Annotated in this window: 50 protein-coding genes and 3 tRNA genes (2 of these 53 cut by a window edge); 18 read left to right on the top strand and 35 right to left on the bottom strand. The window is 68.2% G+C overall.

Annotation, left to right across the window (positions count from 1 at the left end; translation table 11 throughout):
• The 3 genes from DACI_RS27550 to DACI_RS27540 all read left to right on the top strand — a co-directional run.
• Positions 1-772, top strand: the 3' portion of a protein-coding gene (locus DACI_RS27550; protein ID WP_043783694.1) for an alpha/beta hydrolase. Its footprint begins 71 nt before the window's first position; only the last 772 of its 843 coding nucleotides appear in the window; its start codon lies beyond the left edge, outside the window; its stop codon occupies positions 770-772.
• Between the two features lie 58 nt (positions 773-830).
• Entirely contained in the window at positions 831-1,856 is a 1,026-nt protein-coding gene (locus tag DACI_RS27545; protein WP_012207242.1) for an AraC family transcriptional regulator, read from the top strand.
• A gap of 142 nt (positions 1,857-1,998) precedes the next feature.
• Positions 1,999-3,012 (top strand): Bug family tripartite tricarboxylate transporter substrate binding protein, encoded by a 1,014-nt coding sequence (locus DACI_RS27540; RefSeq protein ID WP_012207241.1) that lies wholly within the window; start codon positions 1,999-2,001, stop codon positions 3,010-3,012.
• On the opposite strand, the gene DACI_RS27535 is transcribed toward DACI_RS27540, so the two are convergent.
• The 6 genes from DACI_RS27535 to DACI_RS27510 all read right to left on the bottom strand — a co-directional run bounded on the left by DACI_RS27535 (position 2,999) and on the right by DACI_RS27510 (position 10,008).
• Positions 2,999-4,480, bottom strand: a complete 1,482-nt coding sequence (locus DACI_RS27535; protein WP_012207240.1) for an amidase — start codon at positions 4,478-4,480, stop codon at positions 2,999-3,001. The two genes, DACI_RS27540 and DACI_RS27535, sit on opposite strands and share 14 nt — an antisense overlap.
• 100 nt (positions 4,481-4,580) lie before the next feature.
• Positions 4,581-6,074: an ABC transporter substrate-binding protein gene (locus DACI_RS27530; RefSeq protein WP_012207239.1), complete on the bottom strand. Its 1,494-nt coding sequence runs from the start codon at positions 6,072-6,074 to the stop codon at positions 4,581-4,583.
• A gap of 129 nt (positions 6,075-6,203) precedes the next feature.
• Complete coding sequence (locus DACI_RS27525) at positions 6,204-7,061, bottom strand: ATP-binding cassette domain-containing protein (RefSeq protein ID WP_012207238.1); 858 nt, start codon at positions 7,059-7,061, stop codon at positions 6,204-6,206.
• Positions 7,058-8,110, bottom strand: a complete 1,053-nt coding sequence (locus tag DACI_RS27520; protein WP_012207237.1) for an ABC transporter ATP-binding protein — start codon at positions 8,108-8,110, stop codon at positions 7,058-7,060. The genes DACI_RS27525 and DACI_RS27520 overlap by 4 nt, the downstream gene beginning before the upstream one ends.
• Before the next feature lie 15 nt (positions 8,111-8,125).
• On the bottom strand, positions 8,126-9,049 hold the full coding sequence (locus DACI_RS27515) for an ABC transporter permease (RefSeq protein ID WP_012207236.1): 924 nt from the start codon (positions 9,047-9,049) through the stop codon (positions 8,126-8,128).
• On the bottom strand, positions 9,046-10,008 hold the full coding sequence (locus tag DACI_RS27510) for an ABC transporter permease (RefSeq protein WP_043782808.1): 963 nt from the start codon (positions 10,006-10,008) through the stop codon (positions 9,046-9,048). Before DACI_RS27510 ends, DACI_RS27515 begins: the two co-directional genes overlap by 4 nt.
• Before the next feature lie 308 nt (positions 10,009-10,316).
• Here DACI_RS27510 and DACI_RS27505 point away from each other — a divergent pair, with 308 nt between their 5' ends.
• Complete coding sequence (locus tag DACI_RS27505) at positions 10,317-10,580, top strand: YfhL family 4Fe-4S dicluster ferredoxin (RefSeq protein ID WP_012207234.1); 264 nt, start codon at positions 10,317-10,319, stop codon at positions 10,578-10,580.
• Between the two features lie 4 nt (positions 10,581-10,584).
• On the opposite strand, the gene pth is transcribed toward DACI_RS27505, so the two are convergent.
• The 7 genes from pth to DACI_RS27470 all read right to left on the bottom strand — a co-directional run bounded on the left by pth (position 10,585) and on the right by DACI_RS27470 (position 16,514).
• Entirely contained in the window at positions 10,585-11,208 is a 624-nt protein-coding gene (pth, locus tag DACI_RS27500) for an aminoacyl-tRNA hydrolase (RefSeq protein ID WP_012207233.1), read from the bottom strand.
• A gap of 126 nt (positions 11,209-11,334) precedes the next feature.
• Positions 11,335-11,964: a 50S ribosomal protein L25/general stress protein Ctc gene (locus DACI_RS27495; protein ID WP_012207232.1), complete on the bottom strand. Its 630-nt coding sequence runs from the start codon at positions 11,962-11,964 to the stop codon at positions 11,335-11,337.
• 173 nt (positions 11,965-12,137) lie between these two features.
• Positions 12,138-13,097, bottom strand: a complete 960-nt coding sequence (locus DACI_RS27490) for a ribose-phosphate pyrophosphokinase (RefSeq protein WP_012207231.1) — start codon at positions 13,095-13,097, stop codon at positions 12,138-12,140.
• A 44-nt stretch (positions 13,098-13,141) separates the two neighbouring features.
• A tRNA-Gln gene (locus DACI_RS27485) sits at positions 13,142-13,218 on the bottom strand.
• A 29-nt stretch (positions 13,219-13,247) separates the two neighbouring features.
• The gene (gene ispE, locus DACI_RS27480) at positions 13,248-14,111 is read right to left on the bottom strand and encodes a 4-(cytidine 5'-diphospho)-2-C-methyl-D-erythritol kinase (protein WP_012207230.1); all 864 of its coding nucleotides are present in this window, start codon (positions 14,109-14,111) and stop codon (positions 13,248-13,250) included.
• Positions 14,112-14,181: 70 nt separating this feature from the next.
• Complete coding sequence (locus DACI_RS27475; protein ID WP_012207229.1) at positions 14,182-14,730, bottom strand: outer membrane lipoprotein LolB; 549 nt, start codon at positions 14,728-14,730, stop codon at positions 14,182-14,184.
• Positions 14,727-16,514, bottom strand: coding sequence for a tetratricopeptide repeat protein (locus tag DACI_RS27470; protein ID WP_012207228.1), 1,788 nt, complete (start codon positions 16,512-16,514; stop codon positions 14,727-14,729). The genes DACI_RS27475 and DACI_RS27470 overlap by 4 nt, the downstream gene beginning before the upstream one ends.
• Positions 16,515-16,575: 61 nt before the next feature.
• On the opposite strand from DACI_RS27470, the gene mutM reads away from it, so the two are divergent.
• The 3 genes from mutM (at position 16,576) to mutY (ending at position 20,815) form a co-directional block, all read left to right on the top strand.
• Positions 16,576-17,406 (top strand): bifunctional DNA-formamidopyrimidine glycosylase/DNA-(apurinic or apyrimidinic site) lyase, encoded by an 831-nt coding sequence (gene mutM, locus DACI_RS27465; RefSeq protein WP_012207227.1) that lies wholly within the window; start codon positions 16,576-16,578, stop codon positions 17,404-17,406.
• Positions 17,407-17,742: 336 nt separating this feature from the next.
• Positions 17,743-19,740 (top strand): dynamin family protein, encoded by a 1,998-nt coding sequence (locus DACI_RS27460; RefSeq protein ID WP_043782806.1) that lies wholly within the window; start codon positions 17,743-17,745, stop codon positions 19,738-19,740.
• A 4-nt stretch (positions 19,741-19,744) separates the two neighbouring features.
• Complete coding sequence (gene mutY / locus DACI_RS27455) at positions 19,745-20,815, top strand: A/G-specific adenine glycosylase (RefSeq protein ID WP_012207225.1); 1,071 nt, start codon at positions 19,745-19,747, stop codon at positions 20,813-20,815.
• 21 nt (positions 20,816-20,836) lie between these two features.
• On the opposite strand, the gene DACI_RS27450 is transcribed toward mutY, so the two are convergent.
• From DACI_RS27450 to DACI_RS27420, 7 genes are all read right to left on the bottom strand, one after another.
• Positions 20,837-21,079, bottom strand: coding sequence for a hypothetical protein (locus DACI_RS27450; protein WP_012207224.1), 243 nt, complete (start codon positions 21,077-21,079; stop codon positions 20,837-20,839).
• Positions 21,076-22,509: a cell envelope integrity protein CreD gene (creD, locus tag DACI_RS27445; protein WP_012207223.1), complete on the bottom strand. Its 1,434-nt coding sequence runs from the start codon at positions 22,507-22,509 to the stop codon at positions 21,076-21,078. The genes DACI_RS27450 and creD overlap by 4 nt, the downstream gene beginning before the upstream one ends.
• Positions 22,510-22,620: 111 nt before the next feature.
• Positions 22,621-24,081: a two-component system sensor histidine kinase CreC gene (gene creC, locus DACI_RS27440; protein ID WP_012207222.1), complete on the bottom strand. Its 1,461-nt coding sequence runs from the start codon at positions 24,079-24,081 to the stop codon at positions 22,621-22,623.
• A 16-nt stretch (positions 24,082-24,097) separates the two neighbouring features.
• The gene (gene creB / locus DACI_RS27435; RefSeq protein ID WP_012207221.1) at positions 24,098-24,817 is read right to left on the bottom strand and encodes a two-component system response regulator CreB; all 720 of its coding nucleotides are present in this window, start codon (positions 24,815-24,817) and stop codon (positions 24,098-24,100) included.
• A 29-nt stretch (positions 24,818-24,846) separates the two neighbouring features.
• Positions 24,847-25,749 (bottom strand): RNase adapter RapZ, encoded by a 903-nt coding sequence (rapZ, locus tag DACI_RS27430; RefSeq protein ID WP_012207220.1) that lies wholly within the window; start codon positions 25,747-25,749, stop codon positions 24,847-24,849.
• A gap of 4 nt (positions 25,750-25,753) precedes the next feature.
• Positions 25,754-27,529, bottom strand: a complete 1,776-nt coding sequence (recN, locus tag DACI_RS27425) for a DNA repair protein RecN (protein WP_012207219.1) — start codon at positions 27,527-27,529, stop codon at positions 25,754-25,756.
• Positions 27,530-27,531: 2 nt separating this feature from the next.
• Entirely contained in the window at positions 27,532-28,428 is an 897-nt protein-coding gene (locus DACI_RS27420) for an NAD kinase (protein ID WP_012207218.1), read from the bottom strand.
• Between the two features lie 30 nt (positions 28,429-28,458).
• Between DACI_RS27420 and hrcA the strand changes: the two genes are divergently transcribed.
• From hrcA to DACI_RS27405, 3 genes are all read left to right on the top strand, one after another.
• Positions 28,459-29,463 carry a heat-inducible transcriptional repressor HrcA gene (gene hrcA, locus DACI_RS27415; protein ID WP_012207217.1) on the top strand — a complete coding sequence of 335 codons (1,005 nt, stop codon included), beginning with the start codon at positions 28,459-28,461 and terminating at the stop codon, positions 29,461-29,463.
• Between the two features lie 67 nt (positions 29,464-29,530).
• Positions 29,531-29,609, top strand: a tRNA-Ile gene (locus DACI_RS27410).
• Between the two features lie 177 nt (positions 29,610-29,786).
• A tRNA-Arg gene (locus tag DACI_RS27405) sits at positions 29,787-29,863 on the top strand.
• Between the two features lie 74 nt (positions 29,864-29,937).
• Here DACI_RS27405 and DACI_RS27400 read toward each other — a convergent pair.
• The 5 genes from DACI_RS27400 to DACI_RS27380 all read right to left on the bottom strand — a co-directional run bounded on the left by DACI_RS27400 (position 29,938) and on the right by DACI_RS27380 (position 36,972).
• Complete coding sequence (locus DACI_RS27400) at positions 29,938-32,307, bottom strand: CHASE2 domain-containing protein (RefSeq protein WP_012207216.1); 2,370 nt, start codon at positions 32,305-32,307, stop codon at positions 29,938-29,940.
• A gap of 27 nt (positions 32,308-32,334) precedes the next feature.
• A complete protein-coding gene (locus tag DACI_RS27395; protein WP_043782804.1) occupies positions 32,335-34,122 on the bottom strand; it encodes a FecR family protein in 1,788 nt (595 codons plus the stop codon).
• Positions 34,119-34,832, bottom strand: coding sequence for a response regulator transcription factor (locus DACI_RS27390; protein WP_012207214.1), 714 nt, complete (start codon positions 34,830-34,832; stop codon positions 34,119-34,121). Before DACI_RS27390 ends, DACI_RS27395 begins: the two co-directional genes overlap by 4 nt.
• 94 nt (positions 34,833-34,926) lie before the next feature.
• The gene (locus DACI_RS27385) at positions 34,927-36,219 is read right to left on the bottom strand and encodes a tryptophan--tRNA ligase (RefSeq protein ID WP_012207213.1); all 1,293 of its coding nucleotides are present in this window, start codon (positions 36,217-36,219) and stop codon (positions 34,927-34,929) included.
• Between the two features lie 75 nt (positions 36,220-36,294).
• Entirely contained in the window at positions 36,295-36,972 is a 678-nt protein-coding gene (locus DACI_RS27380) for a site-2 protease family protein (protein ID WP_043782802.1), read from the bottom strand.
• Positions 36,973-37,148: 176 nt separating this feature from the next.
• Here DACI_RS27380 and DACI_RS27375 point away from each other — a divergent pair, with 176 nt between their 5' ends.
• Positions 37,149-38,501, top strand: coding sequence for a methyl-accepting chemotaxis protein (locus tag DACI_RS27375; protein WP_043782800.1), 1,353 nt, complete (start codon positions 37,149-37,151; stop codon positions 38,499-38,501).
• 105 nt (positions 38,502-38,606) lie between these two features.
• Here DACI_RS27375 and DACI_RS27370 read toward each other — a convergent pair whose 3' ends face one another.
• Positions 38,607-39,251, bottom strand: coding sequence for an L-threonylcarbamoyladenylate synthase (locus DACI_RS27370; RefSeq protein WP_012207210.1), 645 nt, complete (start codon positions 39,249-39,251; stop codon positions 38,607-38,609).
• 25 nt (positions 39,252-39,276) lie between these two features.
• Positions 39,277-40,140, bottom strand: a complete 864-nt coding sequence (locus DACI_RS27365) for a 3',5'-nucleoside bisphosphate phosphatase (RefSeq protein WP_012207209.1) — start codon at positions 40,138-40,140, stop codon at positions 39,277-39,279.
• Positions 40,141-40,352: 212 nt separating this feature from the next.
• Between DACI_RS27365 and DACI_RS27360 the strand changes: the two genes are divergently transcribed.
• Positions 40,353-42,140, top strand: coding sequence for a methyl-accepting chemotaxis protein (locus DACI_RS27360; RefSeq protein WP_043782797.1), 1,788 nt, complete (start codon positions 40,353-40,355; stop codon positions 42,138-42,140).
• A 58-nt stretch (positions 42,141-42,198) separates the two neighbouring features.
• Here the strand turns inward: DACI_RS27360 and DACI_RS27355 are convergent, their stop codons facing one another.
• The 7 genes from DACI_RS27355 to DACI_RS27325 form a co-directional block, all read right to left on the bottom strand.
• Positions 42,199-42,861 (bottom strand): DUF799 domain-containing protein, encoded by a 663-nt coding sequence (locus DACI_RS27355; RefSeq protein ID WP_012207207.1) that lies wholly within the window; start codon positions 42,859-42,861, stop codon positions 42,199-42,201.
• 1 nt (position 42,862) lies between these two features.
• Entirely contained in the window at positions 42,863-43,237 is a 375-nt protein-coding gene (locus tag DACI_RS27350) for a DUF4810 domain-containing protein (RefSeq protein ID WP_012207206.1), read from the bottom strand.
• Positions 43,234-43,914, bottom strand: a complete 681-nt coding sequence (locus tag DACI_RS27345; RefSeq protein WP_012207205.1) for a CsgG/HfaB family protein — start codon at positions 43,912-43,914, stop codon at positions 43,234-43,236. The genes DACI_RS27350 and DACI_RS27345 overlap by 4 nt, the downstream gene beginning before the upstream one ends.
• A 97-nt stretch (positions 43,915-44,011) precedes the next feature.
• Positions 44,012-45,730, bottom strand: coding sequence for a single-stranded-DNA-specific exonuclease RecJ (recJ, locus tag DACI_RS27340; RefSeq protein WP_012207204.1), 1,719 nt, complete (start codon positions 45,728-45,730; stop codon positions 44,012-44,014).
• Positions 45,731-45,740: 10 nt separating this feature from the next.
• On the bottom strand, positions 45,741-46,739 hold the full coding sequence (locus tag DACI_RS27335) for a hypothetical protein (protein WP_012207203.1): 999 nt from the start codon (positions 46,737-46,739) through the stop codon (positions 45,741-45,743).
• 66 nt (positions 46,740-46,805) lie between these two features.
• The gene (locus tag DACI_RS27330; RefSeq protein ID WP_043782794.1) at positions 46,806-48,131 is read right to left on the bottom strand and encodes a sulfatase family protein; all 1,326 of its coding nucleotides are present in this window, start codon (positions 48,129-48,131) and stop codon (positions 46,806-46,808) included.
• 44 nt (positions 48,132-48,175) lie between these two features.
• Positions 48,176-49,198, bottom strand: a complete 1,023-nt coding sequence (locus tag DACI_RS27325) for a tripartite tricarboxylate transporter substrate binding protein (protein ID WP_012207201.1) — start codon at positions 49,196-49,198, stop codon at positions 48,176-48,178.
• A 179-nt stretch (positions 49,199-49,377) separates the two neighbouring features.
• On the opposite strand from DACI_RS27325, the gene DACI_RS27320 reads away from it, so the two are divergent.
• From DACI_RS27320 to lolD, 3 genes are all read left to right on the top strand, one after another.
• Entirely contained in the window at positions 49,378-49,848 is a 471-nt protein-coding gene (locus DACI_RS27320) for a MarR family winged helix-turn-helix transcriptional regulator (RefSeq protein WP_034396824.1), read from the top strand.
• Between the two features lie 61 nt (positions 49,849-49,909).
• Positions 49,910-51,163 carry a lipoprotein-releasing ABC transporter permease subunit gene (locus tag DACI_RS27315; RefSeq protein WP_026062761.1) on the top strand — a complete coding sequence of 418 codons (1,254 nt, stop codon included), beginning with the start codon at positions 49,910-49,912 and terminating at the stop codon, positions 51,161-51,163.
• Positions 51,156-51,872: a lipoprotein-releasing ABC transporter ATP-binding protein LolD gene (lolD, locus tag DACI_RS27310; RefSeq protein WP_012207198.1), complete on the top strand. Its 717-nt coding sequence runs from the start codon at positions 51,156-51,158 to the stop codon at positions 51,870-51,872. Before DACI_RS27315 ends, lolD begins: the two co-directional genes overlap by 8 nt.
• Before the next feature lie 21 nt (positions 51,873-51,893).
• On the opposite strand, the gene DACI_RS27305 is transcribed toward lolD, so the two are convergent.
• On the bottom strand, positions 51,894-53,360 hold the full coding sequence (locus tag DACI_RS27305; RefSeq protein ID WP_012207197.1) for a methyl-accepting chemotaxis protein: 1,467 nt from the start codon (positions 53,358-53,360) through the stop codon (positions 51,894-51,896).
• Positions 53,361-53,574: 214 nt separating this feature from the next.
• Here DACI_RS27305 and DACI_RS27300 point away from each other — a divergent pair, with 214 nt between their 5' ends.
• From DACI_RS27300 to DACI_RS27290, 3 genes are all read left to right on the top strand, one after another.
• Entirely contained in the window at positions 53,575-54,396 is an 822-nt protein-coding gene (locus tag DACI_RS27300) for a TatD family hydrolase (RefSeq protein ID WP_043782790.1), read from the top strand.
• 75 nt (positions 54,397-54,471) lie between these two features.
• Positions 54,472-55,017, top strand: a complete 546-nt coding sequence (locus DACI_RS27295) for a DNA-deoxyinosine glycosylase (protein WP_012207195.1) — start codon at positions 54,472-54,474, stop codon at positions 55,015-55,017.
• 19 nt (positions 55,018-55,036) lie between these two features.
• Positions 55,037-55,801: the 5' portion of a class I SAM-dependent methyltransferase gene (locus DACI_RS27290; protein ID WP_043782785.1), read on the top strand. 45 nt of this gene lie beyond the right edge of the window; only the first 765 of its 810 coding nucleotides appear in the window; it begins with the start codon at positions 55,037-55,039; its stop codon lies off the right edge, out of view.

The following is a 55,801-nucleotide window of genomic DNA, read 5'->3' as shown; positions in this document are numbered from 1 at the left end:
GGACCACCAGCCTGTCGGCGCGCCGCCCGCGGACTGGCCGGTCCAGACGCTGCAGTTGCCCACCGACGAGGGCGGGCAGGTCCGGGGCTGGTTCGCCAAGGGGCAGCCGGGCCATGGTGCCGTGCTGCTGCTGCACGGCGTGTACGCAGACCGGCTGGCCATGCTGGCGCGTGCGCGCATGCTCCATCGGCAGGGGTACTCCGTCTGCCTGATCGACCTGCCCGCGCACGGCGAAAGCAGTGGCGAGCGCATCAGCTTCGGCATGGTTGAAGGCGCAGGCGTGCGTGCCGCCATGGCCTATGTGCGGCAGCAGCTGCCGGGCGAGAAGGTGGCGGTGATCGGCACATCGCTGGGCGGTGCGGCCCTGCTTTTGTCCCATGTGGCGCCGGGGCCGGATGCTGTGGTGCTGGAGTCCGTGTTCCCCGACATCCGGCAGGCCATAGACAACCGCGTGCGCGCGCACATCGGCTGGCTGGCGGACGTGGTCACGCCCTTGCTGGCGTGGCAGCTGCCGCTGCGCCTGCATCTGGAGCTGGCGCAACTGCGTCCCATCGACCATGTGAGGGCGCTGGGTGCTCCCGTGCTGATCGCTGCCGGCCTGCAGGACCGGCACACCACGCCCGCAGAAACCCGCGAGCTGTTCGATGCGGCGCGTGAACCCAAGGCGCTGTGGATGGTGGAAGGCGCCGCGCATGTGGACCTGTACGACTACGCGCCCAAGCCCTACGAGCAGCGGGTTCTGGGATTCCTGGATCGATATCTGGGCCATTGATGGAGACAATGGCGGGCAGGCCTTGACCTGCCCATCTGACGCCGTCTCCACCAAGCCCATGCCACAGACCACGGCCCACACCATTGCCATTGCCCAGGTCCTGCAGATCGTGCAGGGCGTGCAGCGCAATGGCATGGATGTGCCAGCCATCCTGCGCCGCGCCGGCATTGCGCCGGCCCTGCTGGATGCGCCGCTGTCGCGCGTCACCCAGGCGCAGTACGCGGCGCTGATCCGCGTGCTGCGCCGCGTCTGCCGCGACGAGCTGTGGGGCCTGTGCCGCCATCCGCTGCCCGTGGGCAGTTTTGCCCAGGCCTGCCGCACCATGCTGCCTTGCCGCACGCTGGGGGAGGCATTGCAGGCCGGGCTGCGTTTCTACCGCCTGGTGCTGCGCGACTTCGCTCCCCGGCTGCAGGTGGTGGATGGCGTGGCCCGCATCGCCATGGTGTCGCTGCGCGAGCGTGACGCGCCGCTGGCCTATGCCGAGCGTTCCTTTTGCTTTCTGGGCTATGGCGTCATGTCCTGGCTGGTGTCGCGCAGGATTGAGTTGACGGGCGTGTGTGCGCCGGCCGGAGCCAGCATGCCGTATGGCACGGAGGCGCAGCGCCTGTTCCTGGCGCCGCTGCAGCGGGACCGCGACTTCACGGGGCTGGAGTTCGATGCGCGCTGGCTGGAGCTGCCCGTGGTGCAGACCCCGGAGAGCCTGGCCGAATTCCTGGACCAGGCGGCCATGGGCCTGGTGATCCGCTACCGCGACCGCACGCGCCTGGGCGAGCGCATCCGCCGCCTGCTGCGCCGCGACCTGGCGGGGGAGCTGCCTTCGCTGGAGCAGGTGGGCGCCGCGCTGTCCATGACACCGCAGACGCTGCGCCGCCGCCTGCGCGACGAAGGCCTGGGCTTCCAATCCCTCAAGGACGACTTGCGCCGCGACGCCGCCATCGAATTGCTGAACCGCCCGGATCTGACCCTGGCCGACATCGCGGCCCGCGTGGGGTTTGCGGAGGCCAGCACCTTTCACCGCGCCTTCAAGGGCTGGACCGGCCTGCCGCCGGGCGCCTACCGGCAGGCCCAGCATCGCGGCCGCTGATCTTTTTTGCCAATCATTTTGAGACGATCGGCGATTGGTGGCTGAAGGCCCGGTGGCCACACTGTCCATGGACCCTGCCACTGCGGCAGGGCACACCGCCCCGCCAACGAGGGCGGAGCACCGAAGGACAAGGAGACAAGCCATGGAATCGAGCCGACGCGGCTGCCTGCGGGCAGCGCTGGCATGCGCTGCCAGCGCCTCACTGGGCGCTGCCCTGGGAACGGCATCGCCGATCGCCTTTGCACAGCCGGCAGGCGGTGCCTATCCGTCCAAGCCGCTGCGCATGGTGATTCCCTATCCGGCGGGGGGCGGCACGGACATCATCGGCCGCATCATTGCCCAGCAACTGAGCCAGGCCTGGGGCCAGCCCGTGGTGGTGGAGAACCGGCCGGGCTCCAGCGGCATCATTGGCGGCGACGTGGTGGCCAAGTCGGCGCCCGATGGCTATACGCTGCTGCTGGGGATCACGGCCATGATCCAGTCGCCGGCGCTGTACGCCAAGATGCCTTATGACGTGCTCAAGGACTTTGCCCCCGTATCTCAGGTGGCCCTGTCCTCGGACCTGTTCGTGGTGCCGCGCGACGTGCCGGCCACGACGCTGCAGGAGTTCATCGCCCTGGTCAAGGCCCATCCGGGCAAGTACAGCAACGGTAACTACGGCAACGGCACCTCCTCGCACATGCATGGCGAGCTGCTGCGTGCCCGGGCCGGGCTGGATCTGGCGCTGATTCCCTACAAGGGCGCGGCGCCGCTGGTCAACGATGTGCTGGGCGGACAGCTGTCGTCGGCTTTCATCGACGTGTCTTCGGCCAATGCGCACCTGAAGTCGGACAAGATCCGCATCCTGGCCATCACCGGCATGCAGCGCCATCCGGCGCTGCCCGAGGTGCCCACCTTTGCCGAGCTGGGGCTGGCGGGCTTCGAGGCCAATGGCTGGTTCGCCACCTTCGTGGCGGCGGGAACGCCCCGGCCCATCGTGGACAAGCTCTCGGCCGAGGTGCGACGCATCGTGGCCTCGCCCGAACTCAGCGGGCGCCTGGCGGCCATGGGGCTGCGCCCGGTGGGCGGCACGCCCGAGGAGCTGTCAGCGGCCATGGCGCGCGACCTGCCGCGCTGGGCGCGCATCGTCAAGGATGCGGGAATCAGGCTGGAGTAGCAGGCACTGCGCGTGCCCGCGCCTGTGCCCCGTCTTCGCTGTCGCCAGTGCCCTGGCCCGGCGGCAGGGGCTGTGGCCAGGCAGGCTGCGGCGGCCGCAGCTGCTCCAGCACACGGCTGAGCCGCAGCACGCCCAGGTCGTCAAAGCGCCGGCCCGCGATCTGCACGCCGATGGGCAACTGCCCGTCATGCCCGCAGGGCACGGACGCGGCGGGCTGCTCGGACATGTTGTAGGGCACGGTGAAGGCAATGTGCTCCAGCGGTCGCAGCGGGTCGTTGGTGGGGCTGGGCAGGTGGGCCGGGAAGGCCGTGATGGGCGCCACGGGGGACAGCACATAGTCGAAGGCCGCCGTGGCCCGCACCGTGGCCACGCGCAGCAGGTGCGACTGCTGGCTTGCCACGAACAGCTGGGTGGCGGTGATGGACCCGGCACTGTCGGCCCAGTCGCGGATGAAGGGCAGGACCACGCGGCGCTGGGCGTCCGGCAGCGACTGCATTTCCACATGCGAGCGCATGCGCCAGAAATGGTCGAGGCCGTCGAGCATGTCGCGGGTGAGCCAGGGCTGGATGATCTCGATATGGGCACCGGCCGTTTCCAGCCAGGCCGCAGCCTGCTCCACCACGGCACGCACGCGCGGCTGCAGGGGCAGGCCGCAGCCGGCATCCAGCAGCAGGCCTATGCGCAGGCCGCGCACCTGGGCGGGGTCCATGTCGAAGCCGCTCCAGGCAATGTCCTGGTGCGGCAGGCCCATGCTGTCGCGCGCATCGGGCAGGGACAGGGCCTGCATCATCAGCGCGGCATCGGCCACGCTGCGCGTCATGGGGCCGGCGCAGCGGCCGGTGTAGGGCGGGTCGATGGGCACGCGGCCCAGGCTGGGCTTGAGGCCGAAGATGCCGCACCAGCCTGCGGGCAGGCGGATGGAGCCGCCAATGTCCGTACCCACATGCAGCGGCCCGTAGCCGGCCGCCGCAGCGGCGCCCGCGCCTGCGCTGGAGCCGCCCGGCGTCTTGTCCGGATCCCAGGGGTTGAAGGTGTTGCCGTGCAGCGAGGACAGGCCCGAGGACAGCATGCCGTAGTCGGGCATGGTGGTCTTGGCGAAGAGGATGGCGCCCGCTTCGCGCAGCCGCGCGGCGGGCGGTGCGTCCAGCGGGGCGGCGACCTGGGGCGTGGCGGCCGTGCCCACGGGGGTGGGGTCGCCGCGCGTGGCGATGTTGTCCTTGACCGTGGCGGGGACGCCGTCGAGCAGGCCTGCCGGCTCGCCGCGCAGCCAGCGGGCCTCGCTGGCGCGTGCCTGGGCCAGTGCGGCCTCGGGGCGCAGCAGGTAGGTGGCGCCCAGGGCCGGCTCCCAGCGCTGCACATGGGCCAGCAGCTCGTGCATGACCTCGACGGGCGAGAGGCTGCGCTCCCGGTAGGCGCGCAGCAGCGCATGGGCGGGTAGGTCGTGCAGGGCCTGTGTCGTTCCAGTCATCGCGGCTTCCTCGAGGGTTGCGGTTCCAGCGGCAGATCTGCCGCAGTGTGGACCGGGGCCACCGGCGCGCCTGTCGCCTGTGGCTCAGCCGGTGCGCGGTTCAGGTGGCCCAGGACAGTGCCGAAAGATCGTTGACGAAGATGGGCATGTCCTTCCACAGTCCGCGCAGGTTCTTGTTGGCCACGGTGACCCATTGCGGCGTGTAGAGGAAGGCGTGCACGCAATCCTGGGCCAGCAGGCGCTGGGCATCGCCCAGCAGGCGCGAGCGGTCGGCGGGGCGCGAGGCGTTCTTGATCTTGTCGTACAGCTCGTTGAACTGGGACGACTGGTAGCCCCAGTAGTAATCGGGCTTGGCGAAGTTGCCCAGGTCGAAGGGCTCGACATGGGAGATCAGCGTCAGGTCGTAGTTCTTGAGGGTGTAGGTGCCCGACAGCCACTGCGCCCATTCGACGTTCTGCAGCTTGGCGCGGATGCCGATCTTGGCCAGCTGCGCGGCAATCACCTCGCCGCCCTGGCGCGCGTAGGGCGTGGGCGGCAGGGTCATGGTCAGCTCCAGCGGGGTCTTGACGCCGGCCTCGGCCAGCAGCGCCTTGGCCTTTTCCACGTCGAAGGGGTTGATGCCCGTGGTGTCCACGTAGCCGAAGGCCGTGGGCACGTAGTAGCTGCCGATGGGCAGGCCGTAGCCGTCGCCCGCGCCGTCGATCACGGCCTTGCGGTCGATGGCCGCGGCGATGGCGCGGCGCACGCGCGCGTCGCCCAGGGGCTTGCGTGCGTTGTTCATGGCCAGGATGGTCTTGGCGCGCGAGCCGCTGACCACGACCTGGAAGCGCCCGTTGGCCTTGAACTGGGCCACGCTGCGCGGCGTCACGCGCGGAAAGGCATCGACGTCGCCAGCCAGCAGCGCAGCGACCTGGGCCGCAGGGTCGGAGATGAAGCGAAAGCTGGCGCGGCGAATGCGCAGGCCGGAGGCCATGCGATGCTGCGGCCAGGCCGTGAGCGTGACCGAGGCGCCCTTGCTCCAGTTGCCCAACTGGTAGGGGCCCGTGCCCACGGGGCGCGTGGCGTTGGTGGCCGCGCTCTTGGGCTCGACGATGATGGACGTCGCCTGGCCGAGCACGAAGAGGAAGTCGGGATCGATGTCCTTGTTGATCACGACCACGGTGTGGTCGTCCACCACGCGCGTGGACAGGGAGGCGAAGGTCCGCTTGTCCTTGTTGGTGCTCTTGTCGTCGCCCGCCCGGTCGAAGGAATACTTCACGCTGTGGGCGTTGCAGGGCTCGCCGTTCTGAAAACTCACGCCCTTGCGCAGGCGGAAGGTGTAGGTCTTGAGGTCGGGCGAGACCTCCCAGCTCTCGGCCAGCAGCGGCGAGACGCTGCCGTCCGGGTTGATCTTGGTCAGCGTCTCGAACAGGTTGTAGAGCACGATCTCGCCGATGGACGATGCGGCGCCGGCCGTGGGGTCCAGCCCCGGGGGCTCCAGCGTCATCGCCAGCGTGATGCTGTCCTTGCGGCTCTGGGCCAGCGCAGGCCAGGGCATCAGCAGGGGCAGGCCGGCAGCAGCGGAGCTGGCCAGCAGGGAACGGCGGTTGAACATGAACAGGTCTCCGGAAATTCTTGCAGATGGTTCTCGGGCCGCTGTCTGCGGCCTGCAGCAGTGTTTTTACACCACGGCGCACGGGTGCGTGGCCCTGGGGGCCTGGTCCGCGCGGGCGGCCGTCAGCTTTCAGGCCCGATGCTGCAGGGCGATGCGCGGCACGGCCCGGACCAGGGCCTGCGTATACGGGTGCTGCGGGGCGTGGAACAGCTGCTGCGGCGCTCCGCGCTCGACGATGCGGCCCTCGCTGAGCACGATGGCGTCGTCGCACAGGTGCTGGACCACGGCCAGGTCGTGGCTGATGAACAGATAGGACAGGCCCAGCTGCTGCTGCAGATCGTGCAGCAGGTTCAGCACCTGGGCCTGCACCGAGACGTCCAGCGCGCTCACGGGCTCATCGGCCACGATGAGGCGGGGCCGTGTGATCAATGCCCGCGCAATGGCGATGCGCTGGCGCTGGCCGCCCGAGAACTCGTGCGGGTACTTGTCCAGATCCTGCGCGCGCAGGCCGACCTGTTCCAGCGTGGCGCGGGCCAGGTCGCGCCGGGCGGTGCGTTCGGGCGACGCAGGCTGTGCGAGCAGGGGTTCGCAGACGATGTGCTCCACCGTCATGCGCGGGTCCAGCGAGCCGTAGGGGTCCTGGAACACCATCTGGAAGTCGCGGCGTGCCGTCCGCAGTGCCTGGCGGCCCAACTGGTGCAGATCCTGGCCCAGCAGCCGCACGCTGCCGGCGCTGGGCGTGTCCAGCGCCATGACCAGGCGTGCCAGCGTGGACTTGCCCGAGCCCGACTCGCCCACCACACCCAGGCTGCGCCCCGCCGTCAGCGTGAAATCCACGCCGCGCAGCGCATGCACCTGCTCCGGCGCGCGCCACAGCGACCGGCGTGGCAACTGGTAGCTGCGGGCCAGGCCTGTCACTTGCAGCAGGGGTGTATCGGAGGCCGGTGGCGTCTGGACCGGTGGCGCCTGGAGGGGGTGCCCTGTCATGCGCATTCCTGTGCAGGCAGGCCCTGTGCAATGGCCTCGGGGCGCAGGCAGCGCACCACATGCGGCTGTGCCCAGGCCTGCAGGGATGCGGGCGTGGGCCGCTGCAGGCGCTCCAGTACCACGGGGCGCGGGCGCTCGCTGTGGCAGGCCGGCTCGGTGAAGCTGCAGCGGCCCGCGAAGGCGCAGCCGGCCGGCAGGTCCACCAGCTCGGGCACGGTGCCGGCAATGGTGGGCAGCCGGGCCGGCGGCAGGCTGCCGGGGGCGGACAGGTCCAGCTGGGGCCTGGCCGCGAACAGGCCGCGCGTATAGGGATGGGCGCGGCGCGCGAAGATGGCCTCGGTCATGCCGCTTTCGACCACGCTGCCGCCGTACATGACCAGCAACTGCTCCACGTTCTGCGCGATCACGCCCAGGTCGTGCGAGATCAGCAGCAGGGCCATGGAATGCTCGGCCACCAGTTCCTGCAGCAGGTCCAGGATTTGCTGCTGAACGGTCACGTCCAGCGCCGTCGTGGGTTCGTCGGCAATCAGCAGGTCGGGCCCGCAGGCCAGGGCCATGGCGATGGTGATGCGCTGGCGCTGGCCGCCCGAGAACTGGTGCGGATAGTCGTCATAGCGCTGGGCCGCACGGGCAATGCCCACGCGCTCCAGCAGCGCCACCGCATGCGCGCGCGCGGCCTGGCGGCCCAGGCGCAGGTGATGGCGCAGCGGCTCGGCCACCTGGCGGCCGATGCCGTGCACGGGGTTCAACGCCGTCATCGGCTCCTGGAACACCATGGCCATGCGGTTGCCGCGCAGGCGGCACAGCGCGTTCTCGTCCATGTCCAGCAGCTCCTTGCCGTTGAGCTGGATGCTGCCGTCCACCTGCGCATGCTCGGGCAGCAGGCCCATCAGCGCCAGGGCGGTCAGCGACTTGCCGCAGCCCGACTCGCCGATCAGGCCCAGCGTGGCGCCGCGCTCCAGGATGAACTCCAGGTTCTGCACGGCGCGCGCGCGGCCGCGCGGGGTCTGCAAGGTGATGGTGAGGCCGGAGACTTCGAGCAGGGGCATGGGCGCGTGCCTTCCTCAGCGCTGGCGCGACAGGCGCGGGTCGAGCAGATCGCGCAGCCCGTCGCCCAGCAGGTTGAGCCCGAGCACCGACAGCGCAATGGCCAGGCCCGGCCACACGGCCAGCAGCGGTGCCTGGAACATGAGGGTCTGCGCCTCGCTGAGCATGCGGCCCCAGGAGGCCTGGGGCGGCTGCGTGCCCAGGCCCAGATAGGACAGGGCGGCCTCGGCCAGAATGGCCAGCGCGAACTGGATGGTGGCCTGCACCACCAGCACCGGCAGGATGTTGGGCAGCACATGGCGCCAGGTGATGCTGGCGCGGCCATGGCCGCAGGCGCGTGCGGCCAGCACGTATTCGCGCGCCCACACGGCCTTGGCCGATGCCCGCGTGATGCGCGCGAAGGTGGGGATGTTGAAGATGCCGATGGCAATGATGGCGTTGACGATGCCCGCGCCGAACACGGCCGTGAGCATGATGGCCGACAGCAGCGCGGGAAAGGCAAAGCTGAAATCGGCCAGCCGCATGATGGCCTCTTCCACCCAGCCCCTGCAGGCTGCCGCGACCAGGCCCAGCGCCACGCCCATCGACAGCCCGATGCCCACGGCAATCACGCCGACCAGGATGGAGCTGCGCGCGCCCAGGAACAGCAGCGAGGCCACGTCCCGCCCATAGGCGTCGGTGCCCAGCCAGTGCAGGGCGCCCGGTGCAGCCAGCTTGGCGTCCATGTCCATGTCGTAGGCAGAGCCAGGCGTCCACCAGAAAGACAGCAGGGCCGTGAGCAGCAGCAGCGCGGTCAGCACCGCTCCCAGCAGGAAGCTGCGGTGGCCCAGCATGCGCCGGCCCGCTCCGGCGGGCGCGCCCAGGGTGACGGCCCGCGTGGGCCGGTGGCCCGCTGGCGAGGTGGAGGGCGGGGGCGAAGGAGGGCTGTGCGGCTGGCTCATACGTCGCTGGCTTCGATGCGCGGATCAATGGCCGCGTACAGCACGTCCACGATGAAGTTGATGACCACCACCATGGCTGCCAGCAGCAGCACGCAGTTGCGCACCACGATCAGGTCGCGGTTGGCGATGGACTGGAAGATCAGCCGGCCCAGGCCCGGCAGGTAGAACACGTTCTCCACCACGATGGTGCCGGCCAGCAACTGGGCGAACTGCAGGCCCATGACCGTGAGCACGGGAATCATGGCGTTGCGTAGCACATGGCCCCAGAGCACGGCACGGCGCGACAGTCCCTTTGCGCGGGCCGTGCGCACGAAGTCCTCGCGCAGCACCTCCAGCACGGCCGAGCGCGTGATGCGCGCCAGGATGGCCGCCTGCACCACGGCCAGCGAGATGGCCGGCAGCAGCAGCGCCTGCAGTGCCTGCAGCGGGCCGCCGCCGTCGGCCTCGCTCCAGCCGGGAAAGCCGCCGGCGGAAAACCATTGCAGCTTCACCGAGAACACCAGGATCAGCAGGATGGCAAACCAGAAATTGGGGATGGCGATGCCGACCTGTGCCAGGCCCATGATGCCCAGGTCGCCCCAGCGGTTGTGGCGCGATGCGGCATAGATGCCGGCGGCCAGTGCCAGCACGGTCGTGATGAGCATGGCCATCACGGCCAGCGGCGCGGTGACGGCCAGCCGCTCCAGCACCAGCTCGCTGACCGGTGTGCTGTAGGCGTAGCTCAGGCCCATGTCGCCGTGCAGCAGCCCCTGCAGCCACTGCAGGTAGCGCTGCCAGGCCGGCTGGTCCAGCCCCAGTTGCACGGCCAGCGCGTGCACCGCCTCGGGCGCGGCATCGGGACCCATCAGCGTCTGGGCGGCATTGCCGGGCAGCACCTCCAGCACGCCGAAAACCACGGCCGATGCGCCCAGCAGCGTGGCTGCCAGCATCAGCAGGCGCTTGAGCAGAAAGATGCTCATGGGCAATCGGTCTCGGCAGGGTGGGGGGCGGTCACGTCGGCGGAGTGGGTGGGTTGTTCTTGGAAGGGCCCGAATGGTACTGCGCACGGCCCATGCGCGCAGCATAGCGGCCTTTGACGCAGCAGGGCCCCGATGGACGGGGACGCGGCCATCGATTTCAGGGCGCCGGGCTTGCCCGTGCAGCCTCCATGCTTATGTGGTGGACAGGATAATGGCGGCATGACTGATGCCACCTTGCTGCAAGGCCCGTTCGGGGCGCATGGGCCCGCCCGGCCCGGAGCGTGGCTGGCACTTGCGAGGGACCTGCCATGGCTTTGATGATCACCGACGAATGCATCAACTGCGATGTCTGCGAGCCCGAGTGCCCGAACGATGCGATCTCCATGGGCGAGGAGTACTACGAGATCGAGCACAGCAAGTGCACGGAGTGCGTGGGCCATTTCGATGAGCCCCAGTGCGTGCAGATCTGCCCGGTGGCCTGCATTCCCGTGAATCCCGCCCATGTGGAAGACCGCGAGACGCTGATGCAGAAGTACCTGCGTCTGCAGTCCCAGGCTCCCGCTTCTTCCTGAACGCTCAGCCCTTGTCGCTCTCGGCCGTGGCCGGGCGTGCGGGCTTGGGGCGTGGCGGCTTGGTGGTGTGGATCAGCAAGGTTGCCTTGTCCATGTTGCCGGCCTGCAGTTCGGGCCAGGCCTTGAGGGAGTGGGCGATGCTGTCCTCGATCAGCTGGCGCTGGTCGGGCGCGGGCTTCTTGAGAACCCAGTTGGCGACTTCGGCCTTGTGGCCCGGATGGCCTATGCCTATGCGCAGCCGCCAGTAGTCGGCCGAGCCCAGCTGGGCATGGATATCGCGCAGGCCGTTGTGGCCACCGTGGCTGCCGCCGCGCTTGAGCTTGACCTGGCCGGGCTCGAAGTCCAGTTCGTCATGGACCACGAGGACCTCCTCGGGCTGGATCTTGAAGAAGCGCGCCAGCGCGCCCACCGACTTGCCCGACAGGTTCATGAAGGTCTGCGGCTGCAGCAGCCAGACGTTCTCGCCGCGCACGCTGGCACGGGCCATGAGGCCGAAGTAGCTGCGCTCGGGCACCAGCTGGACCTTGAGTTCGCGCGCCAGCGCATCAATCCACCAAAAGCCCGCGTTGTGGCGGGTGTCCTCATACTCCGGCCCGGGGTTGCCCAGGCCGACAAACAATTTGATCATCGGGCGATTATCTCCATGGCGGCCGCAGCAGGCGGGCGAGGGTGCTCCTCCATGCAAAAGGCCCACGCGAGGTGGGCCTTTTGCAGGTTTGCGGCAGCCGGGGCCACCGCAAGGGAAAGCCAAGAATTACTTCTTGCCCTTCTTGGCCGGAGCGGCCGGGGCTGCCACGGGAGCTGCCGATGCATCAGGAGCCACTTCGGGCAGCTTGATGGAGATCAGGGCGGGGTTCTTGTTGGAACCGCGCACCACGGCCTTCACGCCGTTGGGCAGCTTGAGGCCTTGCAGGCCCAGGGTGGACTTGGAAGTCAGGCCGCTCAGGTCCACGGTGATGAACTCGGGCAGTTGGGCGGGCATGCACACCACGTCCAGTTCATGGACCAGGGGAGTGATCGTGCAGTTCTCGACCTTGACGGCCTGGGACTGTTCCATGCCTTCGAAGTGCAGCGGCACCTTCAGGTGAACCTTGGTCTTGTCGTCAACGCGCTGGAAGTCCACGTGCAGGATGAGCTGCTTGTAGGGGTGGAATTGCACGTCGCGCAGCACGACCTTGGAGGTCTGGCCGTTGACTTCCATGTCCAGGATGCTGGAGTGGAACACTTCCTTCTTCAGGGCGTGCCACAGGGCGTTGTGATCGATTTCGATCAGTTGGGCTTCGGCAGCACCGCCGTAGACGATGCCAGGGGCCTTGCCCGAATTGCGCAGACGGCGGCTCGCACCCGTACCTTGCTTGGCGCGCTCAAAAGCGACGAATTGCATAACTAACTCCTAGATGGATGGACCGCGACCAGCCTCATCCGTTGATAAAAGAACGCCTGTCCGATGCGGACCAGGCTGCTCTTGCGGTGTCCCGGGGTGGTCCTGAAACCACTCCGGAACGCGCAAACCTCCCGAAGGAGGTTTGCTGGGTTCCGACCACAGGGGCCGATATTTTATTCAGAGAACAGGCTCAGCACCGAATCACCGGTGGAAATCCGCTGGATCGTCTGGGCAATCAGGGGTGCCACGGACAGTTGGCGGATCTTGCCGCAGGCCTGTGCCTCGGCGCTCAGGGGAATGGTGTTGGTCACCACGACCTCGTCCAGGGCGTTGCCGTTGCCGATGCGCTCGATGGCCGGACCCGAGAAGATCGGGTGCGTGCAGTAGGCATAGACACTCTTGGCGCCGCGCTGCTTGAGCACTTCGGCCGCCTTCACCAGCGTGCCGGCGGTGTCGATCATGTCATCCATGATCACGCAGTTGCGGCCGTCGATATCGCCGATGACATGCATGACTTCGGAGACATTCGCCTTGGGGCGGCGCTTGTCGATGATGGCCAGGTCGCAGCCGAGCTGCTTGGCCAGCGCACGTGCGCGGACCACGCCGCCGACGTCAGGGGAGACGACGATCAGGTCTTCGTAGTTCTTCTGGCGCAGATCGCCCAGCAGCACCGGCGTGGCATAGATGTTGTCCACGGGGATGTCGAAGAAGCCCTGGATCTGGTCTGCGTGCAGGTCCATGGTCAGGACGCGCTCGACGCCCACTGCCTGCAGCATGTTGGCCACGACCTTGGCCGTGATCGGCACGCGGGTGGAGCGCGGGCGGCGGTCCTGGCGGGCGTAGCCGAAGTAGGGAATCACCGCGCAGATGCGCTCGGCCGATGCACGCTTGAGCGCGTCCACCATGACCAGCAGTTCCATCAGGTTGTCGTTGGTCGGTGCGCAGGTGGATTGCACGACGAAGACGTCGCGCGTACGCACGTTCTGCTTGATCTCGACGGCGACTTCTCCATCGGAGAAACGACCCACGTCGGCTGCGCCCAGCGTGGTGCCGAGGTGCTGAACGATTTCAGTGGCCATGCCAGGATTGGCATTGCCGGTGAAGACCATGATGTCAGGATGATGTGAATGCATTGAGCGCCCCAGTACGATGGGTTTGCCTTGACGCGAAAGACGTTTGGCAGGGGAGGAAGGACTCGAACCCTCGCATGCCGGAATCAAAATCCGGTGCCTTTACCAACTTGGCGACTCCCCTACACAGGCCTTCTGCCGCAGGCAGACAGCCTATAAACTTTCATCTTTCAGCCAATCCTTGAGAGGATGGGCCTGCAGATTGCTGCAAACTCTGACATTCCAGGCGCCAGGGGCATCCTTTAAGTCAATCGTTTGCGTCAGTGGTGCAAATACTGCACTTCCTGAGCCCGTCATTCTAGCATGCAGTTTTAGTGAGTTTAGCCAATCGATGGCTTTTTTCACTTCAGGCTGCAGCCTTTCGGCGACAGGCTGCAAGTCGTTTTGGCCAAAGCCATAGTGATCTGCAGCAAAGTCTTCGATTGTAGCATGGGCATGATCGCGCTTGAGGGTTGCGTCGCGGAAGATGGACAGGGTCTCCAGCCCCGCCTCGGGCTTGACCACCACGAACCGCTGGGGCGGCAGGGCGTGGGCCTGTTCCAGCGGCGTGATGTGCTCGCCTATACCTTCCACCCAGGCGGAGTTGCCGCACAGAAAGAAGGGCACATCGGCGCCCAGGTCCAGTGCAATGCGCTGCAGCTCGCGCCGCGTCAGGTTCAACTGCCACAGGCGGTTCAGTGCGATCAGGGTCGATGCCGCATCCGACGAGCCCCCGCCCATCCCGGCCTGCGCCGGCAGGCGCTTTTCCACGCCGATGTGCACGCCCGCGCGGCAGCCGGTGGCCTGCTGCAGAGCCCGTGCGGCCCGCACGATGAGATCGTCGGCAGGAAGTGCCATGCCCGACAGGTCCTCGCGGCTGATCTGGCCGTCGCCACGCCTGTCGAAATGCAGCGTGTCATGCCAGTCCAACAGCATGAAGACCGATTGCAGAAGGTGATAGCCATCGGCGCGGCGGCCGGTGATGTGGAGGAACAGGTTGAGCTTGGCCGGAGCCGGCACGTCGTGGAGCGAGCGCATGGGCTGGAGAGGATGAGGAAAAAGAGGCAGGTGCGGCAGCTGGGGATGGAGCAGGCACGCCCGGCGGAAATCAGGGTGTGTCGAGCACGATGCGCAGCGCGGCCGGCGGCTGCGGGTCATTGCGCCGGGCGGACAGGCGGCCCTGCTCCATGCGGGAGAGGTCGACCTGCCAGCCTGCGGCTGCGGTGGCCCGGCCCTGCAGCCAGTCGAACAGGGCGGCAATGGGCAGATCGCTGCCGGTCAGCTCCTGCACCAGTGCCGGTAGCGAGTCCGAGGTCTTGCGCTCCTCGCCTTGTTGCAAGCTTGCCTGTCCCGGTTCCCAGAGCAGACGCGCCAGTGTCGAGCCCAGGGGCGTGAACAGCAGCAGCTCGCCGCGCTGGGGGGTGCCCAGCAGCTCGAAGCCTGCGCTGAAGGATTGGTTTTGCGCATCTTCCACCTGCAGCGCCAGCCGGCCCGCCCAGTGGCCTGCAGCGGTGGGGGCGGTTGCGTCGGCCTGCAGCTGGCGGGGTGGCAGGGTACAGCCGGCCAGGGCCAGCAGTGCGGCGGCGGCCGCCGTGGCGCACAGCTGCCTGCGTGCAAGGGCGGGATGCGGCAATCCGGGCACGGCGCGGTGGCTCAAAGCGAGACGCCCAGGCGGCGCAGGGTTTCGCGCAGGGTCGTGTTGTCAGGACTGGTGGCCAGGCCCTGGCGCCAGATCTTCTGCGCGCGTTCGCGATCACCCTTGGCCCAGAGCACTTCGCCCAGGTGTGCGGCGATCTCCACGTCGGGGCGTGATGCGTAGGCGCTTTCGAGCAGCCTGAGGGCTTCGTCCAGGTCGCCCCGGCGGAATTTCACCCAGGCAAGGCTGTCGGTGATGAAGGGGTCGCCAGGCGACATTTCCAGCGCCTTGCCGACGAGCTTTTCGGCTTCATCCAGATGGATGCCGCGTTCGGCGAAGGAGTAGCCCAGCGCGTTGTAGGCGTGCTGGAAATCGGGCTGGCGCGCGATGATGCCGCGCAGCAGCCGCTCCATTTCATCATGCTTGCCAATGCGCTCCGCCAGCAGGGCGGTGTCATAGGCGAGCTCGGCGTCTTCAGGGTCCTGCTTTTGCAACTCGGCCTGCAGCGCGTAGGCCTGTGCATTCTGATTGGCATCGCGCAGCAGCTGCACTTCGGCCAGGCGCTTGAGCCGCTGCTGGCTGAGGCCGCTGGCGGGCACGGCCTCGATGAGGGCGCGGGCTTCCTTGAGCTTGCCCTGGCGCGCGAGCAGGGCGGCACGGCGCGCCTGCACGCTCAACAGATTGGGCGCGTCGTCGATGCGGCGCAGCAGGGCGTCGGCCTCGGCGAACTTGCCCTGCTTTTCTGCAATCTGGGACTGCAGCAGGTAGTACTGGGACTGGCCCGCACTGCGCGCCACACCGGCGGGAATCTGCGGCACGAGCTTGCCGAAGCGCTCGGTGGACGCCTGGGCTGCATCCACGTCGTTGGACTGCAGCTGCAGCGCGGCCAGGGTGGCCCAGGCTTCGGCGTAGTCGGGGGAGTCCACGGTGATGGAGACCAGTTGCTGGCGGGCCTCGTCCAGGCGCTGCTGGCCCAGCAGCACGCGGGCATAGGCCATGCGCATCTGGGCTGAAGGGTTCTTGGCTAGGTAGCGTTTGACGATGGGCTCCGCCTCGGGCATGCCGGCTTCCAGCAGCTCCATGGACAGCAGGGCCACGGGGCCGGTGTCGGGTGTCAGCGCCTGTGCCTTTTGCACGGCCTGCATGGCGGCAGCCTTCTGCCCGGCGCCCAGGCGCATGTGGCCGATGGTGGCCCAGGCCAGCGGGCCGCTGGCGGGGTTGTCGGTCTCGCCCGCCATGGCCTGCTCGACCACATCGGCCGCCAGGGCCTTGTCGCTGGCGTTGTTGTAGAGCTGGGTGATGCCCAGGTAGGTGGCGGGCTTGGAGGGCGCAGGCGTGGCCTCGATCTCCCGCTTGAGATAGCTGCCGGTATCGGCGATGCGGTTCAGTGCCACCAGGATCTGAAGCACGAAGCGGTTGGCGTCGCGGGACTGGGGAAAGGCGTCGAGCCAGGCGCGGGCGTTGGCCAGTGCGCGCTCGCCGGAGCGCGACTGCAGCGCCAGCTCGGTGCCGCGCCGGTACAGCTGCTCGCTGCCGCTGGTGCGAGCGGCCTCCATCATCATGGCCTGGGCGTCGCCCAGCGCACCTTGGCTGGCGGCGATCTCGCCGACCAGGATCTCGTAGAACAGCTCGGCGTTGAGGGCGGCGCGATCGTCCTCCGCAGAGGCGGCGGCGGACGAGGGAGGTTCGGGGGATTCCGTCTCGATGGTGGCTGCGGTCTTGCCTGGGAGTGCCCAGGCAGTGGCGGAACCCATGGCCAGGGCTGCTGCCACGGCAAGTCCCTGAAGGCGAAGGCGATGATCCATCGAACCATAATAATCGAAGCCCAGACCACATTTCGCACAACTACAGCACAACCCGGATCGCATGCCTGAATTGCCAGAAGTAGAAGTCACGCGGCGCGCTTTTGCCGCGCAGATCGCCGGAGCGCGCATTGAATCCGTGGCCTTGGGCAAGCCCTTGCGCTGGCCGTTGGGCATTGCCCCCGAGCTGCTGGCCGGGCGCGATGTGCACGGCGTGCGCCGGCGCGGCAAGTATCTGCTGATGGAGCTGAGCGAGGGCCTGCTGATGCTGCACCTGGGCATGTCGGGCAGCCTGCGTTTCGTGGCCCCCCATGAAGCACCGCTGGGGCCAGCAGGAACGCATGACCATTTCGACCTGCAGACCAGCAAGGGCCTGCTGCGGCTGCATGATCCGCGGCGCTTTGGTGCGGTGATGTATGTGGCGGCCGAGAGCGATCCCTGGGCGCGCAGGCTGCTGGACCATCTGGGGATGGAGCCGCTGGATGACAGCTTCTCGTTCGAGACCTTCCGGGCCGGCCTGAAGGCCAGCCGCACGCCCATCAAGCAATTGCTGCTGAACGGCAGCGTGGTCGTGGGCGTGGGCAATATCTATGCGTCCGAGGTGCTGTTTATGGCGCGCATCGCGCCCACGCAGCCGGCCTGCGAGGTCGGGCCGCGCAAGGTGCGCCGGTTGTTCGAGGAGATCCGCCGCGTGCTGGCCCTGGCGGTGGAGCAGGGCGGCACGACGCTGCGCGATTTCTCCGCGCCCGACGGCATGGCTGGCCACTTCCAGCTGCAGGCCAAGGTCTATGGCCGCGAAGGCCTGCCCTGCACGCATTGCGGCTCGCCCGTGCAAATGCTGCGCCAGGGGCAGCGCAGCACCTACTTCTGCGCGCGGTGCCAGAAGGCGGGATGATCGCTTCAAAAAACGGAGCGAATTCTCAACGTCTCGTAACGCCTGTTGCGGCTGCATTGCGGGAGGTCCCGCGAAGCATTTGCAGAAAACGCCTGTTTCTTTAAATTTCAGGCACCAACCGCTGAAGATTGATGGTGAAATATTGTTTCATTTGTAAATGAACGATATTTTGCCCGTAATCCCCCCGTTCCAGGGGCCGGCCTTGGGGCGCCGCAGCAGGCAAAACGGGGCGACGGTGCTATATTTTGAAGAGAACAGGCATCACGCTTGCGGCGCAATGTCGAGGCGATCACTAGGCATCGGCAGACATTGGCGATGCAATGGCGGGGGAAACACGTGGGACCATCATTCAACGAGCAATTCGACCAGCACGGCGCATGGCGCCGCGGCTTTGCGCAGCAATTGCATGCGCTGCGCGAATGGCTGCAGTCCCAGGAGCTGCTGGATGTCGCGGTGCAGGAGCGGCTGCAGCGGCTGGAAGCCCAGGTGCGTGGTGACAAGGTCATGGTGGCCTTCGTGGCCGAATTCTCGCGCGGCAAGTCCGAATTGATCAATGCGGTCTTTTTCGCCCACTATGGCCGCCGCCTCATGCCGGCCAGCGCAGGGCGCACGACCATGTGCCCCGCCGAACTGGGCTGGGAAGCCGAGCTGCAGCCCAGCCTGCGCCTGCTGCCCATCGATACGCGCGAATCGCTGGAAAGCCTGGGCCAGTGGCGCGCCCGTCCCGAGGCCTGGCTGCAACTGCCGCTCGACGTGAACAATGCCCAGCAGATCGCCGACACGCTGGCCAAGGTGGCCGAAGTGCGCAAGGTTTCCGTGGAACTGGCGCGGACCTGGGGCTTCTGGCATGACGAGGACCAGGGCGGCAATCCCTTCGTGGATGAGCAGGGCCTGGTCGAGGTGCCCATGTGGCGCCATGCGCTGATCAACATGCCCCACCCCCTGCTCAAGCAGGGGCTGGTGATTCTGGATACGCCCGGCCTGAATGCCGTGGGCGCCGAGCCCGAGCTGACCGTCAACCTGATCCCCCAGGCCCATGCCGTGGTCTTCGTGCTGGCGGCCGATACCGGCGTGACCAAGTCCGATCTGGCCATCTGGCGCGACCATGTGCTGCCGCCCGATGTGGCTTCCGGCCAGCATGCGCTGGCCGACTCCCGCCTCGTGGTGCTCAACAAGATAGACACGCTCTGGGACAGCCTGAGTTCCGCGTCGCAGGTGCAGGCCCAGCTGCAGCGCCAGCGCCAGGAGTCGGCACAGATGCTGGGCCTGCCCATGGAGCGGGTGCTGCCCGTGTCGGCGCAAAAGGGCCTGGTGGCCAAGGTCTCCAGCAACGATGCGCTGCTGCAGGCCAGCGGACTGCCCGTTTTCGAGAACATGCTGGCCGAGGGCATCATGGGCCAGCGCCAGAAGGTGCTGCAGACGGCCGTCAGGGCCAATGTGCAGCAGTTGCAGGTCGAGGTGGAGCGCGTGCTCAACATCCGCCGCCGCGACCTGGACGACCAGATGGCCGAGCTGCGCAGCCTGCGCGGCAAGAATGCCAGCGTCATCGCATCCATGCGCCACCGCATCGAGAGCGAGCAGCAGGATTTCGATGCCAGCGCCGCCAGGATCCAGGCCGTGCGGCTGGTGCACATGCGCATGCTGCGCGACATCTTCCGCCAGCTGGGCTCCAGCGCGCTCAAGCAGGAGCTGGTCGACCTCAAGGATGCGCTGGAGCAGCGCGGCCTGAAGCTGGGCGCCCGCAAGGTCTATGCCGAAACCTTCGAGCGCCTGCGCACCGTGGCGACCCGGGCCCAGACGCAGGCCGGAGAGATCCAGTCCATGCTGGGCGCGACCTTCAAGGAGCTCAATGCCGAGTTCGGCTTCTCGCTGCAGGCTCCGGCCCAGCTGGAACTGGCCGAGTTCGGCGCCGACCTGCAGCGCATCGAGGCCAGCTACACCCAGTACCTGGGCCTGGGCCACGCGCTCAGGCGCAGCAATCCTGCGTTTGCGCAGCGCCTGATCAAGGCGCTGGCGATGCGGTTGCGCACGGTGTTCGAGTCTGCGGCCAACGACGTGGACATGTGGAGCAAATCCGCCACGGCCCAGCTCGATGCCCAATTGAAGGAGCGCAAGCGCAGCTTTGCCCGCCGCATCGAAGCGGTGGACCGCATACAGAATGCGGCCTCGGGCCTGGTGGAACGCATTGCCGAGATCGAGACCGCCGACGAACAGCTCACGGCCTTGCAGCTGCAGCTGGGGCAGGCCACCATGGAACTGCTGCAACCCCTGTCGCCCACGCCCGCCTTCCCCGGCCTGGCAAAGGCTGCACAGGAAACTTCACTGACTGCTTGATATCTTGACCTTTCCCTCGATTGCCACGCCCGTCGTGCAGTGGCAGGCGTCGCATGGACGCAATCACCTGCCCTGGCAGCAGACGCGCGATCCCTACCGCGTCTGGCTCTCCGAAATCATGCTGCAGCAGACCCAGGTGAGTACCGTGCTGGGCTACTACCAGCGCTTTCTCGATGCCTTCCCCGATGTCGCCAGCCTGGCGGCCGCACCGCAGGACGCGGTGCTGGCGCTGTGGAGCGGCCTGGGCTACTACAGCCGCGCGCGCAACCTGCACCGCTGTGCCCAGGCCGTGGTTCAGGACTGGGGTGGTGCCTTTCCACGCAGGGCCGAGGATCTGGCCACGCTGCCCGGCATAGGCCGGTCCACGGCGGGCGCCATCGCCTCCTTTTGCTTTTCCGAGCGTGTGCCCATCCTCGATGCCAACGTGCGGCGTGTGCTCACGCGCGTGCTGGCCTTCGATGCGGATCTGGCTGTTGCCAGGAATGAGCGCGAACTGTGGGACCTGGCCCAGCAGCTGTGCCCCACCGAGGATCTGCAGCAGGCCATGCCCCGCTATACCCAGGGCCTGATGGACCTGGGTGCCACCATCTGCACGCCGCGCAAGCCCAGCTGCCTGGTCTGTCCGCTGCAGCCGCAGTGCCGCGCGGCGCGCTTTGGCAATCCCGAAAATTATCCCGTGCGAACGCGCAAGCTCAAGCGCAGTTCCGAGGCCTGGTGGCTGCTGATCGCCGTGGACGGGCAAGGCCGCGTCTGGCTGGAGCGCCGTCCGCAGCAGGGCATCTGGGCGGGGCTTTATGCGCCGCCCGTGTTCAACGGGCGCGAGGCGCTGGAGCAGGCGGCGGCACAGCATTGGCCAGGAGCGGCACCCCTGGACTGGACCGATCTGCCCGCCTTCCTGCATGTGCTCACCCACCGCGATCTGCACCTGCATCCGGTGCGCGTGCGCTTGCAGGGCGTCGGCATCGATGCCGCCACGCCGGACGGCCAGGGCTGCTGGGCCGATGCCGGAGCCTGGGCCGACATGGGCCTGCCAGCCCCGGTGCGCAAGCTGCTGGATGCGCAGTTCGCGGGCTGAGGCCACGGCCGGCCCGGCTGGCTAGAACCTGCGGCGCGGCAGCAGCAGGGCGCATCGCAGCAGCATCCAGGCCAGCCACTGCTCCCGCGCGCCGGGCGTGCGCCTGGCGCGTGCGGTGGCGTCGGCAATGTGCAGGCGCAGTGAGCCAAGGGCATGGCGGTCCCCGCTTTGCACGGCCTGTTGCCAGGCCTGCTCGCAGCGCTGGCGCTCCAGCGCCTGATTGTCCGGGCTGCGGATATCGCTGATGGCGGTGATGGTGCTCATGGCTGCAGCGCTCCCACGGTGGGTGGGGTGCCCGCGCCTTCACTGGAGCGGTCGCCATCCTGCCGGCCGAAGGCATACCAGTCCACATGCCGCGTGCAGACCATGATCAGGGCCAGCACCGCGAACAGCGCGATCGATCCCACGATGAGCGCGCTTTGCTCCAGTTGCAGCAGCACGTACAGCAGGCCGTAGAGTGCGGCGATGCCCGCCGCAAACGGCAGGCCGCGGCGCAGGCTGCCCAGGATGTGGCTGGCGTAGTAGGCCAGCAGCAGCACGCAGGCCGAGGCGGCAATGCCGTAGGCGCTGGCAAATCCCATGTGCTCCGACAGGCTGATCAGCAGCAGGAAGAAGCTGCACAGCGCCGATCCCACCAGCAGGTACTGGATGGGATGCACGCGCAGCTGCTTGAGCACCTCGAACAGGCCGACGGCCACGAAGGTCAGTACCACGAAGAGCAGGCCGTACTTGGTGGCGCGGTCGCTCAACGAGTAGGCGTTGATGGGGTCCACGAAGTCCGTATCCAGCGATTCCAGGCAAGGGCCGCTGTTGGGGGCATGGGCGGTGGCCGCGTATTCCTCCATGTCGCGGCGGCCAGGCTGGCACAGCGGCTGCTGGTCAGTGAAGGACTGGCGTGCGGATGAAGCCAGGGCCGAGAGGTTCCAGCTGGCTTCGAAGCCCTTGTCGCTGATCTCCCGCCGGTTGGGCAGAAAGCTGCCACCGAACGAGGGATGGGGCCAGTCGGCCGACAACTGGACCTGGCTGTGGCTGCCCAGCGGCACGAAGGCCAGCTTTTCGGTGCCCACCAGTTCCAGGGCAATCTTCAGTTCAAGGGGCCCGTCCTTCTTGAGCAGGGCCGGCGCCAGTTCCGCCTGCAGGCCCTGCGAGTAGCGCTCCAGTGATGTGCCGGGGCCCACGTCCAGGCTCTTGCCATCGGCTTCGATGGTGGCCGAGCGTATGCCGCGCGGATCGGTGAGCGACAGCGCCACCCGCAGTGCGCCGCAGCGCACGGTCTGGTTGGCCGCCGTGTCGATGGAGGGCTTTTCCAGGTACTGGGCGGCGTTCGTGAAGCTGGCGCTGATGCTGTCCTGCATGGCATAGGTGCTGACCTGGTGCAGGCCGCGCGAGCGCTCCTCCATGCGCGCCGTGGCCTGGTGGCGCAGTTGGTCGGGCAGCAGCATGCGCTGGAACTGGCGCGTGGTCCATTCGGTCTTGCTGCCTTTTTCCACGCCCGTGGTCTCGGTGCAGTTTTGCACCAGCACCGGGCCCATCAGCGTCTGGCGGCCAGCCAGGCTGGCGACCACGCCCTGCACGGCGTTGTCGCGGTTGCGTATGCGGTCCCGCACCACGTCGTGTATCAGGCCCAGGCCCAGCATCAAAAGGCCCAGCATGACCAGCAGGGCCACGCCTTTGGCAAGCAGTCGGTTCTTCATTCCACATCCCGTTCGTTGATCGTGGACGCAGTCTGGGCGGGGGCTGTGTGGCCGGAATGAAGTGTGTGAAGCGGGTGTGAAGTCGGATTCGCAGGGCCGATAGGGGCGGCGTCAGTGTGCCCGCAGTGGCCAGTTCAGCGTGACACGCAGCCCGGGCTGGGCGTTGGCGGCCTGCATGCTGCCGCCGTGCAGCAGCATGATGCGCAGCACGATGGACAGGCCCAGGCCCGTGCCGCTGCGCTCTCCGTTGGGGCGGGGGGTGGTGAAAAAGCGTTCGCCCAGCCGGCCGAGTAGCACCTCGGGCACGCCGGGGCCGTGGTCACGCACGCTGACGCGGCCGGGCTCCAGGTCCACGTGGATGCTGCTGCCCTCGGGGGCGAAGTCGATGGCGTTGCTCAGCAGGTTGCTCAGGGCCAGCACCACCAGGTCCTGCTCCCAGGGGCCGCTGCTGTCCTGGCCTTGCAGCACCAGCTGGATGCGGCGCTGGTGCGCTGCGCTGTGGACTTGCTCCATGGCCTGTTCGGCACAGGCCTGCAGGCTGCAGGCCGTGTGCGGGTGCAGGGCGCGGCGCTGCTCCAGCTGGCTCAGGCGCAGCAACTGGTCCACGAGGTTTTGCAGGCGCTGGCACTGGTCCACCACCTGGCGCGCGAACAGTTCGCGGTCGGCCGATGGCAGGTCTTCCTGCAGCAGCTCGCCTGCGCCACGGATGGCAGCCACGGGGCTCTTGAGCTCGTGCGTGAGGGCGCGCACATAGCCTTCGATGTAGTCGCGCCCTTCCAGGCGGCTGCGCATGTTCTCCATGGCGCGGGCCAGCTCGCCCAGCTCGCCGGGCATGCGCGGGGCCTCGGGCATGGGGGGCGCCGTGGTGGGCGAGGCGGCCTCGTTGAGCGTGGGCGCCTGTACCTGCTGGGCATAGCTGCGCAGGCGCCGCACATGGATGACCAGCCACCAGGTGACGGCAAAGCCCACGCCGGCCGACAGCAGCAGGAACAGCAGGCCGCCGCGCAGCATCTTGCTTTCCGCGCTGTCCACGATCTTCTGCACCGAGTGGGCGGGCTTGGAGGCGGTGAGCACGCCCGCCACGCGGCCATCGACCATGATGGGTGCCGAGACATACATGACGCTGCTGGCCTCGTCGTTCTGCACCTCGCGCGTGGTGCGTGCGCCGTATTCGCCGCGCAGCGTGCGGTACACGTCGCGCCAGCGCGAGTAGTCGGCGCCCTGGTCCAGGCCAGCCGAGTCGAACAGCACCAGGCCCTTCTGGTCCGTGACGGTGACGCGCATGTCCAGGCTGGTCTTGCGCGTGTCCCAGATCCAGACCTTGACGGTCTGGTTGGCATAGGCCTGCATGTGGTGCGCGAAGCGGCTGTCCGCGGGGCTTTGCTGCAGCACGCCGCTGGCCATGTCGTCGCTGGCCAGCGCGGCCAGGGCGTAGGCGGTCTCGACCAGCGTGTCCTCGGTCACCTTGCGCACGCTGGGCTTGACCTCGACCATGAAGACGCGCAGCACGAAGAATGCGGCCAGGCCGTTGATGACGAAAAAGGCGAAGAACAGCCGCAGTCCGAGGCGCATGGCGTGCTGCGGTGGCTCAGCCCGGCAGCGTCAGGCTGTAGCCCATGCCGCGGTGGGTGGTGATGAAGTCCTGCTGCGGCGCCTGGGCGCGCAGCTTGGCGCGCAGGGTCTTGACGTGCGTATCCACGGTGCGGTCCGTGCTGTCGCTGTCCTGGCCCCAGATGCTGTCGAGCAGGAACTCGCGGCTGAGGATGCGCCCGGGGCGCTCCAGCAGGCAGCGCAACAACTGGTACTCGCGCCGCGTCAGCTCCAGGGGCACACCCTGCATGCGCACGCGCTGGCCCTGTGGATCGATGCTGAACAGGGCATCGGCCGGAGCTGCGCTGGCCGTTGGCGCGGGCTGCAGGCGCTGCACACGGCGCAGCAGGGCGCGGGTGCGGGCCACCAGCTCGCGCGGGCTGAAGGGCTTGGTCAGGTAGTCATCGGCGCCCAGCTCCAGGCCCAGCACGCGGTCCATTTCCTCGCCGCGTGCGCTGAGCACCAGCAGCGGCACGGCGGCGCCGGCCTGGCGCAACTCGCGGCACCAGTCCAGGCCGTTGCCGTCGGGCAGGCCCACGTCCAGCAGCAGGGCATCGGGCGGCTGTGCCTGCCATTGCGCGCGTGCATCGGCCAGCTGCAGGCAGTGGCGCACGGCGATGCCGTCGCGCTCCAGCGCATAGCAGACGGTGCGTGCGATGGCGGGGTCGTCCTCCACCAGCAACACACGCGGGGCGTTCGTCATCGGCAAGCCTTGCATCGCAGTGTTCCGGAGGCGGGGCCTGCCGCTCAGACGTCGTGCGCAAGCAAGTCGGCAGGCTTGAGCGTGGGCCGGCTGTCCAGCGATCGGTGCCGGCACAGCGTGGGCCAGCGCGGGGCGAAGTGCCGCGCCAGTTCCTCGACCAGGAAGACCGAGCGGTGCTGGCCCCCCGTGCAGCCGATGGCCACGGTGACATAGCTGCGGTGGTTGCTGGCCATCATGTCCAGCCAGGACTCCAGGAACTGCTGGATGTCGCGCCGCATCTGGTCCACGCCGGGCTGCTGGCGCAGGAACTCGGCCACGGGCGCGTCCATGCCGGTCAGCGGGCGCAGCTGGGGTTCGTAGTGCGGGTTGGGCAGCATGCGCACATCGAATACATAGTCGGAATCCGAGGGCAGGCCGTGCTTGAAGCCGAAGGACTGGAAGACCAGCGTCATCTGGCCCACCGGGGCCGCAATCAGCTCCTTGATATAGCTTTGCAGCTGGGACGAGCGCAGGTGGCTGGTGTCGATGACATGCGACTTCTCGCGCAGGTCGCCCAGCAGCTCGCGCTCGGTTTCTATGTCCTGGACCAGGGCGCGGCGGCCTTCGGCGACCGGCCCCTGCGACAGCGGATGGCGGCGCCGGGTTTCGGAGAAGCGCCGCACCAGGGTGCCCGTGGTGGCGTCCAGAAAGACCAGGTGGGGCACTACGCCCTGGCGCTGCAGCCGTTCCAGCTGGCCGGGCAGGTGGGGCAGTCCGCCGGCGCTGCGCGCATCCATGGCGATGGCCACCTTGTTGCTGTGGCGGCCATGCTCCAGTTCGACGAAGGCGGACAGCAGCTCGGGGGGCAGGTTGTCCACGCAGTAGTAGCCGGCATCCTCCAGCGCATGCAGGGCGACGGATTTTCCCGATCCGGACATCCCGGTGATCAGCACGATCTCAAGCGACATGGCATCAGCCTCCATTGGTGTTGCGCGCGCCGTTGGCCGCGCGTCCCGGCTTGGACCGTGTGCGGTCGGCATCGGCCTGGGGCCGCTGCCGGCCGGCCCGTCGCGGGGGTGGGCGGGGCGCGGGTGCCTGGCGCGCCATGGCCAGCATTTCGCGGGCATGGGCCATCGTGGTTTCGGACTGGCGCTCGCCGCCCAGCATGCGCGCCAGCTCGGCCTCGCGTGCGGCGCTGTCCAGCGGCTGCACGGTGCTGAGCGTGCCTTGCCTTGCGCGCTGCTTGGCCACCAGGTAGTGCTGGTCGGCGCAGGCGGCAACCTGCGGCAGGTGGGTGACGGACAGCACCTGCCGCGATCGGCCCAGTGCGTGCATGAGGCGGCCCACGGTCTCGGCGACGGCGCCGCCCACGCCCGAGTCCACCTCGTCGAAGATCAGCGTGCCGGCCTCGCCCAGCTCGCTGGTGGTCACGGCAATGGCCAGCGAAATGCGCGACAGCTCACCGCCCGACGCCACCTTGGCAATCGGCTTGGGACTGGCCCCAGGATGGCCGGCAACCAGAAAGGCCACGCTGTCCACGCCAAAGGCACCGGGGGAGTCGGCCGTGGACAGGGCGGCCTCGAACAGGCCGCCTTCCATGCCCAGGCCCTGCATGGCCTGGGTGATGGCGCGCGACAGGCGCGGCGCAGCCAGTGCGCGCTGCTGCGACAGCACCCGGGCGCTGGCCTGGTAGTGCTGCTGCGCCGATTGCTCGGCCGCATGCAGGGCCTCGATGTCCACGGCGGCGTCCAGCTGCTGCAGCTCCTGGCGCCAGCCGGCCAGCAGTGCCGGCAGTTCATCGGGTGTGCGGCGGTAGCGGCGCGCCAGCTGCATCCACAGCGACAGGCGTTCATCGAGCTCGGCCAGGCGCTCGGGGTCCAGGTCGGCGCGGCGCAGATAGCTTTGCAGCGAATGGCGCGCATCCTGCGCCTGGGCCATGCATGAGGCCAGCACGTCGGCAATGTTCTGGAAGTCGGGCTCCAGGTGCTCCTGGTTCTGGATCAGGTGGCTGGCGCGGCCCAGCGGAGTGATCACGCCGGCCTCGTCGTCCTCCAGCATCTGCAGCGTGGTCTGGGCGGTGTCGATCAGGGTCTGGGCATGGGACAGGCGCGTGTGCTGGGCATTGAGCTCGTCCCACTCGTCGGCCTGCGGGGCCAGCTTGTCGAGTTCGGTGATCTGCCACTGCAGCCGCTCGCGCTCGCGCTGCAGGCTGTCCTGGGCGGATTGCGCATGCTGCAGCGCCTGCCGGGCCTGGGACCAACGGCTCCAGCAGCCCTGGACCTCGCGGCTGTCGATGCCGGCATAGGCGTCCAGCAGCGCGCGCGCCGCATCGGGCCGCGTGAGGCTTTGCCAGGCATGCTGGCCGTGGATGTCGATCAGCTGCTCACCCAGGGCGCGCAGCTGCGTGGCCGTGGCCGGCGTGCCGTTGATCCAGGCGCGGCTGCGGCCCTGGATGTCCACCGTGCGCCGCAGCAGCAGGCTGCTGTCCTCGCAGGCCAGGCCTGCGGCCTCCAGCCAGGGGCGCAGCCGCGCGCAGCCGTCGAACTCCACGCAGATGTCGGCCTGGGTGCAGCCTTCGCGCACCACGTCGGCGTCGGCGCGGGCGCCCAGGGCCAGCTGCAATGCGTCGATCAGGATGGATTTGCCGGCGCCGGTCTCGCCGGTCAGCACGGTGAAGCCCGCATGCCAGTCCAGATCCAGTGCCTGCACGATCACGAAGTCGCGCAGAACGATGCGCTTGAGCGCCATGGTCAGGCGCCTCCCTCGTTCCAGCCCAGTTTCTTGCGCAGCGTGGCGAAGTAGTTCCAGCCCTTGGGATGCAGAAAGCGCACGCTGTGGTGGGCGCGGCTCACGAGGATGCGGTCGCCGTGCTGCAGCGAGGCCAGGGACTGCATGTCGAAATTGGCGCTGACATCGCGCCCGGCCACGACCTCGATCGTGACCTCGTTGGCATCGGACAGCACGATGGGGCGGTTGGACAGGTTGTGCGGCGCAATGGGTGCCATGACCCAGGCGGGGATGGAGGGGTGCATCATCGGCCCGCCAGCGGACAGCGCATAGGCCGTGGAGCCCGTGGGCGTGGCCACGATCAGGCCGTCGGCGCGCTGGTTGGAGACAAAGCGGCCGCCCACCTCGATGCGCAGCTCCACCATGCCCGAGGTGCCGCCGCGGTTGACCACCACGTCGTTCATGGCCAGGGCCTCGAACACGCACTGGCCGTCGCGGATCACGCGGGCGCACATCAGGGGACGCAGGTCCTCCTCGTATTCGCCCTGCAGCATGGGCGTGAGCGTGGCCTCGAAGTCCTCCAGCGCGATGTCGGTGACAAAGCCCAGGCGGCCCTGGTTCACCCCGATCAGGGGCGTTCCGTATTGCGCCAGGTGTCGGCTCACGCCGAGCATGGTGCCGTCGCCGCCGACGACCAGGCCCAGGTCGCAATGCCTGCCCAGGCCATCGACATCGAGGGTGGGGTAGTCTGTGAGCCCTGCGTGCAGGGCCGATTGGGTATCAAGCACGACTTCGCAGCCCTGGCGCCTGAGGAAGTCCGCAATGCGCTCAAGCGCGTTGCTGGCATTCTCGGACGGGGCGCTTGCGCTGGGAGCGTGGTACTTCCCGATCAAGGCAACGTGGCGAAACGTGGACGTCATTTCTGGAAATTACATCATTAAAATCATCACATGCTCGACGAACGTGCCAAGTTGTTGCTCAAAGCGCTGATCGAGCGTTATATCGCTGACGGCCAGCCTGTGGGCTCGCGAACCCTGTCGCGTGCGTCGGGGCTTGAATTGTCGCCTGCCACGATACGCAATGTGATGGCTGACCTCGAAGACCTGGGGTTGATCATCAGCCCGCACACCTCGGCGGGCCGCATTCCGACCGCGCGGGGCTACCGGCTGTTCGTGGACACCATGCTCACTGCAGACCGTGCCGATATCGTGACGCCCGAGCTCGTGCCCGAGCAGCCGCAGAAAGTCATCGCCAACGCCGCCAACCTGCTGTCCAGCCTTTCCCAGTTCGTGGGGGTGGTGCTGGTGCCGCGCCGCACCTCGGTGTTCAAGCACATCGAATTCGTGCGGCTGTCGGAGCGGCGCTTTCTGGTCATCATCGTATCGCCCGACGGTGACGTGCAAAACCGCGTCATCTTCACCGACGTGGACTACTCGTCCTCGCAGCTGATCGAAGCCTCCAACTTCCTCAACAGCCACTACGCGGGCCTGGCGATGGAAGAGGTGCGCGAGCGCCTCAAGGGCGAGGTGGAGCTGCTGCGCGGCGAGGTGGCCACGCTCATGCAGGCGGCCGTCAACATCGGCACGGAAGCCATGACCAGCGCCCAGGAGGACGTGGTCATCGCGGGCGAGCGCAACCTGCTGTCGGTCAGCGATTTCTCCAGCGACATGGGCAATCTGCGCCGCGCCTTCGACCTGTTCGAGCAAAAGACCCAGATCCTCAGGCTGCTGGATTTTTCCAGCCAGGCGGAAGGCGTGCGCATCTACATCGGCGGTGAAAGCCAGGTCGTGCCTTTCGAGGAGCTGTCCGTGGTCAGCGCGCCCTACGAGCTCGACGGCAAGGTGGTGGGCACGCTGGGCGTGATCGGGCCCACCCGCATGCACTACGACCGCATGATCCAGATCGTGGACATCACCTCCAAGCTCGTCAGCAATGCGCTGAGCCACAAGCGCTGAGTCCTGCGGGTTAGGCTCTACAATAGTTGTTTGCCATGGTCGGCATCCGTGCTGCCTTGGTGAATCAGGGGCCTTAGCTCATGCTTGGTTAGAGCAGCGGACTCATAATCCGTTGGTGCCCAGTTCGACTCTGGGAGGCCCTACCATCCATTGGTATGAAAAGCCTGCCGCCTTTCCGGGCGGCAGGCTTTTTTGCTGGGCGCACGGCGCTGCATGGCGATGCCATCGCCCGGTTGCCAGGGAATGCGGCCGCCGGGTTTTTTGCAGAAATATGGCGCTTTTGTCCGGGAGCCCCAAAACCCGCTGCTACAATGCGAAGCGTTGCGGCTGTAGCTCAGCTGGATAGAGTACTTGGCTACGAACCAAGGGGTCGTGGGTTCGATTCCTGCCAGCCGCACCAAAAAACGCAAAGCCCTGAAGTTGAAAGACTTCAGGGCTTTTTCGTTTTCCGCATCTGCATCCCTGAAATGCCAGTCAGGCCTGTTCCGCTTTCGGCAGCACGATGCTGAAGGCGCTGCCCTGGCCGGGCGTGCTTTCTATCTCAAGCCGCCCGCCATGTCGGGCGGCCACGGTGCGCACGAAGGCCAGGCCCAGGCCCACGCCGTCGAGGTGCTGGTGATGGTCCAGGCGCTCGAACGGCTGGCTCAGCCGGGCGACGGCCTGCCCATCCATGCCGGGCCCGTGGTCCCGGATGGTGATGCGGCAATGGCCTGCGTCCTGCCGCAGCAGGCATTGCACCGTGGCGGGGTTTGCCTGATCTGCGCGCGCTCCGTACTTGATGGCGTTGCCGATCAGGTTGACGGCCGCGCGGTGGAGCATGCCCGCATCGCCCAGCACGGGGCATTCCTGTTCGGGCAGGTGGAACTCCAGCTGCACGTGGGCCGCAGAGGCCTGGGCCCAGCAGCTTTCCACGGCCTGGTCCAGCACCAGGCCCAGGTCCAGCCGTTCCCGGCGCAGCGCCTGCTGCTGGGCGCGTGCCAGGTGCACGAAATCGTCGGCCAGCTGCAGGGAGGCCTGGGCATAGCCTTCGATGCGCGGCAGCAGGAGGCCGAGGTCGGGCGCCTGTACGGCGCCGCGCTGCATCTCCAGCAAGGTGATGATGGATGCCACGGGCGCACGGATGTCGTGCGAGATGAACTGCATGGCCAGGTCGCGCTGGGCCTGGGCGCTGCGCAGATCGCTGATATCGACCAGGGTAATCAGCCAGCCCGTGGTCGGCGGTGCCTCGAAGGTCTGGGTCAGCAGCATCAGGCTGCGTCCCATGGGGTCGCGCCCCTCGCTGCTGGGCGGCAGGCCGTGGGCGGCAAGTGCCTCGGGCGTGAGCAAGGGCTGGCCGGCGGACGCGCCGGCTGCCGTGTCCAGTGCCCGCAGACCATCGAGCAGCCGGGGCAGGGCATCGCCGGCCCTGAGGTCATGCCCCAGGCTGCGCGCATAGGCGTGGGCTGCGGCATTGGCCAGCAGCACATGGCCCTGCCGGTCGCAGACAAAGGTCGGCGAGGGCAGCTGGCGCAGGCTTTCGCTGACGAAATGGTGCAGGGCGCGCAGTTGGCGCGAAGCCTGCTCCACGGCCGCGATGCGCTGATCCAGCAGGTCGCCGCCCAGGCGCAGCGCGGTGGGCAGGCCCTGCCCCTGCAGGTCGCGCAGCTCCAGCGCCAGAAAGCGCGCGGCGGCGCGCAGGCGCAGCCAGCTCCATAGCGGATAGGCCAGGGCCAGGCCCAGCAGGCCGGCTGCAGGCGCCGTCTGCACCTGCCACAGGCGCGGTGCAAGCCCGGCCAGAGAGAGGCAGGCCAGGGCCAGCAGCGCGCAGGCCAGCATGCCGCCCGACGGGCCCAGCCAGGCCAGGGCCAGCAGGGCCAGCAGCACGGCTGCCGCATTGAGCGCGCGGTTGAGCGTGGCCGACGCGGGATGCACATGCGAGCCCTGCAGGCTGCCGTTGAGCACATGGGCCAGCATCTCCACGCTGGAGATGGGCCGCGCGCTGGTGCCCAGCGGTGCGGTGAAGCGGCTGCCCAGGCCGGTGGCCGTCGTGCCGATGAGCACGTATTTGCCGCGGAATGCCGCTGCAGGAATGCGGCCGCGCAGCACGTCGATGTAGGAATAGGTGGTGAAGGGCGAGCGGTCCCTGGCGCCTTGCTCCGGCCTGGCCTGTGCAAAGGCAATGATCTCCTGCTGGCGGCGTTGCCAGGAGAGTGCGTCGGGGTCCATGGGCGGCACGGGCTCCGGGCGGGCGCATGCGCGGCCGTTCTCGCCCACGCAGTGCAGGGCCAGCGCCATGTGCCACCAGGGCTGCTGCGCACTGCCTTCTATGGCATGGAAGCCGCGCACCGCGCCATCGGCGTCCACGGGCAGCTGGGTATGGCCCAGCGCCGCTGCGGCCTGTGCGAAGGCCGGCAGCGGACCACTGCCTGGCGCCACGGGCAAGACGGTGCGGCCGCTGCGCTGCAGAACGCGCGCCAGCAGCAGGTCGTCGCCGGGGTAGTCCAGGTCTTCCTCGCTGAGCATCACGTCCAGGCCTATGGCGCGCGGCGGTGCCTGGCTGATGCGCTCCAGCAGGCCGGCGTGCAGGGCGCGGCGCCAGGGCCAGCGGCCAATGGCGTCGATGCTGGCATCGTCGATGGCGACGATGACGATGTCCTGCGATGCCTTGGGGCGGTGCAGCCAGCTGGCCGTGTCCTGGACGAAGCCGTTGATGCGGTCGAGTTGCCCGTCGCCGCTGAGCCAGAACACCAGGGACAGCAGGCCCGCCGCCAGCAGCAGCCAGTCCCGCCGCAGTCCACGGCCACGCCCAGGCGCTGGCTGCGCCGGCGTGGCGGGGCTGTCAGGCGGGGGCGGCTGGGTGGACAAGCGCGGTCAGGGAATGAACGGGCACGGCTACTGGCGCTGCAGGCGCTCTCCGTTGCCCGAATGCATCATCTCGCCGCTGGCGTCGACGATCCAGCTGCCGGTGCGGAACTGGCGCGCGGCCGAGAAATCGCTGCGCAGGCCGTTGGCATCCTCGATCTGCAGGCGCAGGTAGTAGCTGCCTGCGGGCAACTCCTCGGTGCTCCATTGCGGCTGGTCGGTCCAGAGGTCCACCAGCGGCGCGGTGAACTCCTGGTCGCGCGCCACCATCACGTGGTAGCGCTGGCCGGGCTCGCCGCTCCAGCGGATCTGGCGGCTGCCTTCTGCGGGGCCGCCGCCCATCTGCAGCGCGCTGGCCGAGGGCTGGGGAGGAACGGCCGCCAGTCGCATGGCCTGGGCTGCGGCAAACGGGCCCTGGTCGGGCTGTCCATCGGCCAGCGTGCGAATGCTGGCGGCACGCCAGAGATAGCGTCCGGCCGGCAGGCGGGCCAGCGTGGTGGCGGGCAGTGTGCAGTCGTTCAGGTCGCGTGCATCGATGGCGGGCTCGGCAAAGCCGGCCTGCGCATCGGCAGAGACGACCTGGATGCGGTAGCGCGCGGCGCCCACGACCTGGGTGCATTGCAGGCTGGCACGGCCCAGGCCCACGGTGGCGTCGGCCTGGGGGGATTCATACAGCGGCGGCACGGGATGGGCCTTGACGCGCAGGGCGCGGCGGCTGGCGGCGCCCGGAATGCCCTGGGCATCGATGCCGCGCAGGGACAGCACGTAATCACCGTCCTCCACGCCCGCCAGGCGCAGCGGCGATGCCGTGGCCTGGAAGCTGGCGCTGCGCAGCACCTGGGTCATGTCGGCATCGCGCGACAGCTGTAGCTGGTAACGCACGGCGCCCGGCAAGCCGGGCAGGGGCAGGCTGATCCAGTTGGCGTCTTCCGCCAGCGCGGGCCACGCCGTGATGTCGGGCGCACCCAGCATGGGGCGGGGCTCGCCCACGCGGCCATTGGCGGCCACGGCCACGCCCTGGCCCGGGCTCAGCAGCGCATCGCCAGTGTTCGCGCTTGAGGCGTCGGAGCCCACGGCGACGGTGCCTTCATCGACGGCGGCTGCCGTGCTGCCGGCGGCATCAGCCTGGACCAGGAAGCGGGTGCCGCGCACGCTGGTCGATGCAGCGGGCGTGCGGATCTCGAAGCGGCGCTGTGCGTTGCCGGGCTCGGGCGGCACGGAGGCCTCGACGCCGCCCTCGCGCAGGTCCAGCACGGACTGCAGGCTGCCGGCACGGCCCTTGCGGCGCATCTGGCGCAGCACCACATCGGACTGCGACTGCACGCGCACCAGGGAGCCATCGGCCAAGCGCACGGCGACGAATGCGTCCGGGGCCAGCTGCAGGCGCTCGCCTTCCTGCAGCGTCTGTCCCTTGCGCAGGGGCTGGCCCGCATCGTCTCCGGCCGCGCCCTGCGTATCGGCCAGGTGGTCCAGCGGGCGCGTGCTGCGCGCATCGCCCTGCACGAATTCCACGGAGGCCACGGCGGCGCGCAGCAGGCGCACGGGGATCTCCAGCACGGAGCCGGGCCGCAGGCGGTAGGGGTTGGCCACGCCGTTGTGCTGCTGCAGGTCGGTCCACTGGCGGGCATCGCCCAGGTAGCGGGCCGCCAGCTGCTCCAGCGTGTCGCCGGCGACGACCCGGTGTGCCATCGTGTCGCCGTTGCGGCCCGCGGGTTTGATCTGGGCCTGCGCGCCGCCCAGGCCCAGCAGGCCGAGAGCGGCCAGCATGCAGGCCCGCGATACGGGCCTGCCCAGGGCGGCAGGCATGTGTACGGTCATGATGCCTGCTGCAGCGCCTGCAGCGCTGCGTCGGGCACATCGAGGCGATAGCCATAGCCGTACACGGCACTGATGGCGTAGGGCTGTCCGGCGCGCAGGTTCAGCAGGGCGCGCAGGCGCGAGATATGCGTGTCCAGCGAGCGCGACTGCACTTCGGCGTTGTGTCCCCACACGGCTTCGCGCAGGTGCTCGCGCGACAGCAGCCGGCCCTGGTTCTGGAACAGGGTCAGGGCCAGCGTGTACTCGCGGTGCGTCACCTCGATGGGCTGGCCGTGCATTTCCAGGCTGTTGGTGGTGGTGAGGAAACGGTAGGGGCCGAACTCCAGCACGCTTTGCGTGTTCACCGGATAGGCGCGGCGCAACAGGGCGGCCATGCGCGCGCGCAACTCGGCATGGCGCACGGGCTTGACCATGAAGTCGTCGGCGCCGCAGGACAGGCCCTCGACGATGTCGGCCTCTTCGCTGCGGTGGGTGATGATGAGAATGGGCAGCTCGCGGCTGACATGGCCACGCGCCCATCGCACCAGGTCCGTTCCTTCCATGTCCGGGAGGTGCCAGTCCACGATCAGCAGGTCGAAGCTCTCGCGGCGAAGCTCCAGTTGCAGGGCCGAGCCCGTCTGGTAGGTGTGGCAGCTGTGGCCCGTCTCCAGCGCGACCTGACGCAGCATCTCCAGTTGCAGCGGATCATCGTCCAGAGCAGCTATACGCATCCAAATGTCCTTTCACGCACGCGCCGCAATCCCGGCGCCGAGCCCGCGGGCAAGACTGCCCGCAAATAGGCGGTTTCTCAAGCGAAGCTTACCCTTACTCTGCGGCATCGCGCAGTTGCTGCAGGGCGGCCAGCACCAACTGGGGGTCTGCGGGCTGCAGCCGGGGCTGCAGTGCGGACAGGGCCGTCTCGCCTTCCCTTTGCAGCTGGCCGATGGCCTGGCCGGCTTCCTTGGGGGCGTCGAAGCCCAGACTTTGCAGCAGCAGCTGGCCGTCGGCGGCGACGAGCTTGAAGTAGAACTTGCCGTCGGCTTCGCGGTATTGCTTGAACTGGGGCAGGGCCTGCCTGGCGGCCTTGGCCTTGGCGGCCACGGGCGCCTGTGCCAGGCTGCGCAGGCCGACGGCCGAGCGCAGTTCGCGGATCAGGGGCAGGGTCTCGCGGCGGGCCTTGGCGGCGCCGGCCTGCAGGATGTCCTCCAGCTCGGCAGGGTGGGCCACCAGGTGCTCGTAGCGCTCGCGCATGGGGGCCAGCTCGCGGTCGATGCGCTCGAACAGCTGCTGCTTGGCATCGCCCCAGGCAATGCCTTCGGCGTACTGGCGGCGCAGCGCCTCGGTTTCCTCTTCGCTGGCAAAGCCCTGGTAGATCTGGAACAGGGCCGAGCCCTCGACTTCCTTGGGCTCGCCGGGCGTGCGCGAGTCGGTGGTGATGCTGCCGATGAGCTTGCGCAGCTGCTCGCGCGAGGAGAACAGCGCGATGGTGTTGTTGTAGCTCTTGCTCATCTTGCGACCATCCAGGCCGGGCAGCGTGGCCACGTTCTCCTCGACCTGCGCCTCGGGCAGCGTGAAGAACTCGCCGCCGTAGATGTGGTTGAAGCTGGAGGCCATGTCGCGCGCCATCTCGATGTGCTGGACCTGGTCGCGGCCCACAGGCACCTTGTGCGCATTGAAGGCCAGGATGTCGGCCGCCATGAGCACGGGGTACATGAACAGGCCGGCGGTCACGCCGTCATCGGTCTCGGTGCCGTCCGCATGGTTCTTGTCCACGGCCGCCTTGTAGGCGTGGGCACGGTTGAGCAGGCCCTTGCCGGTCACGCAGGTCAGCAGCCAGCACAGCTCAGGGATCTCGGGAATGTCGGACTGGCGGTAGAAGGTCACATGCTCGGGGTCCAGCCCGGCCGCCAGCCAGCTGGCCGCGATCTCGATGGTGGAGCGCTGCACGCGTGCCGGGTCCTGGCATTTGATCAGGGCGTGGTAGTCGGCCAGGAAGTAGAAGTTCTCGACCTCGCGCGAGCGGCTGGCCGCGATGGCCGGGCGCAGCATGCCGGCATAGTTGCCGAGGTGCGGGGTTCCGCTGGGAGTGATGCCGGTGAGGAAACGGATGGTGCTCATGACGGGAGGCTTCGACAGGCAAGAGAGAAAAACAGGGAGCCGCAGAGACAGCCGGTGGGCCGTTCTACAGCGCGTTCAGCGCAGCAGCGCGATCAGCGGGGTCAGCGCGAAGTCGATCACGGCGTAGCCCAGGTCCATCAGCGGGCGCAGCCACAGGCTGCCGACCACGCCGGCGATGACCAGGCCCATGACGATGAAAAAGCCCCAGGGCTCGATGCGTGACACCCACTGCGCCTGACGCCAGGGCAGCAGGCCGACCAGGATGCGGCCACCGTCCAGCGGCGGCAGCGGAAACAGGTTGAAGGCCCACATCACCAGATTGACCAGGATGCCGGCACGGCACATTTCTATGAAGAAGCGCTCGCCCACGCCCGATCCCACCAGAACCACCAGCAGCACGCCCCACAGCAGGGCCTGCACGAAATTGGAGGCCGGGCCTGCCAGGGCCACCCAGATCATGTCGCGCCTGGGGTTGCGCAACTGGTCGAAGCGCACGGGCACGGGCTTGGCGTAGCCGAACAGAAAGGCGCCCGAGGTGGCGAAGTACAGCAGCAGCGGCATCAGGATGGTGCCGATGGGGTCGATGTGCTTGATGGGGTTGAGCGTGATGCGTCCCATCATGGCGGCCGTGTTGTCGCCGAAGTGGCGCGCGGCATAGCCGTGGGCTGCCTCGTGCACCGTGATCGCGAAGAGCACGGGCAGGGCATAGATGAGTACGGTCTGGATGAGGTTGGAGATGTCCACGGCGGGCATTGTCTCAGACGCTGGCCACCCTTGCCGCTGGCAGCCGCCAGAGCCCGTGCGCTGCGCTCTGGCCGCGTAGATATGGTGGTTTCCCGCAGATTGGCAATGCCCCATTCTGTGTTGCAAAATGAAACAGCGATGAGATGGTTCCCTCAACAGGTTTTTCACCAAGGCCCTCGGGCCATATGTACAAGAGGTGGCACGTGGGCGTACTGGGCTTGGGCAGGCTGCCGATAGGCTGGCGGCTGGTGATTGCGTTCGGCGGTATCAATCTGCTGGTCTTCACGATGATGGCGGTCACGGTGTTTTCACTGGGGCAGGCCGAGCAGGCGCTGGCGGCCGAGGGGGCGACCACGGTGGCCGAGCAGGCGCTTGTGCACACGCGCTGGTGGGTGCTGGGGCTGGGCGCTGCCGTTTGCGTGCTGGCTCTGGTGGCCTGGTTCAGCCTGCGGCGGGGAATCGTGCAGCCGCTGGGTCAGGCCATCCTGATTGCCGAGACCGTGGCGGCCGGTGATTTGAGCCAGGAGTTCTCGACCGAGCTGCAGGGCGACTTCGGCCGCCTGCTGGGCGCGCTGGGCACCATGGAGGACACGCTGACCGAGCTGGTCGGCCGCATCAAGCAGTCCACGGATTCCATCGGCCTGTCGGCCGGCGAGATCGACGCCGGCAACTCCGACCTGTCGCGCCGCACCGAGGCCCAGGTCTCGGCGCTGGCCCAGACGGCCGCCAGCATGGAGCAGCTCACCGCCACCGTGCGCCAGAACGCCGACCGCGCGCATTCGGCCAGCGGCCTGGCCGTCGATGCCTCGTCCACCGCCAAGCGTGGCGGGGCCGTGGTGAGCGAGGTGGTGCAGACCATGGAGGCCATCAGCGGCAGCTCGCGCAAGATCGTGGACATCATCCAGGTCATCGAAGGCATCGCCTTCCAGACCAATATCCTGGCGCTCAATGCCGCCGTGGAGGCGGCGCGTGCGGGCGAGCAGGGCCGGGGCTTTGCCGTCGTGGCCAGCGAGGTGCGCAGCCTGGCCGGGCGCTCGGCCGAGGCCGCCAAGCAGATCAAGGAACTGATCACCACCAGCGTGCGCCAGGTGGAAAGCGGAGCCGGCCTGGTCAACCAGGCGGGCGCCACCATGCAGGAAATCGTGGGCGCCGTGGGACAGGTATCGGGCCTGCTGGGCGAAATGTCGCAGGCGCTGCGCGAGCAAAGCGAGGGCATCGCCCAGGTCAACGCCGCCGTGGGCCACATGGACAGCGCCACCCAGGAGAACGCAGCCCTGGTGCAGCAGGCCTCGCGCGCGGCCTCGGCGTTGAGCGAGCGCGCCCAGGATCTGGAGCAGGCGGTGGGCGCCTTCAAGCTCGATGACGAACCCGAGTCTGCGGCGGGCGCGGGGTTCTCGGCAGCGCAGGCCAAGCCTGCGCTGGCCCCGTCCGTTGCCGTGGCGTCCGCAGCAAGTTCGCCAAGTTCGCCAAGGCCACAGCAGCGTGCGCCGACTCCTGCGGCCCGGTCGCTGCAGTCGCTGGAATTGGCGCAGCACTGATCTGCATCTTTCTCGTCAGCGTCCCTTCACAACACAAACGCCGGGCTTGCCCGGCGTTTGTGTTTCATGCGGTGCGGAGCATGGCCCCTGCTCGGGCCATCTTCGTCAGGCCATCTCAAGACCCAGGGCGTCCAGGCTGCCCCTTCCCTGGCGCACCACGGTCGGCGGATTGCCCAGGGCCATGGGAACCAGGTCGATCACGGTGGTCGGCTCCGAAGGGCAGGCGCCTGCATCGACGATGGCGTCAAGCTCGTGGGGGAAGCGCTCCAGGATGGCGTCCGCGTCGTGCAGGGCCTCGGTCTCGCCCGGCGGGATCAGCGTGGTGGCGATCAGCGGCTCGCCCAGTTGCTCCAGCAGCAGCTGCGTGCCCTTGCGGTCCGGCACGCGCAGGCCGATGGTCTTGCGCGAGGGATGGCTCAGGCGCTTGGGCACTTCCTTGGAGGCTTCCAGGATGAAGGTATACGGCCCCGGCGTGGCCAGCTTGAGCAGGCGGTACTGGCGGTTGTCCACGCGCGCATAGCTGGACAGCTCCGACAGGTCGCGGCACAGCAGCGTGAGATGGTGCTTGTCGTTGATCTGCCGGATGCGGCGAAGCCGCTCCACCGCAGGGCGGTCGTCCAGATGGCAGACCAGCGCGTAGCTGGAGTCCGTGGGAATGGCCAGGATGGCGCCCTGGCGCAGCATGTCGGCGGCCTGCTTGATGAGACGGGGCTGGGGATTGTCGGGGTGGGCTTCGAAGCGTAGGACCATGGTGTGCGTTGTTGGCGGGAGGAGCTCAGGCCAGCTGTATGCGCTCGCTCAGCAGTTCCCATACCGGCGTCAGCTGGCCCGGCAGGTAGGGCAGGTCGCCCAGATCGGTGTGCGATTCCTCGGGGCTGTGGAAGTCGCTGCCGCGCGATGCGGCCAGGCCGAATTCGCGCGCCATGTCGGCATAGATGGTGTATTCGCTGGGCCGGTGGCTGCCGGTGACGACCTCGACGCCCTGGCCGCCATGGGCCTTGAATTCGGAAAACAGCGCGTATTCCTCGTTGGCGGTGAGCGCGTAGCGGGCCGGATGGGCGATCACCGCCACACCGCCGGCCTGCGTGATCCAGCGCACGGCATCGGCCAGGCGGGCCCAGGTGTGGGGCACGTAGCCGGGATGGCCTTCGGTCAGGTAGTGGCGGAACACCTCGCCCGTGTCGCGGCAGCGGCCCGATTCCACGAGAAAGCGTGCGAAATGGGTGCGTGAGATCAGGCCGGGATTGCCGGCGAAGCGCAGCGCGCCTTCGTAGCTGCCTTCGATGCCGGCCAGCTCCAGCTGGCGGGCCATCTCGCGGGCGCGTGGGCCGCGCCCGTCGCGTGTGGCGTGCAGCCCTTCGAGCAGGGCGGGGTCGTCCGCGTCAAAGCCCAGTCCCACGATGTGCACGGTGGTACCTGCAAAGCTCACCGAGATCTCGGCGCCCGTCAGGTAGTCCATGCCGCAGGCACGCGCGGCGGCGGCGGCGCGGTGCTGGCCGCCGACTTCGTCATGGTCGGTCAGCGCCGACAGCTGCACGCCCCGGGAGGCGGCGCGTTCGGCCAGTTGCTCCGGCGTCAGCGTTCCATCCGAGACCACGGAGTGGCTATGCAGATCGGCGTTCAGATAGGACTTGGGCACCGGTCCATTGTAGGTGTCGGTGCTTTTCCGAGCCGGGCAGTGCGGCTGGGGGACTTCCCTGAGTGCGGGTTAACAGGGCTCAATAGTGACGGATGCATGACGATGATCAGCCAGGCGCCGTCAAGGGTGGACAAGAATGGTTTCCGGAGCGATGGGCGGCAGGGGCGCCATGGCCTGGCTCCGGCATTTTTATAAAAAAGATCGGTTTTTCCATGAATCTGAATCAAATCACGGTCGCCCAGAAGCTGTGGGCCCTGGTGCTGGGACTGCTGGTGAGCATGCTGGTGGTCAACGGCGGCATCCTGGTCTATCTGCATGGGGTCAACGAGAAGATCAACACCGATGTGATGACCGCGCAAAGCGGCGCCACGCTGGCGCGCGAGTGGCGGCATCTGACGCAGATGAGCGTGGAGCGCTCCATCGTCGCGGCCATGTCGCCCGACGAGACGCTGGCCGCGCAGCAGCGCGCGTTGATGAGCAAGGGCATAGAGCGCATCAACGTGCTGCAAAAGCAGGTGGGCGACCTGCAGCTGGGCACGCAGTCCAAGCAGGCGCTGGACGCCGTGGCGGCCGAGCGCCGCGAGACGCTCAAGGCCAACTCGGCGGCCCAGGAGGCGCGCAAGGCCAACGATTTCGCCACCACGTTCGACATCGTTGAAAAGCAGCTGCGCCCGGCCGCCGAGCGCTACAACAGCGCGCAGGAAGCCTTCGTGCAGCAACTGGAGCGCCAAAGCGAGCTGGGGCGCGAGGAAGGCGTGGCCCATCGGCGCCAGGCGTACTGGATCGGTGCGCTGGCCAGTGCGGTCATCGTGGCCCTGGGCCTGTTCATGGGGGTGGCCATCATGCGGTCGATCACGCGGCCGCTGGACCAGGCCGTGGCCCTGGCCGACGGCATTGCCGCAGGCGACCTCACGGGCTCGGTGCAAAGCAACCGGGGCGATGAGCTGGGCCATCTGCTGGGCGCGCTCAACGGCATGGCGCAGCGGCTGCGCGGCGTGGTGGGCGAAGTGCGCTCTGGCGTGGAGTCCGTGTCCACGGCCTCCAACCAGATCGCCAGCGGCAACCAGGACCTGTCCTCGCGCACCGAGCAGACAGCGGCCAACCTGGAGGAGACGGCGGCCAGCATGGAAGAGCTGACGGCCACCGTCACCCAGTCGGCCGACACGGCGCGCCAGGCCAACCAGCTGGCGGCCACGGCCGCACAGGCGGCCGAGCAGGGCGGTGCCGTGGTGGCCCAGGTGGTCACCAGCATGCAGCAGATCACGGACAGCAGCCGCAAGATCGCCGACATCATCGGCGTGATTGACGGCATTGCCTTTCAGACCAATATCCTGGCGCTGAACGCCGCCGTGGAAGCGGCCCGCGCAGGCGAGCAGGGCCGGGGCTTTGCCGTGGTGGCGGGCGAGGTGCGCTCACTGGCCCAGCGCAGCGCCGAGGCCGCCAAGGAAATCAAGCTGCTGATCACCACCAGTGTGGACAACGTGCAGTCGGGCTCGAAGCAGGTGGAGCAGGCGGGGCGTTCCATGGAGGAAATCGTCTCCAGCGTGCGCCGCGTCAGCGACCTCATCGGCGAGATCACGGCCTCGTCCACCGAGCAGCGCGACGGCATCGGCCAGGTCAACCAGGCCGTGACCCAGCTCGACCAGATGACCCAGCAGAACGCGGCCCTGGTCGAGGAATCCAGCGCGGCTGCGCTGGCCATGCAGGACCAGGCGCGGCGCCTGTCCGAGGTGGTGGCGGTGTTCAAGCTGGGGCAGGAGGGCAGCGCACTGGCGCCGGCCAGGGCACACGTGCCGGCCACCGCAGCGGCACGCCGGCCGGCATCTATCGGCGCAACCGGTGCAACTGCTGCGGTGCGCCCTGCGCCTGCGGCACCCGCACGTCCAGCGCCCGCCGTGCGCAATGCGCCGGCGCCCCAGAAGATCCAGCAGCCCGTGGCGAAGGCCCCCGCCAGAACAGCGGCCAAGGCCGGGGCGGACGACGACTGGGAGACCTTCTGAGCGGGAGGAGTGCGGATGCAGGCCGGCGTGCAAGTCAGCGCCGGCCTGCAGGCCTTCGTCAGTTGCGCGGCTTGCCGTAGTCGGGCGAGCGCGGGCCTGGCAGCAGTCCGCGCTGCGCCATGGGCGACAGCAGGCGCTGGTTGGCGATGGAGGCGATCTGCACGCTGCGGTCGTTCATGGTGTCCAGGATCTGGTTGAGCAGTGCCGTCACCAGGATGCCGACCAGTCCGCCGCCTGAGCTTTGCCCTTCGGCGCTGGAGGCCGTGGCACTGCCATCCCACAGCTGGGTGCCGGTGCGCAGGTCCACCAGCCTGGCCTCCAGCGTGACCACGGAGGCGCTGCTGATCACCGCGTAGCTGGTGCCGTAATTGCGGATGTTCAGGTACAGGGCCGCATCGGCGCCAAAGATTTCACGGAGCTTGGCCACGGGCAGTTCCTGGGCGTCGTCGGCGCTGACGATGCCGTTCTGGCGGAACATTTCCTCGGTGACAGCCACGGGCAGAACGTAGTAGCCGGCCTCGGCCAGCGGCAGCGTGATCTGGGACAGCACGCCCGCCGGCGCATTCACTTCCGGGGACTGGTTCAGCGCAGGCATGACCAGGATGGAGGCAGGCTTGGATGCCCGCAGCGCCGCATAGTCATAGGGCGCGGTGGTGGCGCACCCGGTCAGCGCCACGGTCATGGCAAGAGCCAGGGTCTTGATGTGATCGGTCAGGCGCATGTCAATTCTTGCGGGCCGTGAAGGTTTGCAGCAGCGTGTCCATGAAGGTGGCGGACTCTGGGAAATGCTGTTTTTCCTCGGCCAATTGCTCCACCGTTTTCTCGTTGTTGCCGGTTCGGGAATAGAGCATGGCCATATGGGCGCGGTAGCCGGGCGGCAGCGCCTTTCCCTCGGCCTGGACCTTCAGGCGGGCTTCTTCCAGCTTGAGCAATTGGTCCTCGGCGCCGGTACTGCCGTCATCCTTGAGGTATTGGTAGACCTGGGGCTGATAGTCATTCCAGGCATACAGCGGCTGGCGCGGCGCAGCGCAGCCGGCCAACGTGGCGCAGATGGCCAGCGCGGCCAGGGCCGTTGCCGAATGGACGGGGCGCTTCATTGCGCGGGCTTCCATGCGCCGCTGTCAATGCCGGCCGCCAGCTTGTCCACGGCTTCGCGGATGGCCAGATCCAGTACCTTGCCGTTGAGCGTGGAGTCATAGCCGGCCGTGCTGCCGAATCCCACGATTTCGCGGTTCGACAGGCTGTATTCGCCGGCACCCTGCACCGAATAGACGACTTCGGAGGTCTGCACCCGGACGATATTCAGGCTGACCTTGGCATAGGCCACCTGCTCCTTGCCACGGCCGAGCACGCCGAAGAACTGGCGGTCCCCGACCACCTTGCGGCCGAACTCGCTCACGTCGCCGGTCACGACGTAGGTGGCGCCCTTGATCGACTGCTCCTGCCGGTTGAAGCCCGCTTCCTGGCGGGTCTCGGACATGTTGTCGCGGTCCAGCACGCTGAATCGGCCGCTTTGCTGCAGGTGGGTTACCAAGATGGTTCTGGCCTGGCCACCGAGGCGATCGACGCCGTCCGAGAAAATGCCGCGCTGAAAGCTGGAGCGGTTGTCGAATTTGCCCACGGAAATGGGGCTGCGCGGGCCTTGATAGACGCTGGATGCAGAAGCGGGCTTGGCCGTTTCAAGCGTGCGCGATTGCTCGGTGGTGGAGCAGCCGGAAAGGCCGGCGGCCAGGGTAATGGCAATGGCCGCGCAAGGCCACAGGCGAGAGGTCATGAGTATTTCCCCGGTTTTCTTGGAATGAATTTGCAATAATTTGTTGCAAAAACCGGGGATATTAACCGAGGGGCACCGTGAATGGCGGCCCGGGTCTCTAGGACGCGTCCGAATGCACTCCCTCGATCAGGAATTGCACCTTGCGCTCTCCGCGCCATTCATTGATGTCCATGCGAAAGGCAATGCAGGCCGATGGCGGCAGCGGGTCGGTATGGCCGAACCAGATTCCGTCCACGGTTTCGCCCTGATGGCGCAATTGCAGTTTCAGGTGCTTTTCACCGACCAGGCGCTGTGAGAGCACTTCCAGTTGCTCGCTGAAGGTGGGCGGGGCAAAGCCCTGGCCCCAGACCGCGAGATTGAGCTGCTCGACCATTTCGGGCTTGCGGAAATCCGGGTCCAGCGGTCCGTCGGTCTCTATGCGGCGCGTCAGCGTGGCCGCGTCCAGCCATTCCTGTGCCACCTGGGCCAGGGCCTTTTCGAACACCGCGAAACCGGCCTCGGCAATGGTGCAGCCGGCCGCCATGGCGTGGCCGCCAAAGCGCAGCAGCAGGCCGGGGTGGCGCTTGGATACGAGGTCCAGCGCGTCGCGCAGGTGAAAGCCGGGAATGGAGCGGCCCGAGCCTTTGAGTTCATGCTCGTGCCCCGGCGCGCCGCTGGCGGCGAAGACGAAGCTGGGCCGGTGCATGCGGTCCTTGATGCGCGAGGCCACGATGCCGACCACGCCCTCGTGGAAGTCGGGGTCGAACACGCTGATGGCCGCCGGCGGCGTCATGCCGTCCTCGCACAGGCCTTCGGCCATGAGCAGGGCCTGCTCGCGCATGCCGCCTTCCAGTTCGCGGCGTTCGCGGTTGATGGCGTCCAGCATCTGCGCCAGGTTGGCGGCGCGGCCCGCATCGTCCGTGGTCAGGCACTCGATGCCGATGGTCATGTCGGACAGCCGGCCTGCGGCATTGATGCGCGGGCCCAGGGCAAAGCCGAAGTCGAACGTGGTGGCCGCAAAGGCCTTGCGGCCAGCGGCTTCGAACAGGGCCAGCAGGCCCGGCTGCATCTGGCCACGGCGGATCTGCTTCAGGCCCAGGGCGACCAGGCGGCGGTTGTTGGCGTCCAGCCGGACCACGTCGGCCACCGTGCCCAGGGCGACCAGGGGCAGCAGGGCCTCCAGCCGGGGCTGGCTGGCCTTGTCGAAGCGGCCGCGCGCGCGCAACTCGGCACGCAGGGCCAGCAGCACGTAGAACATCACGCCGACACCGGCCATGGACTTGCTCTCGAAGCTGCAGCCGGGCTGGTTGGGGTTGACGATGGCATCGGCCAGCGGCAGGTGGTTGCCGGGCAGGTGGTGGTCGGTGACCACCACCTGAAGGCCCAGGGCCTTGGCCTCGGCCACGCCTTCGACGCTGGCAATGCCGTTGTCCACGGTGACCATCACCTCGGCGCCGGTTTCCTTGACGCGGCGTGCGATGGGCGGCGTCAGGCCGTAGCCGTCCACCACGCGGTCGGGCACCAGGTAGCTGACCTCGGTCGCGCCCAGCATGCGCAGGCCGCGCCAGCCCACGGCGCAGGCGGTGGCGCCGTCGCAGTCGTAGTCGGCCACGATGCACAGGCGCAGGCCGCGCTCTATGGCATCGGCCAGCAGCCGCACGGCGGCCTCCATGCCCAGCAGGCCCGAGGGTGGCAGCAGGCGTGCAGGCGTGTCGTCCAGTTCGTCGGCGGAGCACACGCCGCGTGCGGCGTAGAGCTGGGCCAGCAGAGGGTGGACGCCGGCCTGGCGCAGTGCCGAGGCCTGCTGTGCAGGGATCTCGCGGGGGATGATTTTCATGGGCAATGTGTCAGAGCATGCGGCCCAGGTCGGGCAGGGCGCGGGGGCCGAAAAGGCCCGTCAGCCTGTCCAGCCAGCGCGGCGGGCGGCTGCTCCATGCGATGGCATGGCGTTCGCCGCACAGCGTCAGCGTGAGCGGGTGGCCTGCGCGCACGCGCTCCAGCAGGCGGGCGATGAGTCCGGCGTCCAGCGCCTTCCAGGCCTCGCGCCACGCAGCGGGGTTGCCCTGCAGGGCTGCGGCGTGAAGGTCGTCCAGGCATTGCACGGCGGCCTTGGCGCCGGTGGCCGTGCCGGGCTGCAGGCGCCCGGCGCCGTGGACCCAGAAGGCGTTGATCGGCACCTGTCCGCGCGCGGCGCGGGCATCGTTGAAGACATGGGTGTAGAGCAGCATCTGCACCTCGCTTTGCAGGCGGTGCAGGGCGCGCGCCTGCTGCGCATCGGGCAGCCAGGGCCGCACGTCGCGGCCGATGACGCGGTCCATGGAGGCCGTGGCCAGGTCATCGAACAGCGCACCGCGCGCCAGCCAGCGCTGCGGCTGCTGGTACTCCAGCACGATGCCGTCGTCGGCGAACCAGGGCGCCAGCAGGGCCAGCAGCTGGCGGGATTCCTCATCGCTGAGGGGTGTGGTGGCGGGATCGCTCTGGTGGACCTGGTCTGCGCCTATGTGCCAGTGGCAGGGCGTGACATAGGCGCAGGCCTGCGCCGTCTCACCGGCCTGCCAGGCGGCCCAGGCAATCAGGCCCGGCGCATCGGGCAGGCCCAGCGAGCGCGCCAGGGCGCGTTCGTGGGGGGGAGAAAAATCCATCTCCGTGCCGGTCTGTGCGGGCGCGGGCTGCATCAGCGCCAGCAGGGATTGGAGATGGGGCAGCTCCAGTCCGCCCCAGACGGCCGTGACGGCAGCGTCATCCGCTGCATCCGAGGACGGACCGCCGGCATAGGGGATGATCCATTCGGTCGTTTCCTCCAGCGGGGCTTGGGTGGAGGACACCAGGGGCGCGGTCAAAAGCATGGCCGCTATTGTCGGGCATGGGGTGCCGCAGTGCCGGCGCCTTCGTTTTTCCCCTTGGAGCGCGGTTCAGCGCTGGGGCATGTCCCGGGCCGAAGAGACCAGGCTGACCGTGGCGTCCTCGGGGATGGGCGGCATGCCCTGGTTCCAGTCTTCCCAGGCGCTGCGCATGGCGGCCAGACGCTCGGGCGCGCGCGCTGCCTGGTTGGCGCGCTCGCGCTCGTCGGCGGCAAGGTCGAACAGGTAGTCGATGCCGTCCACGCGCAGGTACTTCCAGTCGCCATCGCGCAGGGCACGTTGGCCGCGGTGCTTCATGCGCCAGTGCAGGGTGCGCGGGAATTCGGCATCTTCGGCGCGCAGCACGGGCAGCAGCGAGATGCCGTCCAGCGCATGGCCCTCTGGCGCCTGCACGCCGGCGGCATCCAGCACCGTGGCCGACCAGTCCATGCTCATGCAGTGCTGGGGGCTGCTGCGGCCCGGAGCGATCACGGCCGGCCAGTGCGCGATCCAGGGCACGCGTATGCCGCCCTCGGTCAGGTCCATCTTGCCGCCGACCAGGGGCCAGTTGTCGGAGAAGCGTTCGCCGCCGTTGTCGCTGGTGAAGACGATGAGGGTGTTGTCCAGCTGCCCGTTGGCGCGCAACGCCTCGACGATCCAGCCTATGCCTTCGTCCATGTGGTGGATCATGCGGCGGTACTGGTGGATGTTGCCGCCGTCCAGGTGGGCAATGCCTGCGCCCAGCGCCTCGGCCGTGCTGCGGTCATCGCGCGTTTCCCAGGGCCAGTGCGGCGCCGTGTAGTGCAGGCTCAGGAAGAAGGGCGCATCGCCTTGGGCCATGCGGTGGACGAAGTCCACGCTGCGCTGCGACAGCAGGTCGGTCAGGTAGCCCTCGTCATGGTGTTCCTCCTCGCCCACCCACAGGTCGTGCTGGCCCGAGCTGCTCAGGTGGGTGAAGTAGTCCACGCCGCCCGACATGGGGCCGAAGTATTCCTCGTAGCCCGAGCGCAGCGGGCCGAAGTGCGGCGGGTAGCCCAGGTGCCATTTGCCGATCAGCGCCGTGCGGTAGCCCGCATCCCTGAGCATGGAGGCCACGGTGGGCATGTCCGGCGGCAGGCCCAGCTTTTCGCCCAGTGGCGTGCCGCGTGTCTTGCTGTTGATGGGCTCCTCGGCCGCACCGCGCAGGCGGTACTGGTAGCGCGCCGTGGCCAGGGCAAAGCGCGTGGGAGAGCACACGGGCGAGTTGGCATAGCCCTGGGTGAGCCTGAGGCCGCCGGCGGCCAGGCGGTCAAGCACCGGGGACACCGCTCCGAAGTCGGCCGCGCGGCCGCCGTAGCAGCCGAGGTCGGCATAGCCGAGGTCGTCGGCCACGATGAAGAGGATATTGGGACGGGACATGCAAATGCGCTCTGTGCAGGGTTGTGGGCGGGAAGCGGCGGCGCTCATTCCATCTTCATTCCGGTGGACTGGATCACGGTCCGGTAGCGGTCGGCCAGCGCCTGTATGCGTTCGGCGGCGGCCGGGCCGGTCAGGCCTTCGTAGAACAGGTCGTTGGCGCGCATGCGCTCGCGCAGGGCCGGATCCTTCATGGCCTTTTCCAGCGCGGACTGGATTCTTGCGACCAGGGGCTCGGGCGTGGCGGCAGGCACCCACAGGGCGAACAGCACTTCCTGCTCCAGGTCCTTGTGGCCCAGCTCGCCCACGGTGGGCACGCCGGGCACCAGCGGGTTGCGCTGGCGCGTGGTCACGGCCAGCGGCACGACCTTGCCGGCCGCCACCTGGCCCAGCATGGCCGAGGAGCTGATGATGCCGCCGTCCACCTCGCCCGCCAGCACGGCCGTGCTGGCCGGGGCGTTGCCCTTGTAGGGCACGTGGCTGACCTTGGCGCCCGTGGCATGGGTCAGGATGGCCGAGGCCAGGTGGCCCGGCGTGCCGTAGCCGGCCGAGCCCAGCGTCAGGCCGCTTCTCTTGCCCTGGGCGATGAACTGGTCCAGCGTCCTGAGGCCGGTGCGCGGGTTGACGGCCACCATCATTCCCTGCGAGGCGATCATCATCACGGGGCGCAGGTCCGTGCCCTTGAACGGCATGCTCTTGTAGATGAAGGGATTGACGGTGAAGGTCGTGTCGATGCCGACCAGCAGCGTGTAGCCGTCGCCGGGCGCCTTGGCCGCGTTGTCGGTGCCGATGTTGCCGCCCGCGCCGGGCCGGTTGTCCACGACGAAGGGCTGTTTGAGTTCACGCTGCAGCACCTCGCCCAGGCTGCGCGCCAGGATGTCGGCGGCGCCGGCGGGCGCGAAGGCGACGACGATGCGCACGGGTTTGGCGGGCCAGGCGGCAGCATCGGCGGCCGCATCGGCCCGGGCGCCAGCGCCGGAGCCCAGGCCCAGCAAAAGGGCCAGGCCGGCCCGCAGCAGCGGGCTGCGCAAGGCATGGGTGGCATGGGTGGCTTGGAACAGGGAAAACATGGTGGCGAACTTTCTGCGCTGCGGGGGCGCCGGGCTTTGCGAGAATCCCCAGGCCGGCTCCGGACGGTGGCTCCCGTTGTCTCCTTTCCGGACGGGGCCACTGTAGAAGTCCCCGCAGCAATTGATCTAATCAACTGTTCCCCGTGAATACCCGTCCCGCTCCCACCTCCATCCAGCAGATGCTGCTGTTTCGCATCAACCGCTACTTCGGTGCAGCGGGCGGCGTGGCCATGCGCATGTGCGAGGCGCATTTCGGCATCACGCGCCGCGAGTGGGGCGTGATGGCCACGGTGGCTGCCAATGAGGGCCTGCTGTCGTCGGAGCTGGCCGAACGCGCGCAGCTGGACCGCGCACGCACCTCGCGCGCCCTCAGCGGGCTGGAGGAAAAGGGCTGGGTGCAGCGCAGCCCCATGCCCGGCGACCGCCGCCGCGTGGCCGTGTCGCTGACCGCCGAGGGGCGGCGCATGTATGGCCTGATCCTGCCGCGCATGGCCCAGATCCACCTGGACCTGGTGTCCGTGCTCAGCGACGAGGAACTCGCACAATTCGATACCTTGCTGGCCAGGCTGCAGCGCCATGCGTTGACGCTGGAGGCGGAGGGCCGCTACGACGCCCTGCCGCGTGTGGACCGCGGACGGCACCGGCGCTGACACGCCGACGGCAAAGCCTGCCGCCATGCAGGGCCTGTGGGCGATGACACAATGCATGCCCATGCAATTTCCCTACGAACTGGCCGTCGGCTGGCGCTACACCCGGGCGGGGCGTGCCACGCGCCGCAACGGCTTCATCTCGTTCATCTCCGGCGTCTCCATGCTGGGCATCGCCCTCGGTGTGGCGGCGCTGATCATCGTGCTCAGCGTGATGAACGGCTTCCAGAAGGAAGTGCGCGACCGCATGCTCAGCGTGGTCTCGCACATCGAGATCTTCGCGCCCCAGGGCGCGGCGCTGCCCGATCTGGAGCGCACCATGCGCGAGGCGCGCGCCAACCCCGACGTGCTGGGCGCCGCCCCCTTCGTCGCGGCCCAGGCGCTGCTGGCGCGTGGCGAGGACATGAAGGGCACCCTGGTGCGCGGCATCGATCCGGCGCGCGAGGGCGAGGTCACCGACGTGGCCGCCACCAATGCCGAGGTGCTCAAGCGCCTGGTGCCCGGCGAATTCAACGTGGTGCTGGGCGTGGAGCTGGCGCGCTCGCTGGGCGTGCGCCAGGGCGACATGGTCACGCTGATCGCCCCGGGCGGCCAGGTCACGCCGGCCGGCGTGGTGCCGCGCCTCAAGCAGATGCATGTGGCCGGCACCTTCGACTCCGGCCACTACGAATACGACTCGGCCCTGGTGATGATGCATTACGAGGACGCGCAGCGCCTGTTCCGCCTGGAAGGGCCGACTGGCATCCGCCTGAAGCTCAAGGACCTGCACGAGGCGCCACGCGTGGCCATGGAGCTGGCCCACACCATCACCGACCGCCTGCTGATCCGCGACTGGACCCAGCAGAACCGCACCTGGTTCGCGGCCGTGCAGCTGGAAAAACGCATGATGTTCATCATCCTCACGCTCATCGTCGCCGTGGCCGCGTTCAACCTGGTGTCCACGCTGGTGATGACGGTGACCGACAAGCGCGCCGACATCGCCATCCTGCGCACGCTGGGCGCCTCGCCGTCCAGCATCATGGGCATCTTCATGGTGCAGGGCGCCATGGTGGGCGTCATCGGCACCTTCGCGGGCCTGCTGCTGGGCCTGGGCATCGCCTTCAACATCGATGTCATCGTGCCGGCCATCGAGCGCCTGCTGCACGCCAACTTCCTGCCCAAGGACATCTACCTGATCAGCAAGATGCCCAGTGATCCGCAGTACAGCGACATCATGCCCATCGCCGTGATCTCCCTGGTCCTGGCCTTTGTCGCCACCATCTATCCCAGCTGGCGCGCCAGCCGCGTGAACCCCGCCGAGGCGCTGCGCTATGAATGAAGTGAATGTGATGCCCGGTTTCGAAGTGTCCCAGCAGGGCGCCGTGGTCCTGGATGCGCGCGGCCTGACCAAGCGCTTTGCCGAAGGACGGCTCAACGTGCAGGTGCTGGCAGGTGTCGACCTGCAGGTGCGTGCGGGCGAGACGCTGGCCATTGTCGGCGCCTCGGGCTCGGGCAAGAGCACGCTGCTGCACCTGCTGGGCGGGCTGGACGCCCCCACCAGCGGCAGCGTCACCCTCAAGGGCGAGCCCCTGCATGAACTCAGCGCCCAGAAGCAGGGCGCGCTGCGCAACCGGCACCTGGGCTTCATCTACCAGTTCCACCATCTGCTGCCCGAATTCAGCGCCCAGGACAACGTGGCCATGCCGCTGCGCATACGCCGCGACGACAGGGCCGAGTGCATGGAGCGCGCCGCACGCATGCTGGCCGCCGTGGGCCTGGGCGACCGCATGCTGCACCGTCCGGCCGAACTGTCCGGGGGCGAGCGCCAGCGCGTGGCCATTGCTCGCGCCCTGGTCACCCAGCCGGCCTGCGTGCTGGCCGACGAGCCCACCGGCAACCTGGACCGCAGCACGGCCGACACCGTGTTCCGCCTGATGCTGGAGCTGGCGCGCAGCCATGGCACGGCCTTCGTCATGGTCACCCACGATGAGCAACTGGCGGCGCGCTGCGACCGCATGGTGCGCCTGGTGCAGGGCCAACTGGCCTGACCGGCAGGCCTGGGTCTGGCCTCAGGCCATGCGCAGCAAGGTGCCCGGCAGGCGCTGGGCGCCTGCGGGAAGCACGGCCGCTGCCGGGGCCGACTTGATCTGCGGCGCAGCGGGAACGATGGATGCCGGCAGCGGCTTGCGCTGCACCTGTTCCCTGGATGCATCCGCGACGGCCGCGCTCTGCGCCGTCAGGTCGGCTGTCACCTCGCGCAGGCGTGCCGACTGGGCCATGGACGCCTGCACCACATCGCCCATGATGGCCGTGACCTGGTGCGAGGAGTCCACGATCTCCTGCATGGTGCCCCCGGCCTGGCGCACCTGATTGGCGCCCAGTGCCACCTGCTCCACCGAGGTGTGGATGAGCTGCTTGATTTCCTTGGCGGCGGCGGCGCTGTTCTGTGCCAGTGCCCGTACCTCGCCCGCCACCACGGCAAAGCCCCGGCCCTGCTCGCCTGCGCGGGCCGCCTCCACGGCAGCGTTGAGCGCGAGGATATTGGTCTGGAAGGCGATGCCGTCCATCACGCCGATGATGTCGCTGATCTTGCGCGAGCTGGCGCTGATGGACTCCATGGTGCCCATGACCTCGTGCACCGTGCGCCCGCCCTGCTCGGCCACCAGGCAGGCCTGGCGGGCCAGTTCGTTGGCCTGGCCTGCGTGCTCGGCGCTTTCGCTCAGGCCCTGCATGGCCTCGCCCAGGGTCTGCGCGGCCGTGAAGCGGCGCGTGATATCGCGGGCGTACTTGACCACCTTGAACGGCCGGCCATCGGCATCGAGGATGGGGTTGTAGCTGGCCTCGATCCAGACCTGGCGGCCGTGCTTGCCGATGCGCAGGTACTGGCCCGCATCGTGCTGGCCGCTGGCCAGCTTGCGCCAGAACTGCGCATATTCGGGGCTGTGGCGTTCATGGGGCTGGACGAACATGCTGTGGTGCCGTCCGACGACCTCGTCCAGCGTGTAGCCCATGGCCTGCAGGAACAGGCGGTTGGCATGCAGGATGTTGCCCTGCAGGTCGAACTCGATGATGGCCTGCACCTTGGAGATGGCGGCCAGCTGGCCTTCGGCGTCGGCGTTGCGGCGCTGCTGCTCGGTGATGTCGGTGGCGTACTTCACCACCTTGAAGGGCCTGCCATGGCGATCGAAGATGGGGTTGTAGCTGGCCTGCAGCCAGACATCGCGCCCGTCCTTGGCAATGCGGCGGTAGCGTCCCGCGTCGTGGATGCCATTGCCCAGGCGCTGCCAGAACGCCGCGTACTCGGGCGACTCGCTCATCTGGTGGTCCACGAACATGCGATGGTGCTGGCCGATGACCTCGCCTTCCTCATAGCCCATGGTGTCCAGGAAGTTCTGGTTGGCGGCCAGCACATGACCTTGCAGATCGAACTCGATCACGGCCTGGGACTTGTGGATGGCGGCCAACTGCCCATCCAGTTCCGCCTGGCGGCCTGCGCCACCCAGGTCCAGGATCCGACTCCATGCTGAGCGCTTCATGGGAAATTCCTCTCTCCAAAGAATGCCTGCCGGTGTTGCGAGAGCTCGACGCGGGGATGTAAATGTTTCTTTATGTATTTATATGGACCGCCAAGTGTTTCGGGTATTGATTTTGTCAAACGGAGCCAGCTCGCAATAAGCTCAGGGTTTGCCCTTGGTTTTCGCCTTGCCTGCCTCTGGCGGGCCGGGTGCAGGCCGGTGGCATGATGCGGCCATGCCCGCCTGGATAGACACCCATTGCCACCTTGACGCCCCTGAATTCGATGCCGACCGCGATGCCGTGCGCGCGCAGGCGGCCGAGGCAGGCGTTGCACATCTGGTGATTCCGGCCGTGGCGCGCGAGCACTGGGACGCGGTGGTGGCGCTGGCGCGGCGCCATGGCGACAGCTATGCGCTGGGCATCCATCCGCTGTACACGCCCAATGCCCGCGAGCAGGACATTGCCGCATTGCGCGAGACGCTGGCGCGGCTGCGCGGCGATGCGCAACTGGTGGCCGTGGGCGAGATCGGCCTGGACTTCTTCGTGCCCGGGCTGGATGCGGACCGGCAGATCTGGTTCTACGAGCAGCAGATCGCGCTGGCGCGCGAGTTCGACCTGCCCGTCATCCTGCATGTGCGCAAATCCAGCGACCGGCTGCTCAAGACCCTGCGCGCGCGGCCTGTGGCGGGCGGCATTGCCCATGCCTTCAACGGCAGCGTGCAGCAGGCCCAGGCCTTCATCGACCTGGGCTTCAAGCTGGGCTTTGGCGGGGCCGTGACCTATGACCGGGCGCTCAAGCTGCGCGAGCTGGCAGCCGCCCTGCCGCTGGATGCGCTGGTACTGGAAACCGATGCCCCCGACATTCCGCCGCACTGGCTCTACACCACGGCCGGGCAGCGTGCCCGGGGCCAGGCCCAGGGCCGCAACACGCCGGCCGAGCTGGCACGCATTGCGGACGTGATTGCGCAGTTGCGCGGCATCACGCCCCAGGCCCTGGCCGAGGCCACGGGCCGCAACGCGCGTGCCGCGCTGCGAGGCCTGCCCGCCATGGCCTGAACCAGGCTTGAGCGGAACCTGAACCTGAGCGGTCTTGCCGCCCGCTGCCAGCAGCCCGGCGACCGCTGGGCGACAATGCCGGCCATGTCCTTGACCGTTCCCGACCTGCCGCCCCCCGGCGCCCCGCGCTGGCAGGGCCTGGCGCCGGTGGCCGATGCGCGGACCCGGGCCCTGGTGCTGGGCAGCTTTCCGGGCCTGCGATCGCTGCAATTGCAGCAGTACTATGCCCATCCGCAAAACCAGTTCTGGCCCTTGCTCCAGGCCCTGTGGCCCGGGCATCCGCAGCCCGGCCGCGACGACTATGCGGGCCGCTGCGAATGGCTGCTGGCCCGCGGCCTGGGCCTGTGGGACGTGTATGCCAGCTGCGAGCGCGAAGGCAGCCTGGACAGCGCCATCCGCGCGGCCGAGGTGAATGATTTCGTGGCGCTGCGCACGCATTGCCCCCAACTGGCGCTGGCCCTGCACAACGGTGGCGAGAGCTACAAGCATGCCGGCCGCACGCAGGCCCTGGGCCTGGCCGCCGTGAAGCTGCCATCGACCAGCCCGGCCAACGCGAGCTGGAGTTTCGCGCGCAAGGTCCAGGCCTGGCGCGAGGCGCTGGCTGCCCATCAATTGCTCTGATTTTTTGACTGTTCCCGACGTGATACGCAAGACCCGCGGCGCCGCCAAGGCAGCCCCATCCTCTTCCTCCAGCGCCACCACCGCCGCAGACGCCGAGCTGCCCGAAGTCAGCGTCTCCGACGATGGCGATGTGCGCCACCTGCACCTGGGCACGCCCTGGATCCAGGGCTCCATGCGCATACGCGAGCCGTTCGAGATCGAGCTCGAATACGTGCAGCGCATGATGGGCTGGCTGCTGTTCATGGAGCCCGCCAGCGTGGCCGGCCGCCATGCCATGCAGCTGGGCCTGGGCGCGGCCGCCATCACCAAGTTCTGCCACAAGAAGCTGCGCATGCGCACCACGGCCATCGAGCTGAACCCGCAGGTGCTGGCCGTGTGCCGCAGCTGGTTCAAGCTGCCGCCCGACAGCGACACGCTGCGTGTGGTCCTGGCCGATGCGGCCCAGGAAATCCGCAAGAGCCAGTGGCTGGGCACGGTCGATGCGCTGGCCGTTGATCTCTATGACCACGATGCGGCCGCGCCCGTGCTGGACAGCGCCGAGTTCTATGCCGACTGCCGCAATCTGCTGACCGAGGACGGCATCATGACCGTCAACCTGTTCGGCCGCACCTCCAGCTACGAGCGCAGCCTGGCGCGCATGGCCGAAGCCTTTGGCGAAGAGGCCATGTGGGCCTTCCGCCCCACGCGCGAAGGCAACACCGTGGTGCTGGCCCAGCGCACGCCGCGCGCGCTCGACCCCGCCGCGCTGCAGGCTGCCAGCGCCCAGGTGCAGGCCCGCTGGGAC

It is taken from the genome of Delftia acidovorans SPH-1 (assembly GCF_000018665.1).
GTDB lineage: Bacteria > Pseudomonadota > Gammaproteobacteria > Burkholderiales > Burkholderiaceae_C > Comamonas > Comamonas acidovorans.
The sequence above is the reverse complement of the archived record's forward strand: the minus strand, read 5'-3'. Positions and strand labels throughout refer to the sequence as shown.

Excerpts from the sequence above, each read along its gene's own strand:
- DACI_RS27545 (WP_012207242.1), top strand. The coding sequence starts at position 831 with ATGCCACAGACCACGGCCCACACCATTGCCATTGCCCAGGTCCTGCAG.
- DACI_RS27540 (WP_012207241.1), top strand. The coding sequence starts at position 1,999 with ATGGAATCGAGCCGACGCGGCTGCCTGCGGGCAGCGCTGGCATGCGCT.
- DACI_RS27535 (WP_012207240.1), bottom strand. The coding sequence starts at position 4,480 with ATGACTGGAACGACACAGGCCCTGCACGACCTACCCGCCCATGCGCTG.
- DACI_RS27530 (WP_012207239.1), bottom strand. The coding sequence starts at position 6,074 with ATGTTCAACCGCCGTTCCCTGCTGGCCAGCTCCGCTGCTGCCGGCCTG.
- DACI_RS27525 (WP_012207238.1), bottom strand. The coding sequence starts at position 7,061 with ATGACAGGGCACCCCCTCCAGGCGCCACCGGTCCAGACGCCACCGGCC.
- DACI_RS27520 (WP_012207237.1), bottom strand. The coding sequence starts at position 8,110 with ATGCCCCTGCTCGAAGTCTCCGGCCTCACCATCACCTTGCAGACCCCG.
- DACI_RS27515 (WP_012207236.1), bottom strand. The coding sequence starts at position 9,049 with ATGAGCCAGCCGCACAGCCCTCCTTCGCCCCCGCCCTCCACCTCGCCA.
- DACI_RS27510 (WP_043782808.1), bottom strand. The coding sequence starts at position 10,008 with ATGAGCATCTTTCTGCTCAAGCGCCTGCTGATGCTGGCAGCCACGCTG.
- DACI_RS27505 (WP_012207234.1), top strand. The coding sequence starts at position 10,317 with ATGGCTTTGATGATCACCGACGAATGCATCAACTGCGATGTCTGCGAG.
- pth (WP_012207233.1), bottom strand. The coding sequence starts at position 11,208 with ATGATCAAATTGTTTGTCGGCCTGGGCAACCCCGGGCCGGAGTATGAG.
- DACI_RS27495 (WP_012207232.1), bottom strand. The coding sequence starts at position 11,964 with ATGCAATTCGTCGCTTTTGAGCGCGCCAAGCAAGGTACGGGTGCGAGC.
- DACI_RS27490 (WP_012207231.1), bottom strand. The coding sequence starts at position 13,097 with ATGCATTCACATCATCCTGACATCATGGTCTTCACCGGCAATGCCAAT.
- ispE (WP_012207230.1), bottom strand. The coding sequence starts at position 14,111 with ATGCGCTCGCTCCACGACGTGCCGGCTCCGGCCAAGCTCAACCTGTTC.
- DACI_RS27470 (WP_012207228.1), bottom strand. The coding sequence starts at position 16,514 with ATGGATCATCGCCTTCGCCTTCAGGGACTTGCCGTGGCAGCAGCCCTG.
- mutM (WP_012207227.1), top strand. The coding sequence starts at position 16,576 with ATGCCTGAATTGCCAGAAGTAGAAGTCACGCGGCGCGCTTTTGCCGCG.
- DACI_RS27450 (WP_012207224.1), bottom strand. The coding sequence starts at position 21,079 with ATGAGCACCATCACCGCCATCAGCGATATCCGCAGCCCGGACAATCAG.
- creD (WP_012207223.1), bottom strand. The coding sequence starts at position 22,509 with ATGAAGAACCGACTGCTTGCCAAAGGCGTGGCCCTGCTGGTCATGCTG.
- creC (WP_012207222.1), bottom strand. The coding sequence starts at position 24,081 with ATGCGCCTCGGACTGCGGCTGTTCTTCGCCTTTTTCGTCATCAACGGC.
- creB (WP_012207221.1), bottom strand. The coding sequence starts at position 24,817 with ATGCAAGGCTTGCCGATGACGAACGCCCCGCGTGTGTTGCTGGTGGAG.
- rapZ (WP_012207220.1), bottom strand. The coding sequence starts at position 25,749 with ATGTCGCTTGAGATCGTGCTGATCACCGGGATGTCCGGATCGGGAAAA.
- recN (WP_012207219.1), bottom strand. The coding sequence starts at position 27,529 with ATGGCGCTCAAGCGCATCGTTCTGCGCGACTTCGTGATCGTGCAGGCA.
- DACI_RS27420 (WP_012207218.1), bottom strand. The coding sequence starts at position 28,428 with ATGACGTCCACGTTTCGCCACGTTGCCTTGATCGGGAAGTACCACGCT.
- hrcA (WP_012207217.1), top strand. The coding sequence starts at position 28,459 with ATGCTCGACGAACGTGCCAAGTTGTTGCTCAAAGCGCTGATCGAGCGT.
- DACI_RS27395 (WP_043782804.1), bottom strand. The coding sequence starts at position 34,122 with ATGACCGTACACATGCCTGCCGCCCTGGGCAGGCCCGTATCGCGGGCC.
- DACI_RS27390 (WP_012207214.1), bottom strand. The coding sequence starts at position 34,832 with ATGCGTATAGCTGCTCTGGACGATGATCCGCTGCAACTGGAGATGCTG.
- DACI_RS27385 (WP_012207213.1), bottom strand. The coding sequence starts at position 36,219 with ATGAGCACCATCCGTTTCCTCACCGGCATCACTCCCAGCGGAACCCCG.
- DACI_RS27380 (WP_043782802.1), bottom strand. The coding sequence starts at position 36,972 with ATGCCCGCCGTGGACATCTCCAACCTCATCCAGACCGTACTCATCTAT.
- DACI_RS27375 (WP_043782800.1), top strand. The coding sequence starts at position 37,149 with ATGTACAAGAGGTGGCACGTGGGCGTACTGGGCTTGGGCAGGCTGCCG.
- DACI_RS27370 (WP_012207210.1), bottom strand. The coding sequence starts at position 39,251 with ATGGTCCTACGCTTCGAAGCCCACCCCGACAATCCCCAGCCCCGTCTC.
- DACI_RS27360 (WP_043782797.1), top strand. The coding sequence starts at position 40,353 with ATGAATCTGAATCAAATCACGGTCGCCCAGAAGCTGTGGGCCCTGGTG.
- DACI_RS27355 (WP_012207207.1), bottom strand. The coding sequence starts at position 42,861 with ATGCGCCTGACCGATCACATCAAGACCCTGGCTCTTGCCATGACCGTG.
- DACI_RS27350 (WP_012207206.1), bottom strand. The coding sequence starts at position 43,237 with ATGAAGCGCCCCGTCCATTCGGCAACGGCCCTGGCCGCGCTGGCCATC.
- DACI_RS27345 (WP_012207205.1), bottom strand. The coding sequence starts at position 43,914 with ATGACCTCTCGCCTGTGGCCTTGCGCGGCCATTGCCATTACCCTGGCC.
- recJ (WP_012207204.1), bottom strand. The coding sequence starts at position 45,730 with ATGAAAATCATCCCCCGCGAGATCCCTGCACAGCAGGCCTCGGCACTG.
- DACI_RS27335 (WP_012207203.1), bottom strand. The coding sequence starts at position 46,739 with ATGCTTTTGACCGCGCCCCTGGTGTCCTCCACCCAAGCCCCGCTGGAG.
- DACI_RS27330 (WP_043782794.1), bottom strand. The coding sequence starts at position 48,131 with ATGTCCCGTCCCAATATCCTCTTCATCGTGGCCGACGACCTCGGCTAT.
- DACI_RS27325 (WP_012207201.1), bottom strand. The coding sequence starts at position 49,198 with ATGTTTTCCCTGTTCCAAGCCACCCATGCCACCCATGCCTTGCGCAGC.
- DACI_RS27320 (WP_034396824.1), top strand. The coding sequence starts at position 49,378 with ATGCTGCTGTTTCGCATCAACCGCTACTTCGGTGCAGCGGGCGGCGTG.
- DACI_RS27315 (WP_026062761.1), top strand. The coding sequence starts at position 49,910 with ATGCAATTTCCCTACGAACTGGCCGTCGGCTGGCGCTACACCCGGGCG.
- lolD (WP_012207198.1), top strand. The coding sequence starts at position 51,156 with ATGAATGAAGTGAATGTGATGCCCGGTTTCGAAGTGTCCCAGCAGGGC.
- DACI_RS27305 (WP_012207197.1), bottom strand. The coding sequence starts at position 53,360 with ATGAAGCGCTCAGCATGGAGTCGGATCCTGGACCTGGGTGGCGCAGGC.
- DACI_RS27300 (WP_043782790.1), top strand. The coding sequence starts at position 53,575 with ATGCCCGCCTGGATAGACACCCATTGCCACCTTGACGCCCCTGAATTC.
- DACI_RS27295 (WP_012207195.1), top strand. The coding sequence starts at position 54,472 with ATGCCGGCCATGTCCTTGACCGTTCCCGACCTGCCGCCCCCCGGCGCC.